Origin of the sequence: Streptomyces sp. SD31, from assembly GCF_052068475.1 — a bacterium.
Taxonomy (GTDB): Bacteria; Actinomycetota; Actinomycetes; order Streptomycetales; family Streptomycetaceae; genus Streptomyces.
The window spans coordinates 112,548-170,218 of the sequence record NZ_JBQHCX010000013.1; the positions used below are offsets into that span (position 1 = coordinate 112,548).

Genomic DNA, 57,671 nt, shown 5'->3' on the forward strand with positions numbered 1-57,671 from the left:
TCGTGCTCGTCCACGAAGGCGAGGTAGCGGTCCAGGGCGCGGGCGAGGCGGGGAAGGAGCGGGCCGTTCGGGGGTTCGTCGAAGCAACGCTGGAGCTCTTCGGCGGCCGAGCGGAGGGCGGCCTCGTAGAGCTGTTGCTTGCCGCCGGGGAAGTAGCGGTACACCAGGGGCCGGGAGACGCCGGCCGCCTCTGCCACGTCGTCCAGGGAGACGTCCTCGGGGGCGCGGTGGGCGAACAGTCTCAGTGCGGCGTCGAGGAGCTGACTGCGGCGCTCCTCGACGCTGAGGCGGCGGTAGGCGGGGGCGGCGGGGGTCATGAGGGCAGCCTAGTCGCCGTGCGGGTGCTGGATTGGGCGGCTGTGGGTCCGTTGTGGCTGGTCGTGCCCACGCGGCGGAGCCGCATATCGGTACAGCCCCGCGCCCCTCAGGGCGCCGCAGCGCCGTCGGCTGACCCGTAGCGCCGGGTTGTGCGGCCCACCCCCGCCCAGCCACCCCTACGCCAGTAGTCCGGACGACCTCCACAGCCGCCTGCCAACCCCCCGCAGCACCCCGATGTCGTCCAGGAAATCCGTCAGCTTCTTCGCCCCCGTCTGCATGACCTCCCGGCGGTGGCCGCTCGCCTTCACCTGCGCCATCGCCTCCCTCTTGTCCAGCCCCACGTTCGTGTAGACCTCGGGATTCACGAACGCCACCGAGAACACCCGCGCGAACTCACCGGAGGTCACCCGCGTGAACTCCTGGGACCACCTCGGTGCCGTCAGCATCTGGCGGCGCAGCTCCTCGCGGGCGTACCGCACATGGCGGGCCTCCTCGACCACGTGGATGCGGGTGACGCCGCGTATCAGGGGTTGTACTCGCTCGTCGGGGAAGGTCAGCCGCTGCATCCAGTCGAGGATCTCCTCGCCCAGGAGGGTCGCGGTGAAGGAGCCGGGGGTGGTGGAGATCGTCTTGAAGAGGCGGCCCAGGTTCTGGTGGGTGCGGCTGACGGGGTACCAGGGGGTGTCGCCGTGGGAGATCAGGCGGGCGAACATCTTGGAGTGGCGGCACTCGTCCTCGATCTCGGTGAGTGCGTAGCGCACGTGTGCGCTGGTCGCCGACTTGTCGTAGATGTGGCGGACCAGGAGCTGCATGAGGATGATCTCGAACCAGATCCCGAGGGAGGCGAGCGCGGCGGCCTCGTGCCGGGAGAGGAGGAGGCGCTGCTCCTCGCTCATCCGCTTCCACAGGGGGGTGTCGTAGAGGGAGAGCAGCTCCGGCGGCCAGAACCACTTGCCCTCCTCGAAGGGCGCGTCCCAGTCCAGCTCCGTGTCGGGGTCGAAGGAGTGCTTGGCGGACGAGGCGAGGAGGCGCTCGGCCACCTGTTCGCGGTCCTTGAGCAGGCCGAGTGCGTCGCGCAGGCCATCGAGCGCGTCGGCGTCCGTCAGGGTCGTCATCGGTCCCTCACCTCGTTACCGGGGGTACGTCATCCGCGTCTTATGAGACTGCTTGTCAGCAAGGCAGTCAATCCCTCGCGCAGGACTTGTTGACCCGACGTCTACTGCGTGTGAGCCTCCCGGACATGCCGACATTCGATGTGTACGCCAATGATCCGGGGGGCCCTCTGTGGCAGGTGCCGGCGACCGGCGAGGCGCGTTTCAGCTGGGAGTACGACGACGGCCGTGAACGGCTGCTGGCCCTGTACCAGAAGGGCAAGGACAAGCAGTGGGACGGGCAGTTGAGGATCGACTGGGACCTGGAGGTCGATCCGTACGACGCGCTCGGTACGCCGGAAGAGGCGATGGCCCTGTACGGGACGCCGTACTGGGCGAAGATGAGCGAGCGGGAGAAGGGCGAGCTGCGCAAGCACTACGCCTCCTGGCAGTTCAGCCAGTTCCTGCACGGTGAGCAGGGCGCGATGATCTGTGCGGCGCGGATCGTGGAGTCGGTGCCCGACATGGACGCGAAGTTCTACTCGGCGACCCAGACGATGGACGAGGCGCGGCATGCCGAGATCTACGGTCGCTTTCTGCACGAGAAGATCGGGATGGCCTACCCGATCAACGACAACCTTCAGTCGTTGCTGGGTGACACGCTGCGTGACAGTCGTTGGGACATGCCGTACCTCGGTATGCAGGTGTTGATCGAGGGGCTCGCGCTGGCCGCCTTCGGGATGATCCGGGACACCACCAACAAGCCGTTGCCCAAGCAGATCCTGGCGTATGTGATGCAGGACGAGGCGCGACACGTCGCCTTCGGGCGTATGGCGCTGCGGGACTACTACAAGCAGCTGACCGATGCCGAGCTCCGTGAGCGCGAGGAGTTCGTCATCGAGGGCTGCTATCTGATGCGCGACCGGCTGCGGGGCGTGGAGGTCCTGGAGAATTTCGGGATTCCGAAGGCCGAGGCGGAACAGCTCAGTGAGCGGTCCGAATTTCTGCGGCTGTTCCGCCGGCTGCTCTTCTCCCGCATCGTCCCCTGTGTGAAAGACATCGGGCTGTGGGGTGAGCGCCTTCAGCAGGCCTATGTGGACATGGGGGTGTTCGAGATGGGGGACTCGAATCTGGACCTGCTGATGGCTCAGGACGAGGAGATCGCCGAGAAGCTCGACGCCGAGCGGTTCGTGGTGGAGGAGCGGGAGCGGGTGGCGGAGGTGGAGGGGGCGATCGAGGCCGGGGGCGAGGGCTAGACCGAGCAGCCCAGGTCGTCCGGCACCTCGCCCAGCACCGGCTCCGCCCCCTGCGGCGGGAACGACGTGCGCAGGGTGAAGGCGTACGGGGTCGGGCCGTTCGTGCGCAGGTGCAGGAGGCGGGACTCCGCCTCCGCGACCGTCGGGCGGTGGCCGGCGGGGACCCACCACAGAGCCGTCATCGCCTCCTGCACCCGTTCGAACCACTCCCGGCGGCGGGCCAGCATCTCGCGGTGGCGGCCCTGGTACATGTACGCGGTCAGGGCGTTCGTGTCCCGCCACATCGTCAGGTTGATGATCAGCCACTCGTCGCCGAAGACGCTCACGTCGGTCGCGTCGCCGGAGTCGCCCTTCAGTCGCCAGACGAAGCCGTCGGCGGCATCGGCGTCGGCGTTGACGGGCTCGAGGTTGTCGACGAAGTCCTTCAACTGCGGAGAATCCAGCGGGGCCTTGAGGCGGGCGATGTTGACCTGGGCCAGTTCGTAGGCGGCTTCCGGGGCGGCTGATGTCGTCATGGACCGAACGATAGGTCGGGGCACAGCCGCAGGCCCAGGGGGCGTCTCAGTACGTGGGCACATGCCCCTCTTTCACAGGCGGGGCGGTGGGCGCGTGAGCATCTGTGCACCAGCGCCTTACGGGCGGGAAACCACACCCTGACCGGCCCGCCCGTAGCCTCGCGGGGCATGACGGGGAATGTACTGACCACCCTCCGCTCCATCGTCCGCCGCCCGGCCGGCCTTCCGGGCTGGAACTCCATCCGCGGCCGGATGGCCATCGTGCTGGCCGTTCCGACCTGCCTGCTGCTCGCCCTGATCGGGCTCGGCGTCGCCGACCGTGCCGCTGACTGGTCCGCCGCCCGGGGGGCCGAGGCGCATGTCGGGGTGCTGTTGCGGGCGCAGGGGCTCGTCAGGGAGGCGCAGCGCGAACGCGGGCTGACCAACGGGCTGTTGGCGGGTGAAGAGGGATACCGCGACGACGTCGCCGCGCAGCGCGGCCGTACCGACGAGGCATGGGACGCCCTGCGCGGCGCGCTCGACGAGGAGAGCGGTGCGCTGCCCGACGCCGCGGTCTCCGCGCTGCGGGCCGCGGATGTTCCCCTCGGCGCCCTCACCGCGACTCGAGAGGCCGTCGACGCCGGCACCGCCGACCGTGCCGCCACCCTGCGGACGTACACCAAGGCCGTCACCGCCCTCATCGACGCCGAGTCGGCCGGCGCCCCGGACGGCGACCGGCGAATCGCGCAGGGCGTGCAGGCGCTCCAGGCGCTCGGCCGGGCCACGGAGGCGGTCGCTCTCGAACGCGGTTCCCTCAACGGGGTGTTCGCGGCCGGGCGGTTCCGGGCCGGTGAGTACCTCGACTTCACGGAGGTGCGGGCCACCCGGGTGGCCGCCCTGGGGCAGTTCCGGCAACTGGCGGGGGACGGCGAGGAGTCCGCGCTCGACGGCGCCTTCGCTACGGCCGCCGCGCGCCGCGTCGCCGGGTACGAGGCGCGGGCCGAGCGAGGGGCCGACGGGTCCCCTCTCGCCGTTGCCCCCGGCCGCTGGTGGGCCGACATGACGACCCTCGTCGACGATCTGCACGACGTGCAGCGGGCGGTCGGGGACGACGTCCGTGCGCGGGCCGCCGAGGCCGGTTCCGCCGCCACCCGTCAGCTCGGCGGCTTCCTCGCGCTCGCGGCGCTGATCCTCGCCGTGGCCGTCGCGCTCGCCGTCTTCTCGGCCCGCTCCATCACCCGGCCGCTGGGCGCCCTCGCCGACGAGGCGGACGCCGTCGCCGGGAGCCGGCTGCCCGAGGCCGTCCGGCGGATCCAGGAGGCCGGCCCCGACGACCCGGTCGCGCCGGAGCCCGAGCGGCCCGAACTGCCCGGTGGCGCACGGGAGATCAGCCGTCTGGCCGCCGCCCTGCGGGGAGTCGAGGACACCGCCGTCGGCCTCGCCGCCCAGCAGGCCGTGCTGCGCCGCACCAGCACCGAGTCCCTGGCCAGTCTCGGCCGCCGCAACCAGAGCCTGCTCAACCGGCAGCTCGGCCTGATCACCACCCTGGAGAGCCAGGAGCTCGACCCGGACGCCCTCGCCGAGCTCTTCGAGCTCGACCACCTGGCCACCCGGATGCGCCGCAACGCCGAGTCCCTGCTGGTGCTCGCCGGTGAGGAGTCGCCGGCCCGGTCCTGGAAGGGCACGGTCGCCGTCGCCGACGTGGTGCGCTCGGCCGTGTCGGAGGTCGAGCAGTACCGCAGGGTGGCCGCGGTGGACATCCAGCAGTGCCGCGTGCGCGGCCACTGCGTCGCCGAGCTGTCCCACCTCCTCGCCGAGCTGGTGGAGAACGCCCTGATGTTCAGCCCGCCCAAGCAGCCCGTGGAGGTCTACGGCTGGCGGGACGGCGCCGAGTACTGCCTGGCCGTCGTGGACCGGGGGATCGGGATGACCCCGGAGCGCATGGCCGCGTCCAACGCCGTGCTGTCGGGGAAGGGCGACTCCTTGCACACCGCCCCGACCCGGTTCCTCGGGCACCACGTCGTCGGCGCCCTCGCCGCCCGCCTCGGCGCCCATGTCGAGCTCCGCCCCACCCAGGGCACGGGCGTCACCGCGTACGTCGCCCTGCCGGCCGTCCTGATTGAGGAACCGACGTCAACCACCGTGCTGCGACGGTGACTTCAGCACCGCCTGCATCACCGCCCGAGCGATCGGCGCCGCGTCCCCGCCCCCGCTGATCTCGCCCCGGTCCGCATCCGCGTCCTCCACGACCACCGCGACCGCGACCCTGGGCTCAAGGTCGCGGTCGCCCTGCGCCCAGGAGACGAACCAGGCGTACGGCGTCCCGGAGTTGCCGAGGCCGTGCTGGGCCGTGCCGGTCTTGCCGCCGACCGTCGCGCCCGGGATCCAGGCGTTCGTGCCGGTGCCCTCGCGCACCGCGTCCGCCATCAGCTCCTTCAGGTGAACGCTCGTCGACGGGTGCATGGCCTGCCGGGTCGGGCGTGACCCGGCCGTCGACACCGTGCCGCCGCTCGCCCGGGTCGTGCGCTCCACCAGATACGGCGAGCGCACCTTGCCGCCGTTCGCCACGGCCGCCGCGACCATCGCCATCTGCAGTGGAGTGGCCCGCGTGTTGTACTGGCCGATCGACGACAGGGCGAGCTGAGCCCGGTCCACCTTCGGGTCGAAGGTGGACTCGGCGACCGAGAACGGAATCCTCAGGTCCGCGTCGTTGAAACCGAAGGCCCCCGCCGTCGCCGCCATCCGCTTCGCCCCCACCCGCACACCGAGCTTGGCGAACACCGTGTTGCACGACCACTCGAAGGCTTTCCGCAGCGGAACGTCCTCGCAGCCCTCGGACGCGTTCGTCAGCGAGGTCCTGGTGCCCGGGAGGCGGTACGGATCCGGGGAGTCGGTCGGCTCGTCCAGGTCCTGGACCACGCCCGAGTCCAACGCGGCCGCCGCGGTCACCACCTTGAAGGTCGAACCCGGTGGATACGTCTTGCGCACCGCCCGGTTGAGCATCGGCTTGTCCGCGTCGTCGTTCAGCGACTTCCAGGCCCGGGTCACGGACGAGCCGTTCCCGGACAGCACGGACGGGTCGTACGACGGGGCGGACACCAGGGCCAGGATCCGCCCGGTCGCCGGCTCGATCGCCGCGACCGCGCCCTTGCGGCCGGCCAGCCCTTCGTACGCCGCCTCCTGCGCGCCCCGGTGCAGGGTGGTGACGACGTCGCCGCCGGGGTTCCGGCCGCGGGCGAGACCCTTCCAGAACGGGAAAGGCGAGAGCAGCGGGTCCGTGCCGGACAGGACGCCGTCCTCGCTGTGCTCCAGGAGCGAGGTGCCGTACACCTGTGAGGCGTAGCCGGTGACGGGGGCGTACATCGGGCCGTTGGCGTACGTCCGTTCGTAGCGGAGGTGCTCCCCGGTGTCGTGGGAGCCGGTGACCGGTTCGCGGCCGACCAGGATGTCGCCGCGCGGCTGCCCGTAACGGGCGAAGGTGGCGCGGCGGTTGGCGATGTTGTCGTCGTAGCCGGAGGCCTCGAAGACCTGCAGGCGGGTGGCGTTCACGAGCAGCGCGATCAGCAGCAGGGCGCAGAAGAACGCGGCATGCCGGATGTGCCGGGTCATCGGGCGGCCTCCGCATGGCCGTCGTACGCCGTCGTACGGTCTGTCTCCTCGCCCTTGGGGACGCCGAGCCGGCTGCGCGACCGGTCGCTCACCCGGATCAGCAGCGCCACCATCGCCCAGTTGGTGACCACCGACGAGCCCCCCTGGGCCAGGAACGGCATCGCCATGCCCGTCAGCGGGATCAGGCCCGTCACCCCGCCCGCGATCACGAACACCTGGAGCGCCAGGATCGAGGCGAGCCCCACCGCGAGCAGCCGGCCGAACGGGTCCCGCAGGGCGAGGCCCGCCCGGTAGCCGCGCTCCACCAGCAGGCCGTAGAGGAGGAAGATCGCCGACAGGCCCGCCAGGCCCAGCTCCTCCCCGGCCGTCGCCAGGATGAAGTCGGACTTGGCCGCGAAGCCGATCAGGATCGAGTGGCCGAGCCCCAGTCCCGTGCCGAACAAGCCGCCCGCCGCGAAGGCGAACAGGGACTGGGCCAGCTGGTTGGGGCCATGGCCCGCGTCGATCGACGCGAACGGGTGCTGCCAGTCCTCGACCCTGCTGTGCACATGCGGCTCCAGGTGGCCGACGGCCACCGCGCCGAGCGCCGCGAGCAGCAGGCCGAGCGCGATCCAGCCGGTGCGGCCGGTGGCGACGTAGAGAAGGACCACGAACAGGCCGAAGAACAGCAGTGAGGTGCCGAGGTCGCGTTCGAGGATCAGCACCCCCACGCTCAGCAGCCAGATGGCGACGATCGGGCCGAGGACGCGCCCGGTGGGCAGTTGCAGTCGCTCGAGCCCGAGGACGCGACGGCCCGTGTACGCCAGCGCACTGCGGTTGGCGGCCAGATACGCGGCGAAGAACACCGCCAGCAGCACCTTCGCGAACTCGCCGGGCTGGATGGAGAATCCGGCGATCCGGATCCAGATGCGGGCGCCGTTCACGGCGGGGAAGAAGATCGGCAGGGTGAGGAGAACGAGGGCGGCCACGACACAGACGTAGGAGTAGCGCTGGAGTACGCGATGGTCGCGCAGCAGAAGCACGACCACGATGAACAGCGCCACGCCCAGCGTGGACCAGATGAGTTGGGCGGGTGCCGCGTGGTCGTCCGGTGTCTCCAGGTCGAGCCGGTAGATCAGGACCAGGCCGAGGCCGTTGAGCAGTACGCCGATCGGCAGCAGCAGGGGGTCGGCGCAGGGGGCGCGCAGGCGCACCGCCAGATGGGCGACCAGCGCGAGCACGCCGAGCCCGGCGCCGTAACCGGCGGCACCGGGTGGGACGGTGCCGTTCTTGGCGAGGCCGACCGCGCAGTAGCCGTACACGGAGAGCAGGACGGCCACGACGATCAGGGACAGTTCGATGCCACGGCGCCGGGGGAGACGTGCGGCGGGAGCGGGCGCGTCCGCTGCCACCAGGGTGGTTCCGGTGGTTCCGGCCTTGGTCATGCCCGGAACCTACCCAAATAGTCCCTCTTGTGTGCCTTACGGCTCAGCACCAGCGCGGCGCGGGCCCGATGTTCTCGATGTACCGGGCCGCACCCCAGGCCCAGGTGCCGTCTGCGAGCAGGTACCACAGGGGGTTGCCCTGGACCCGCTGGCCCGGCGTCTTGCAGAAGATCCTGACGATGTCGCCCTTGTGGACGACCCGGATCACCTGGCTGCGTCGGTTGGGCGCACTGCGCAGCAGCAGGGTGTTCGCGGTCACGCGCCCCGTGGCGAAACGTCGGCCGTCCTCGTCTCCGTCGCCCCCGGCCCCGCCCCCGTCGCCACCTTCGGCCCCACCCCCGTCGCCCTGGGATCCGCCCCAGTCGCCGCCCTGGGACGCGCCCGAGTCACTCCCGGACCCCCACTCGTCATCGGCGGCAGCGGGCGTGGCGAAGGCCGCGACGGTGAGAGCGCCGACAGCTATGGATATGGCGAGGCGCGAGCGCAGGGCCATGGGAACCTCCAGGAAAGAGGGCAAACCTGACTAACCGCCACATTAAGAGCGCCACGGTAACGCCGCGCGCCACGCTGGGCCATAGGAGGCCGTGGGAGGCCGTAGCGGACCGCAGGGGCAGCCACCGCCCCGTTCCCTGTGCTTCCTAGCGGAGCGTCAGCGTGGCCACGGCCCCGCCGTCCGCCGCGTTGGCGAACGTCAGCCGTGCGCCGAGTACCTCCGCCTGCCCCAGCGCGATGGTCAGCCCCAGCCCGTGCCCCTTGGCTCCGCCTTCCGTACGGAACCGCTGCGGCCCATGCGCGAGGAGGTACTCCGGGTAGCCGGCCCCGTGATCCCGCACGGTGACCACCGGCCCGTCCACGGTCAGGGACACCGGCCGCCGCCCGTGCTTGTGCGCGTTCGCCACCAGATTCCCCAGGACCCGTTCAAGGCGCCGCCGGTCGGTCTCCACCACGGCGTCCCGTACGACGACGACCTCCGTGTCGGTCCCGGACCCGCGCACCACCCGCTCCGCGAGCGCCGCGAGCGGCTCGGTGTCCGACTCCAGCCGCTCCCGCCCGGTGTCCAGCCGTGAGATCTCCAGCAGATCCTCGGTCAGCGTGCGCAACGCGGCCACCCGGTCCTGCACCAGCTCCGTCGGCCGCCCCGGCGGCAGCAGCTCGGCCGCCGCGTGCAGTCCGGTCAACGGCGTGCGCAGCTCGTGCGCCACGTCCGCCGTGAACCGCTGCTCGGACAGCAGCTTGCTCTGCAGCGACGACGCCATGGAGTCGAGGGCGGCGGCGACGGCGGCCACCTCGTCCTGCCGCCTGGTCGGATCCTGCGTACGGGGATCGCCGACCCGCGCGTCCAGGTCGCCGCCGCTGATCCGCCGGGCCACCCGGGCCGTGGCGTGCAGCCGCCGCGTCACCCGGGTCACCGCGAACGCGCCCACCAGCAGCGTCGCCCCGATCGCCAGCCCCGACGACCACAGGATCGCCCGGTCCAGCCCCTCGATGGTGCGCGCCTGCTGCGAGTAGTCGACCTCGACCGCGAGGGCCCGCTCGCCGTCGACCGGTCCCGCCGCCCACATCGTGGGGCGGCCGTAGTGGTCGGCGACCATCGTGCCGCGCTCCCCGGCCCACGCCAGCTCCCGCAGGGACTCCGGCAGCTCCGGCGGATCCAGGCTGACGCCGGGCCCGAGCGGGTCCCCGGCCTCGAACGCCGCCGTCGCGTCCTCCAGTCGGGACAGCGCGAGGTCACGGGCCTGGCCGACGGTCTGGTTCGTCACCGAAACGTGCACGAGGATGCCGAGCAGCGCCGCGAGCGCGCAGCACATCACCGTGATGAAGACGGCGGCCTTCACGGCGAGGGGGCCGGCCCACCGGGGGAGCGTGAGCCTCATGGGGTGCTCGCCGAGGGGGAGGCGGACCGGGAGGGGGAGGCGGAACGCGAGGGCGAGGGCGACGGGTGGGGCGTCTTCTTGCGGTGGCCGGTGCGCAGCATCTCGTCGTGCGTGAGCAGCATCGCCTTCTGGTCCGCGTCCCAGGTCCACTGCAGCCGGTACTCGTACCCCGCGACCTCGGACGGCGAGCGCAGGATCACCGACCGGCCGGCCAGCTCGACGCCGCTGAGGGCGTCGTCCCACCCCATCACCTGCACGAGCCTGCGCTTCTCGACGGTGTAGACGCGCACCGCGGTGGTGTTGCCGGGCATCAGCCGGAAGCCCAGTGTCAGCTCGGGGTGCCCGTCGCCGGTCAGATCCCGGTAGTACGGCTGGAGCACCGGGCACCTGCCGCGCCCGGCGCCCTTGGCGCACTCGGTCATCAGACGGCCGGTCTGCCGGTACGTCGCGTCCTTGCCGGCGTAGTCGTCCGGACTCCCGGCGATCTCCTTGCGTACGACCGCCACCGGGTCCACATCGCGGATGTCGCCGCCGGGGAGGGTGACGCCCTTGACGGTCTCCCTGTTCACCTCGCCGATCTCATAGGCGGGACTGGACGCCGGCGTCAGTTCCGGCCAGAGCTTGTCCGGGCTGACCGCGGTCTCGGTCGGGCCCGCCCCCTGGAGCCCCCCGGCGTCACCGCAGGCCGTCGCCGCCGCCAGCAGCAGTGCGACAAGGGCACTGAGCGCGAGGAAGCGCGTGGGGCGGCTGCGAGGCACGGTTCTCCTGGGGCTGGGACAGTCGTAGGCCCGTACACCCTATTCGTACGGAAGTCCTTTTTGCGCACCCGGTGGGCGGACGGGCGAAACGGTTACTCGGCGAGTTCCTCGAGGAGCCGGGCGGTCGACAGGCCGGCTCGGAGGTAGTCGACGAACAGGTCGTTGTGCAGAGCCCACGGAGAGCGGCGGGAGCGTATCAGCCGGATCGCCTGCTCGGCGGAGTGGCTCCGGCGGATCAGGGCGTGCGCGATGACCAGCCCCGAGCGGTTGTACCCGTGGTAACAGCGAACGAGGACCCTGCGGCCCTCGTCCAGCGCCTCGCACGCCGCCTCCGCCAGCCGTATCACCCCGGCCAGCTGGGTCCCGTCCAGCGGCCCGTCGGGAATCGGCCACACATGGTGCTCGACCCCGGGATCGGGCCCGTGCCCCGGCAGGCGCAGCAGAGTCTGTACGAGATCGAACTCGTCCTGTACGACGACGAACTCCAGTTGCCCCGACGACCCCCGGAACTCGTGTCCGCCCATCCACAGGCCGGGCACGATCTCGCTCCACGGGCTGTCCGGAGCCGGTACGTCGGGTTGCTTCCTGCGGGTACGCAACGGCGCCTCCCCAACCACCCCTCCCGGGGGGTTTGCCCAACTCCTGGCAAAGGTAACCGGGTTCTTGCCCCGGCGGCACCCCGCCTGTTCCCATGGTCAGTGGGGTGATGGTGCATGAGCGGACTGCGCGTCATACCGACCTGGCGGCACGGCCGGGAGCGGCTCTACGTCTGCCTCACGGACGGGCGCAACCTCGCCTGGTACGACCGTGAGGCCGCCAGGATCAACCTGCTCAGCGACGACCGCAGGGAGGATGTGCTGGAGGCGCTCGGCCCCTTCATCACCGGACCGGTGACGGTGGGCCCGCCGCCGGTCCCCACGCCCGCCGAGCTGGCCCGGCTGTCCCTGCACCCGGACGACGACCTCGCGCCCAACCGCCCCGGCGAGGCGCTCATCGTCTCCCTCGACCGGGATCCCGCCCGCTCCCACCGGCTGCGCCGCCCCGACCCGCGGCTGCGGGCGCTGACGGCGGAGCAGACGGTCGGCGAGGCGCTGGACCGGCTGGACGGCGCGGGCTGGCACGCGCTGCACTCCATTCCGCTTCCCGGCGGTGACCGCATCCACCATCTGGTGATCGGGCCGGGTGGGCTGTTCGTGTTGCACAGCCTGTACGCCCGTAAGCAGAAGGTGACCGTCGCCGATCCGATGGTCTCCCTCGGGCGCCGCGAACCGTATCCCCTGCTGCGCCGCGTCCGTGCCGACGCCGACCGCGCCTCATACGCCCTGACCGCGGAGGTCCGCCCGGTGCTCGTGCTGGTCGGGCCGGCCGACGTGGCGATACCCGGGCCGCTGCGGGAGGTCCGGGTGTTCAGGGACGCGGAGGTGGAGGGGCTGGGTCGGCTGGGTGGGCTGCTGAAGCCGGCGGATGTGGAGGCGCTGCACGCGATGGCTCGGGACCGGCGGGTGTGGGGTGCCCCCGGCTGAACGGGTACAGGTTGGCTGGGCCGGCCGTCCCTGGGGGCTGCCGCCCCCAGACCCCCGCTTCGGCCCTGGCGGGCCTCGTCCTCAATCGCCGGACGGGCTAAATACCTGGCAGCGCGCCCGCCCGGTTCGCGTCCAGGAGCGGAGCCAATAGGTCGCCGTAGTCCTGGAGGCGTGGGGCCATATCCGGGGCGAGGAAGGTCAGGGACCGGGGGGAGCGGCAGTCCTGGACCTCCTCCCAGGTGACCGGCGCCGACACCGTCGGGTCGCGGCGGGCGCGCAGGGTGTAGGGCGTGGCCGTGGTCTTGCGGGCGGCGTTCTGGCTCCAGTCGACGAAGACCTTGCCGGGGCGCAGGCTCTTCGTCATCCGGTGGATCACGAGCCGGGGCATGGCCTTCTCGGCCTCCACGGCGAGTTCCTTGGCGTACTCGGTGGCCTGCTCGGAGGGGGCCGGCCGGATGGCGGCGGCGAGGTGGAGGCCCTTCGAGCCGGAGGTCTTGGCGTAGGCCTCGATGCCGTCGGCGGCCAGCCGTTCCCGTAGCCAGAGGGCGACCTCGCAGCACTCGACCGCGGTGGCGGGCGAGCCGGGGTCGAGGTCGAAGACCAGCCGGTCGGCCTCGCCGGGCGCGTCGATCAGCCACTGGGGCGTGTGGAACTCGGTGACGAGGTTGGCAGCCCACATCAGCGAAGGCAGATCCTGCACCAGCACCATCCGCGCCGGTCCTTCCACCCGGGGCACCTCGGCGGTGGTGACCCACTCGGGCGTACCCGGCGGCACGTTCTTGGTGAAGAACACCTGTCCGTCCGGGCCGTCCGGGTAGCGCAGGAAGGACACCGGCCGGTCGCGCAGATGCGGCAGCAGTGCGTCGGCGATGGTCGCGTAGTAGTGCAGCACCTCGCCCTTGGCGAACCCGGCTGCCGGATACAGCACCTTCTCCAGGTTGCTGAGCGCGAGCCGCCGTCCCTCCACCTCTGTGATCGGCGTCATACGATGAGAATCACATGAAATAGGTCGGAACCGCCTCGAAAGGTGCTGAACGTGCGATCCATCTGGAACGGCGCCATCTCCTTCGGCCTGGTCAGCATCCCGATCAAGGTGGTGAACGCGACCGAGAGCCACTCGATCTCCTTCCGCCAGATCCACACCGAGGACGGCGGCCGGATCCGCTACCGCAAGTTCTGCGAACTGGAGGACCGCGAGGTCACCCAGGGCGAGATCGGCAAGGGGTACGAGGACGCGGACGGCTCGATCATCCCCATCTCCGACGAGGACCTGGCCGAGCTGCCGATCCCGACCGCGAAGACGATCGAGATCGTGGCCTTCGTCCCGGAGGACCGGATCGACCCGCTCCAGATGGACGCGGCGTACTACCTCGCCGCGAGCGGCGCCCCGGCCGCCAAGCCGTACACCCTGCTGCGCGAGGCGCTCAAGCGCAGCAACAAGGTCGCCATCGCCAAGTTCGCGCTGCGCGGCCGGGAACGGCTGGGCATGCTCCGGGTCGTCGGTGACGCCATCGCCATGCACGGCCTGCTCTGGCCCGATGAGGTCCGCGCCCCGGAGGGCGTCGCCCCCGACACCAGTGTCACCGTCCGTGACAAGGAACTCGACCTCGCGGACGCCCTGATGGACACGCTCGGCGAGGTCGATCTCGACGATCTGCACGACGAGTACCGCGAGGCCGTCGAGGAGGTCATCGCCGCGAAGGCGGCCGGCGAGGCCCCGCCCTCCGCGCCCGAACCCGCCACCGGAGGCAAGGTTCTCGACCTCATGGCGGCCCTGGAGAGCAGCGTGCGCGCGGCGAAGGAGTCGCGCGGCGAGGAGCCGGCGGAGGTCAGACGTCTGCCGGAGCGCAAGGCGGCCAGGGCGGCCCCGAAGCAGGCGGCGGGCAAGAAGTCCACGGCGACGAAGAGTGCGGCGGCCAAGAAGACGGCGTCGGCCAAGAAGTCCACGTCGAAGACGGCCCAGGGGACGAAGAGGACGGCGGCGAAGAGCACGGCCAAGGGCGCGGAGAAGAGCACGGCGAAGAAGACCACGGCCAAGACCGCCAAGACTGCCAAGAAGACGGCGGCCCGCAAGCGGACCGCGTGACCGGGGGCGCCCGGAGCCTCACCTCGACCGGCGCAGCACCAGCACCGCGTTGTGCCCTCCGAACCCGAACGAGTTGCTGAGCGCCAGGTCCCCGTCCTCCGGCAACGTCCGCGGCGCCCCCGTCACCACATCCAGGTCGATCGCGTCGTCGACCTCCCCGCACCCCACCGTCGGCGGCACCACCCCGTGATGCAGCGTCAGGACGGCGGCGACGGCCTCGACCCCGCCCGCCGCCCCCTGCAGATGCCCGAGGTGCCCCTTGAGCGCGGTGACCGGTACGGACCGTCGTCCCAGCACCGCCCGCAGCGCACCCGCCTCCGCGAGGTCGCCCTCGACCGTGGCGGTGGCATGGGCGTTCACGTGGGCGACGTCCCCGACGTGGCCCCCGGCGTCCCGCAGGGCCCGTCGCAGGGCGAGCGCGATGCCGTTGCCGGACGGGTCGGGGGCGGCCATGTGGTGGGCGTCGGCGGAGAGTCCCCAGCCCGCGGCCTCGCAGTAGACCCGCGCTCCCCGGGCCCGTGCGTGCTCCTCCGCCTCCAGTACGAGGATCCCGGCGCCCTCGCCGTTGACGAACCCGGACCGGTCCTTGGCGAAGGGCCGCGAGGGCGAACCGTCGGCGGGGTCCCCGTCGGCCAGGGCCCGCATCGCCGCGAAGGACGCCATGATCGCCGGCGTGACGACGGCTTCGGCGCCGCCCGCGAGAGCGACGTCGATCCGCCCGTACCGTATGCGGTCGATCGCTTGCCCTATGGCCTCGGTCCCCGACGCGCACGCGCTCGTCACGGTGCGAGCCTCGCCGGTGATGTGCAGATCGAGCGAGACCTGCGAGGCGGCCTGCGAGGGCACGGTCATGGGAGTGGTGAGCGGCGAGACGGCCCGGGGCCCCTTCTCCCGCAGCTGCCGGTCCCCGCCCACGAGCACGGACGCGTCACCGAGGATCGCCCCGAGACTCACCCCCACCCGCTCCGGATCGATACCGCTCTCCCGGGTACCGCCCGCCACGAACCCGGCGTCGGACCACGCCTCCCGGGCGGCCAGCACCCCGAACTGAGCGGCCCGGTTCATCCGCCGGGCGACGGGCCGGGGCAGTAGCCGACCGGGGTCCACGGGTACGACGCCCGCCACCCGCACGGGTAACCCGTCGAACTCGGGATCCGCCAACTCCCGTATGCCGTGGCGCCCGTCGAGCAGTCCCTGCCACAACGCCTCGGCCCCGACGCCCAGGGGCGTGACCGCCCCGAGCCCGGTCACGACGACTCTTCGCGGTGCGGACGCGGCGGACTCGCTCATCCGGGCATGCCCCCTTAGGTGGTTGAAAGGAAAACATGCCCAGATTCCTCAGGTCCTGCACGTCCGTTCGATGCGCCCTCTCATGTCAGCTGCGAGGCGACGAACGCGAGCAACTCGCGTTTCCGCTGCTGGAGATAGAAGTGGCCGCCCTCGAAGACCCGGAGGTCCAGCCCCTCCGTCGTGACGTCCGACCAGGACTTGAGGTCCTCGACCGTGCACACGGGGTCGCGGTCGCCTCCGCACACCGTGACCGGAACTCCCAGCCGGCGCAGGTGAGCCGGACGGTACTTCGCGAGGAGCCCGAAGTCCGCACGCAGCGCCGGCATGATCACGGGCCGCAGGTCGGGGTGGTCGTAGAGGGCGGCGCCCTCGGGGTCCAGCAGCCGGACGCGGTCCAGGACCTCGGTGTCGGTCGGGGCCGGGCCGGGTGCCTCCTCCTGCGGGACGCGGGGCCGGTGCCGGCCCGACACGACCAGGTGGGTGAGGGTGCGTCCGGGGTCGTCCTCCAGGCGGCGGGCCACCTCGTACGCCACCGACGAACCCATGCTGTGGCCGAAGAGGGCCAACGGCAGGTCGCCGGTCAGTTCGTGCCGCAGGGCCGTCGTGATCGTGTCCGCCAGCTCCTCCATCGTGCCCGCGCACGGGTCGTACAGGCGGTCCTGGCGGCCGGGGTACTGCACCGCCATGACCTCGATCTCCGGCGGGGCGAACGCGGCCCAGTCGTGGAAGGCCACCGCCGCTCCGCCCGCATGCGGGAAGCACAGCAGGCGGATCCTCGCGCCGGGCGCGCTCACGCCCCTGAACCACCGGGTCCTGATGTCCCGGATGGTCACGACTCCGCCTCGAACTCGGCGAGGAGGGCGTCGAGGGCGCCGTCCGCGTCCCCGTTCCGCTTCATCTCGCAGATGCTGATCGCCATGTCCTTCAGTGTGATCGGTTCGAGGAACAGCTGGATCGGCACGTCGATGCCCAGCTCGTCGCGGAGCCGGCCGGCGAGGTGAACGGCCGTCAGCGAGTCGCCGCCCGCCTCGAAGTAGGTCTGCGCGAGATCGGCGGCACTGTTCAGGTCCAGCGCCTCGATCACCAGCTCGGTCACCTTGTCCTCGAGTTCGTCCTGCGGGGCGGGTGCCGTGGCGCCGGGCGCCGCCTCCACCCGCGGGTCCTGCGCCGCAGACCTGAGCAGCGTCAGCGCGCCGTAGCTCTCGCCCGCGAACGGGTACGTCGGGAGAGGCACCCTGCGCACGTTCCTGCCCGGGGCCGGCCACGTCACCTCGTCGCCCCGCACCCAGGCCTCACCCAGCGGGTCGGGCGTGCCGTGCGGAACCCGGCCCCGGGCCAGTGCCGTCAGCTTCTCCGCCGCCTCCGCCGCATCCGAGGCCACCACATACGCCCGTACGGCCATGGCGACCCGGCCCGTGCGCAGGGTGTGCGCGACCGCGGCCAGGGAGGGGGCGTCCGGTGCGCGCAGCACCGAGGCCAACCGCTCCGCCGCGGCGGCCAGTTGCGGCTCGGTCCGGGCCGACAGCGGCAGGAGCAGCGGTCGTACGGCGTCGTCCGCCGGAGCCGGTCGCGCCGGCGCCTCCTGCACCACCACGTGCACATTCGTGCCGCCGATCCCCACCGACGTCACGCCCGCCAGCCGGGGCAGGCCCGAACGGCTCGGCCACTCCTCGGTCGCGGTCACCAGCCGCAGCGGTGACTCGCGCAGGGCGGCGAGCGGGCTCGTGACGTCCACCGTCGGGGCCAGCGTCGCGTGCTCCAGCATCAGGATCGTCTTGATCAGCGCCGCCGCCCCGGCCGCCGCGTCCGCGTGCCCGATGTTCGACTTCACCGAGCCGAGGCCGATGCCCGCCCCGCCCGCGAAGGCCGCGCTCGCCGCCTCCAGCTCGATCCGGTCCCCGAGCTCGGTCCCCGTCCCGTGCGCCTCCACATACTGCGCCGCCGACGGCTCCAGGCCCGCCGCCGCCCACGCCTCCGTGATCGCGGCCGACTGCTGGTCCACCCCCGGCGCGGTGAAACCGACCTTGCCGGAACCGTCGTTGGTGACCGCCGTACCCCGGATCACCGCGCGCACCGGGTCACCGTCGGCCAGCGCGTCCTCCAGCCGGCGCAGCACCAGCACGCCCACCCCGCTGCCGGGCACCGTGCCGGCCGCCTTCTCGTCGAAGGGGCGGCAACGGCCGTCGGGGGAGAAGATCCCGCCCTGATAGTGGACGTAGCCCTGCTTGCGCACGCTGCCGATGGCCACGCCGCCCGCGAGGGCCATGTCGCACTCGCCGAGGAGGAGCGCCTGGACGGCCAGGTGGACCGCCGTCAGCGAGGTCGAGCAGGCCGTCTGGACCGTCATGCTGGGGCCGTCCAGGCCGAGGCGGTAGGAGATCCAGGGCGCCAGGAACTCGCGGTCGGTGAGGATACGGACCTGAAGGGCGCCGATCGACGCCGCGAGCGCCGGGTCCGTGCCCGCCGCCAGCGCGTGTTCCGTGGGGCTGCCGCCCACGTACACGCCGGTGCGGGACGGCGCGCGCAGCGGGGCGTGTCCCGCGTCCTCCAGGGCGGACCACGCCGTCTCCAGCAGCACGCGGTGCTGCGGATCCAGCGCCGTCGCCTCCGTGCGGTTGAAGCCGAAGAGGTCCGCCTCGAAGCGGTCGGCGTCCGGGAGGCGGCCCTGGGCGCCGACGTACGCGGGACTGCTCAGCTCCGCCGCGTCCGCTCCGTCGGCCAGCAGCTCCTTCTCGGTGAAGGTGGAGATGGCGCAGACGCCGTCGCGCAGGTTGGCCCAGTACGTGTCGAGGTCGGGGGCGCCGGGGAAGCGTCCGCTCATCCCCACCACGGCCACCGCGGAATCAAGGTCGTGCGGTGCGGCTTCCTCGTTCGTCATCACGTCGTGCCTTTCCTGGAACGGAGTTTCTGCATGGCTGCCTGGCGTCGACGGCGATCGCCACCTCGCCGGGCTGCCTCCTCGTGGCGTGCGGGCTCCTCGGCCGAACTGTCGAGGTGGGCCGCCACGGCGGCGACCGTCGGGTGCCGGAAGAGGTCGATCAGGGTGAGGTCCCGGTACTCCGGGTGTTCCCGGAGCGCCGCCAGCACGGCCAGCAGCCGTACCGAATTGCCGCCCAGGTCGAAGAAGTTGTCGTGGACGCCGACCCGGTCCAGGGTCAGCACCCGCTGCCAGACCCGGGCCACGCGTCGCTCGGCCTCGGTGCTCACGGCGGCGTACGACTCCGTCAACTCGGGGCGTGACGAGGGAGGTTCGGGCAGCCGGGCCCGGTCGATCTTTCCGGAGCGGTTCAGGGGCAGGTCCGGCAGGCGTACGAAGACCTCCGGGACCATGTAGCCGGGGAGCCGTCGGGTGAGATGGGCGCGCAGGGCCTCGTCCGAGGGACCCGTGTCCTCGCCGACCACGTACGCCACGAGCCGCTGCTCGGCCCCCTCCCCGCGCACCGCCGCCGCGGCGACCGTGACGTCGGGATGGCCTGCCAACAGCGCCTCGATCTCGCCCAGTTCGATGCGGTAGCCGCGCAGCTTCACCTGGGAGTCGCCGCGGCCGAGGTAGTGCAGTACGCCGTGCGCGTCGATGCGGCACAGGTCCCCGGTGCGGTACATCCGGCTGCCGGGCGGCCCGTACGGGTCGGCGACGAAGCGCTCGGCGGTCATGCCGGGCCGGCCGAAGTAGCCGCGGGCCAGGGAGGCGCCGGCGACGTAGAGCTCGCCCGTCACGCCGACCGGGACGGGGCGCAGACGCCGGTCCAGGACGTAGGCGCGGGTGCCGGGGACGGCGTTGCCGATCACCACCGGCTCGCCCGGGTGCAGATCGGCGGTGGTGGAGTACACCGTGGCCTCGCTGGGGCCGTACGCGTTGACGATCCGGCGGCCCTCCTCGGCGAGCCGCTCCACCAGTTCGGCCGGGCAGGCTTCGCCGCCGACCGCGAGCGTGCGCAGCTCGGGCAGGGCGCCCGGGGCGCGGGGCAGGGTCATGGCGGCGGACGGCGGCAGGAACACGTAGGTGATGCGGGAGTCCCTGAGCCGCGCCTGGAGCGCCTCGCCCAGCCGCTCGTCCTCCCGCGCGATGTGCAGCTCCGCGCCCGCGACCCAGGGGAAGAACAGGTCGGACACGGCCACGTCGAAGCCGAACGACACGAACTGCAGGACGCGGTCCGTCTCGGTCACCGGGAACACGGGGCGGACGTTCACCGCGAGGTTGAGCAGGGCGCGGTGCTCGACGGCGACGCCCTTGGGGACGCCGGTGGAGCCGGAGGTGTAGAGGACGTAGGCGAGGTCGTGGGGGGCGCATGCCACGGGGGCGAGCGCAGGCACCTCGTCCGTGGTCTCGTCCACGCGTAGTTCCGGGACGTCCGTCGCCGTCAGGCCTGTCGTCCCTTCTGCCGTCAGGAGCAGGGACGTGCCCGAGTTGTTCACCATGTAGGCCAGGCGGGCGGCCGGATGCGCCGGGTCCAGGGGTACGTAGGCGCCGCCCGCACGCAGCACCGCGAGGGCGGCGACGCCCATGTCGGCGCCGCGGGGTAGGAGCAGGCCGACCCGGTCTCCGCGTCGGACGCCGCGTGCCTGTAGATGGGCCGCGAGGGTGTCGGCGCGCTTGAGTAGTTCGCGGTATGTGAGGCGCAGGTCGCCGCAGACCAGGGCGGTGGCTTCCGGTTGTTCGGCGGCTCGGTCCGCCACGAGGTTCGGGACCGGGCGCGCCTCAGGATGTGCCACGTTGTGTTGTCGGGCGGCTGCGGGTTCGTTGTGGCTTGTCGCGCAGTTCCCCGCGCCCCTTGGCGGCGTCGCCGTCCCCTGGGTGAGAAGCCACTCCCTCTCGTCCGACGGGACCATGTCTATGGCCGACAGAGGAACATCCGGACGTTCCAGCAGCCCCTCCAGCAGCGTCTCGAAGCACCGCACCCATCGCCGTACCGTCTCCGACTCGAACAGGGCGCTGCGGTGGATCAGATACGCGGCGAGATCCTCGCCCCAGCGTTCCACCTGGAGGTGGAAGTCGAACTTCGCGGTGTCCAGGGGCACATGGACCCGCTCGACCTCGGCGCCCGCCAGGCTCAGTGTCAGCTCGGTGTCGTCGTCGTAGCCGAACATCACCTGGACGACCGGGTCGTGGCTGATCTCGCGGGCCGGGGCGACCGCGTTCACGACCGCCTCGAAGGGGGCGTCCTGGTACGGCTGGGAGTCCAGCAACGCGGTGCGCAGGCGGGCGATGAGGTCGTGGTACGAGGGGTCGCCGGACAGGTCGACGCGCAAGGCCAGGGTGTTGGTCAGCATGCCGACCATGTCCTGGAGTTCGGGGCGGTCGCGGCCGGAGACGGGGAAGCCGATCACCAGGTCCTCGGAGCCGGACAGCCGGCTCACGAACGCGGCGTACGCGGCGAACACCGCCATGAACGGCGTACCGCCGCGTGCTCCTGCCGTCTCGGCGAGCCGTTCCCGGAGCCGGGCCGACAGCGTGAAGCGTTCGGTGCCGCCCGCCGCCGAACGGACCGCCCCACGCGGCCGGTCCAGCGGCAGCGCGACCGTCCCGGGAGCACCGCGCAGCCGCCCGGCCCAGTGCGCGACGGAGTCGGCGTACTCGCCCGCCGCCTGCCGCTCCCGCTGCCAGGCCGCGAAGTCCGGGAACTGCAACGGGAGTTCGGGCAGGGTGTGGCGCAGGCCCTTGGTCTCGTTCTCGTACCCGGCCGACAGCTCACGCAGCAGCACGCCCAGCGACCAGCCGTCGCAGACCAGGTGGTGGGCGACGAGCAGGACGCGGTGGCTGCCGTCGTCCACGGCGTACAGCGTGCAGCGCAGCAGCGGGCCGGACGTCACGTCGAAGCGGCGGGCGGCCTCAGCGCGCATCCGCGCGTCCACCTCGGACGCGGGTACGTCGCGCTCCAGGCGTGGCTCGGCCCGCCCCGTGGCGGACACGATCTGCACCGGCACCCCGTCGGGGCCGGTGCGGAACACCGTGCGCAGCGACTCGTGCCGGGCGACGAGCGCGTCCAGGGCCCGCCCGAAGGCGGCCGGATCGAACGGCCCGCGCACGGCGAACGCGGCCGGCACATGGTAGGTCGGGCTGCCCGGGTCCATGTGGTCCAGGACGAGCAGCCGGGCCTGTGCGTCCGAGGCCGGGAACTCGTACTCCTCGCCGTCGCCGGGAGCCTCCTCGTGCTCCCCGGCAGTCCCTGTGTCGTCAGCGTCCATCTGTCTGTGCTCCGTCCCCCGTGCGGTTCCTTGCCAGTACGTCCTCCACGGCCGCGGCGATCTCGCCGAGCGGCCCCGGCGTGAGCACATCGCTGTGCTCGCAGTCCAGTTCGTGTACGTCCACCCCGGCCGAGCAGGCCTGCCACGCGGCGTTCTTCTCCGCGGTCGTCGCCTCCGAGGCGCGGGTGGCCGAGAAGAGGGTCACCCGGCCGTCGTACGGCGACGGCTGCCAGGCACGGGCCATCCCGATGTACCGCTCCATGGCGGCGACCAGGGTGTCGAGGCGCTGCTCGTCGAGGTCGGCGAGGAGCGCGCTGTGCGCGTGGACGCGTGCGAGGACCTCGGCCCGCTCCAGCGGCTCGGCACCGGCCGTGACCCCGGGCAGCGCGTTGCGCAGCAGGTTGCCCAGCGCCACCTGCTCCACGACCGCCGGGTCCAGCGGCACCCGCGCGACCTCGGGCGGCTTCGGCATGGAGTCCAGGACGGCGACGAGCGCGACCTCCTCGCCGGCCGCGCGCAACCGCACCGCCAGCTCATGGGCGAACGGCCCGCCGAAGGAGCGGCCCAGCAGCAGATACGGCCCGTGCGGCCGCACCGCCCGGATGCGTGGCACATAGCCCTCGGCCAACTCGCCCAAGGTGTCGGGAAGTGGCTCACCGTGCAGCACCGGCGTCTGAAGTGCGTACACCGGGCGGCCGGGGGCGAGGTGCGGCAGCAGCGCCGCGTATCCCCAGCCGAGCCCCAGCCCGGGGTGGAGGCAGAACAGCGGGGGCAGATCGCCCGCGCGGCGCAGGGCGAGCAGCGGGGCGTACGCGTCCTCGTCGTCCTTGCCCTGGTCGTGGCCCCCCTGTCCGGTGGCAGGGGCCAGGCGGGCGGCGAGCGCGGCCGGCGTCGGCGCCTCGAACAGCGTGGCCGGCGACACCTGTGTCCCGAGCTCGGCGTGGATCTGCGCGGTCAGCCGCAGGGCGAGCAGCGAGTGGCCGCCGTGCGCGAAGAAGTCGGCGTCGGGGCCGACCGCCTCGACCCCGAGCACCTGCGTGAACAGCGTGCACAGCAGCTGCTCGCGCCCCGGCCGGGCGACCCGTCCGTGGCTCGGCCGGGCTCGCTGCGGCCCGGGTTCGGGCAGCGCGGCCCGGTCGACCTTGCCGTGCGCGGTCAGCGGTACGGCGTCGAGGGCGGCCCACTCCGACGGCATCAGATGCGCCGGCAGTGCGCGCGCCGCATGGTCCCGTACGAGGCCCAGGTCGCCGCCCACGACATACGCGACGAGCCTCTTGCCGCCGTCCGGCCCGGGGCGCGCGGCCACCACGGCCCGCTCCACGCCCGGGCAGGCGGCCAGGGCGGCCTCCACCTCGCCGGGCTCGATGCGGAAGCCCCGCACCTTGACCTGGTCGTCGCTCCGGCCGATGAACTCCAGCTCACCGCCGGGGAGCTGCCGCACCAGATCGCCCGTGCGGTACATGCGCTCGCCGGGCGGCCCGTACGGGTCGGCGACGAAGCGCTCGGCGGTCTGCCCCGGACGGTTCAGATAGCCGCGGGCGAGCCCGGTGCCGACGACATACAACTCGCCCACGGTCGCGGCCGGTACGGGGCGCAGGAGGTGGTCGAGGACGTAGGCGCGGGTGTTGTCGAGGGGCCGCCCGATGGGCACGGACGCGCCGACGTCACCGGTCACCCGGTGGGCCGTGGCGAACACGGTCGTCTCGGTGGGCCCGTAGCCGTTGACGACCCGAGTGCCGGGGCACTGCTCGCGCACCCGCCGGACCGCATCGGGCGCGAGGACGTCCCCGCCCGCCCACACCTCCCGCACGGCGCCGAGCGCCTCGGGCGCGATCTCCGCGACCGCTCGCAGGAGTTCGGCGGTGAGCCACAGAGCGGTGACGCGCGTTTCGGGCAGCAGCCGCTTCAGCAGGTCGGGGGTGACGGGGCCGGACGGGGCGAGCACGACCGTGCCGCCGTTCAGCAGCGGCACCCAGGTCTCGAAGGTCGCGGCGTCGAAGGTGTGCGGACTGTGGAGCAGGACGCGTTCGTGCGCGCCACCCGCGAAGCGGGTGTCGGCGGCGAGCTCGACGACGGCCCGGTGCGGGGTGAGGATGCCCTTGGGCTCACCCGTCGAGCCGGAGGTGTACATCACGTAGGCGGCGGATTCGGGGTGCACGGACACAGTCGGCGGCGCGTCGGCGTCGGTGTCCTCCGGGCCCAACCTCCGTACGTCGTCCGGCAGTTGAACGTCCGGGGGCGTCACCGCCACCCGCGCGCCGGCCTGCTCCACCAGCGCCGCCGCCCGCCCCGCCGGAGCCGCCGGGTCCAGCGGCAGACAGCACGCGCCCGCCTTCAGCACCGCCAGCTGTGCGACGACCAGGGACACGGACCGGGCCAGCGGCAACGCCACCGTGTCGCCGGGCCGCACCCCCGCCTCCCACAGCCGCGCCGCCAGCCGGTCGGACGCCGCGTCGAGACCGCCGTACGTCAGCACCTCACCGTCCGCCTCGACGGCCGGCGCATCGGGCGTACGGGCCACCTGCTCGGCGAAGCACCCGGGGATGCTCGGCGGTTCCGGTACCGGACGTACCGGCCCCTCGGACAGGGCGAGCAGCTGTCGCCGCTCCTCCTGCGGGAGGACGTCGAGCCGGTCGGCCGGTGTGCCGTGCGCGGACGTCAGCGCCTCGAAGGCGCGCGCCAGGCGGGCGCCGACCGTGGCCGCGGAGATGCCCCGGCGACAGCTGATCCGCAGCAGCATCCGCTCACCGGCGACGACGGCGACCGTCACCGGGTAGTGCGTCGCGTCCCGCGTCTCGACCAGCTCGACGGCCGCGGCGGGCCCCTGGGCGCGCGGAAAGTTCTCGAACGCCAGGACGGTGTCGAACAGTTCGCCCGCTCCGGCCGCCCGCTGCACCTGCGACAGCCGTACATGGTGATACGGCGCCAGCCGCAGCTGCTCGCTCTGCACGCGGGCCAGCAGCTCGTCGACGCACTCACCGGAGCGCAGCCGGATCCGCACCGGCAGCGTGTTGATGAAAAGGCCCACCATCCGCTCGACCCCGGGCAGATCGTGCGGCCGCCCGGAGACGACCGCGCCGAACACCAGGTCCTCGGCACCGGTCAGCCGGGCCAGCACCAGGGCCCAGGCGGTCTGCGCCACGGTGTTGACGGTGACGCCCGCGTCCGCGGCACGCCGGGTGATCGCCGCCGTCAGCTCGGGCGTCAGCTCCACGTCGACCGTGTCCTCAGCCCCCTCCGGCCCGTCCGGCTCGACTGAGGGGAGCAGCGCGGGCCGCGACAGCCCGTCCAGCGCCTCGCGCCAGGCGGCCTGAGCCCGCGCCCGGTCCTGGCCGTTCAGCCAGACCAGGTACTGCTTGAAGGGCACGGCGGGCGGCAGCGCGGCGGTACCCGTCGTCAGCGCCTCCAGATCCCGCGCGAGCAACGGCAGCGACCAGCCGTCCAGCAAGATGTGATGGAGCGTCAGCAGCAGGTCGGCGCCCGCGTCGTGCCGGACCAGCGTGGCCCGCACCAGGGGGCGCCGGGCCAGATCGAAGCGGCTGCCCCGGTCCTCGGCCATGAGGCGCGCGAGCTCCGCCTCCGTCTCGTCCGGCGTACGGCCGGTGCAGTCGGTCTCCGCCCACGGCACCTTCACCGAGCGCGGGATCACCTGCACCGGCCGGTCGACATGCTCGTGCCGAAAGCGCGCCCGCAGATTCGGGTACCGCTCCAGCAGCGCCGTCACCCCGGCCCGCACCGCCTCGGCCGTGATGCCGGGGGCGATCCGGAAACGGGCCTGCACCAGATACGGGTCGGGGCGGTCCGGGTCGCGCAGGGCGTGGAAGAGCAGGCCCTCCTGGGCGGGGGAGAGCGGCAGCACGTCCGCGATGCGGCCGCCCATCAGTCGTCCCCCTCTTCGTCGTCTTCGTCCCAGTCCTCGAACTCCAAGTCGTCCTCCAGCTGGGCGAGCTGATCCGACGACAGGTCGACCAGGGGGAAGTCGGAGCCGGTGTGGCCGCCGGCGCCGTCCCTGCGGGCGTGCTCGACCAGCACCTCGATCGCCTCGCACCACAGCCGGGCCAGCTCCCTCACCTCGTCCTCGCCGAGCACCCCGCGCCCGTACGAGAACCCGGCGCTCAGGCACAGCCGCCCGTCGTTCCGCTCCAGGACCAGCGCGTCCACCTCCACCGCATGGCCGAGCGGCAGCGCCTCGGCGGCCATGCCGAGCAGCTCCCCGTCTGCCGTGTCGCCGCCGGAGAACCGGCCCAGGTAGTTGAAGCGCAGGTCCGGGACGGGCAGCGCGGCCAGCTTCGGGGCCGTGTCCGGGTTGAGGTGGCGCAGCAGCCCCCAGCCGAGGCCGCCCGACGGGACCGCCCGCAGCTGCTCCTTGACCCGCTTGAGGGCCTCACCGGCCGCGTCCCGCGCGGGCTGCCAGAAGTCCGGGCCCAGCGCGCCGCCCGCGTCCAGCCGGACCGGGTACTGGGTGGTGAACCAGCCGACGGTGCGGGAGATGTCGACGGGCTCGGACAGCGCCTCGCGGCCGTGGCCCTCCAGGTGGACCAGCAGGCCGGTGACCGTCGCCGGATCCTCGCCCCGCCGCCGTGCCGCCGCCGCGGCCAGCGCCGTCAGCAGCACGGCGTCCGGGCCGCAGTGGAAGGCCGCGGTCACCTCGGACAGCGCCGCCTCGGTGACCTCGGGGGTCAGCTCGACGGTGAGCACGGCACGGCTCGCCCCGACACCCCGCCCGCCCGCGATCCGCGCGTCCGGGCCGCTCAGCATCCGCTCCCACCAGGCGGACTCCGTGTCGGCCAACTCGGGCCTGACCGCCTCTCGCGCCAGCAGCCGCGCCCAGCGCGCGAAGGACGTGCCCGGGCTCGTCGCCTGAATGGCCCGGTCGCCTTGGTCCGGCAGCCGCTCCCCGGCCGGCCCGGCCGCCAGCTCGGGACCCAGCAGCCGCCAGGACACCCCGTCCACCGCCAGATGGTGCACCGTCAGCAACAGCAGCCCCGGCCCGCCGGAGGCCGGGTCGAGCCAGGTGGCCCGCAGCATCTCCCCCTTCTCCGGGTCGAGCCGCACCGACGCCGCCCACTCCTCGGCCATCGCCCGTGAATCGGCACCGACGGGCACCTCGACCCGCTCCACCGCCACACCGGGGACCTCCTCGGGGATCTCCAGCTCCCCGTCCACCAGGCGCATCCGCAGCACACCGTGCCGCTCGACCAGCCCGCGCACCGCCGCCTCGACACGCTCCGGGCCGACATCCCGCGGTACCGGGAACACCATCGACTGCGTGAACGCGGCCGGGTCCCCGGCCTGTTCACGCCACCACCGCATGACGGGCGTGAGCGGGAACCGGCCCGTGCCGGTGTCCTCGCCGACGCCGGGGTCCGTCGCCTCCCGTGCCGTCAGCGCGAGCACGGCAGGCGTACGGGCCGTGAAGACGTCACGCGGCGCGATGCCGAGCCCCGCCCCCGAGGCCCGCCCCGCCAGCTGGATCGCCATGATGCTGTCGCCGCCCAGCCGGAAGAAGTCGTCGTCGGCGCCGACCTGTTCGACGCCGAGCACCTCCTCGAACAGGGCGCACAGGGTGACTTCGCGGGCGCCCTGCGGGGCCCGTCCGGAGCCGTCCGCCCTGCTGCCCGGGGCGGGCAGTGCGGCCCGGTCCAGCTTGCCGTTGGCCGTCAGCGGCAGCTCGTCCAGCACCACCACGTCGGACGGCACCATGGCCGCGGGCAACCGTCCGGCGGCGTACGCGAGCAGCGCGTCCGGTACCGGGACGCCCTCGCCGCCGCCCACGACGTAGGCGACGAGCCGTGGCCTGCCCGGCCGGTCCTCCCGTACGACGACGACCGCCCGCTCGATCGAGGGATGCCTGGTGAGGACGGCAGCGATCTCGCCCGGCTCGATGCGCAGGCCGCGGATCTTCACCTGGTCGTCGGAGCGGCCCAGATACTCCAGCTGCCCGTCGTCCCGGCGGCGGGCCAGGTCTCCGGTGCGGTACATGCGCTCGCCGGGCGGCCCGTACGGGTCGGCGACGAACCGCTCGGCGGTGGCCGCCGCCCGCCCCAGATAGCCGTACGCCACTCCCGGCCCCGCCAGATAGAGCTCGCCGCACACCCCGGGCGGCACGGGACGCAGCCGCCCGTCGAGGACGTACGCGCGCGTGCCCGGGAACGGGGCGCCGATGGGCGGTGCCGTGCCGTCGCCGGTCAGCGGGCCGGAGACGGTGGCACCGACGGTGAACTCGGTGGGCCCGTAGGCGTTGTGGAACCGGCGCCCGCCGACGGCCCAGCGGGCCACCAGGTCCGGCGGACACGCCTCCGCACCCACGGCCAGCGACCGCAGCTCCGGGTACTCCCCGGTCGGCACCGTCGCCAGCACCGAGGGCGGCAACAGCGCACAGCTGACCCGCCGCCCGGTCAGCACATCCGCGAGGTCCTGCCCGACGAGCGGCCCCTCCGGCGGGACGACCAGGGTGCCGCCGGACCCGAACGCCAGGCACATCTCGCCCAGGGAGATGTCGAAGGCGGGCGAGGCGAGTTGCAGCACCCTGCTGTCCGCGTCCAGTGCGAGCGCGTCCACGAGGCCGCGCGTGAGGGCCGTCAGACCCGTGTGCGGGACGACCACGCCCTTGGGGCGGCCGGTGGAGCCCGAGGTGTGGATGACGTAGGCGGGGTGGGCGGGGTTCAACTCGGCTTCGGGCAGGGGCGGTTCGTCGTAATCTTGCTCGCTCAGTTCCGTTGAGGCGTCAAGCACCAGCGTCGGCACATCCGTATCGATCAGCGCCCCCCGCTCTCCCACGACCAGGAGCACCGGCCTCGCGTCCTCCAGCGCCAACCGGATCCGCTCGGCCGGATAGTCCGGGTCCACCGGCAGATAGGCGGCACCGGTCCGCTGCACCGCCAGCAGCGCCGGCGTCATGGCGGCGGTGCGGCCCAGCGCGAGGGCCACGACCGCGCCGGGGCCCGCACCGTGCCGCGCGAGATGCGTGGCCAGCCGGTCAACCCGGTCGGTCAGTTCGGCGTAGGTCAGCGCCAGCGCAGTGCCCTCCAGCGCGGGCGCGTCGGGAGTGCGGGCCGCCTGCCGGGCCACCAGGTCGGGAAGGGCCAGCGGCTCGGGGGCGGGCCCGCCGGAGCCGAGCTCCACCAGCCGGCGCCGGTCGGCCTCGGGCACCAGGCCGACCTCGGCGAGCGGCACCCCGGGAGCGGCGGTGAAGCGCCGCAGCAGCTCCAGGTAGGCGTCCGTCCAGTGCCGTACGGCGTCGGCGTCGAAGAGAGCCGTACGGATCTCGAAGCTGCCCTCCATCGTGCCGTCGTCGGAGTCCCGGACGATGCCGACGAGGTCGTGCTCGCCACCGGTGTGGATGCGCTCGGGCTCGCTGAACTCCCGCAGCGCGGCCACGCTGCGCTGCTGGGTGAGGTGCATGAAGACCCACTGGAACAGCGGGGAGCGCCCGGCACTGCGGTCGGGCGCGACCGCCGAGACGATCCGGCCCACCGGCACGTCGGAGTTGGCCATCAGCTCGGGGAAGTCCGCGGCGAACCGGGCCAGCACGTCGGCGAAGGAGTCATCGGCCCGGATCCGCCAGCGGGTCGGGATGGCGTTCATGACGTACCCGATGACCCGCTCCAGCCCCTTGGCGGCCCGGTTGGCCGTCGGCGTGCCGAGCACCATGTCGTCGGCGCCGGTGAGGCGGTGGGCGAGGACCGCGAAGGCCGCCATCAGGACGACGTAGACGGAGGCGCCGCGTTCGCGGGCCAGCGTCCGTACGGCCTGGGCGGTGGGGGCGTCGACACGGAAGGGGACCTGGGCGATGCCGTCCCCGGTCCCGGTACGGGTGCCGGGCACGGTGAGCGGCGCGGGCGGCTCGGCCAGATAGCGGCGCCAGAAGTCCAGCCGTGCCTCGAAGACCCCGGCCTCCTCCAACTCGCCCTGCCAGGAGGCGAAGTCGGCGTACTGGATGAGCGGCCGGTTCAGGGTCGACGCGACGCCGGCGCCGGTCGCGTGATGGGCCTCGGCGAACTCGGTCTGCAGGACGTCGAAGGACCACCAGTCGGCGATGACGTGGTGCAGGCCCAGCATCAGGGTGGTCCGCTTCTCGTCGACCGTGACGAGACGGGCCCGCATCAGCGGCCCCCCGCCCAGGTCGAAGGAGCGGCGCCGGAACGTCTCGAAGGCCTCGGCGATGGTGGTGCCGGTGCCGCGCAGGTCCTCCCGCTCCAGGACGAAGCGGTCCTCGGGCGGGAAGGTGAGGTGCAGCGCGCCCGGCTCCCCGCCGATGCGTGCCCGCAGGATGTCGTGATGCGCCCGGACCTGCGTCAACGCCGTCTCCAGGCGGTCCGGGTCGACGGGCTGGTCGAAGTGGTAGGCACTGCACAGGTTGAGCGCGGGAGTGCCGGGATACAGCGACTCGTACACCCACAGGTCCTCCTGCGCGGCACTGAGCCGCACCGGCCCGTCCCCGTCCCGTCGCGGTACGACGGCCGGGATCAGGCCCGACTGCCCGGACTCCACGAGTCGGCGCATCAGCCGGACGCGCTGCTCCCCGCTGAGCGCGCCGAACCGCTCGGCCATCGACGCACCGCCCGCCCTGGCCGGCCCCGTCACCCCCGTCATGCCACTTCCTCCTGCAGCTCGGCCAGCCGGTGCAGCCCGGCCAGCACCTCGTCGCGGCCGAGTCCGAAGTCCACGAAGCAGGCGACCTCGTCGCAGCCCAGCTCGCGCAGATCGGCGAGCATCTTCCGGCAGGTCTCGGCGGAGCCGAGCAGACTGCCCCAGGTCAGATAGCGGTGGAAGGCGAACTCGGCGAGCAGCGCGGTCTGTTCCTCGGTGAGCTCCGCCGTCGCCCGGTTGGCGGTGCGGTTGGCCGTGGTCTGCCGTACGTACGAGCGCAGATACCTCGTCAGCGGTACGCCGGTCAGGCGCCGCGCCTCCTCGTCGTCCGCGCCGACGAACGTGTGCGCCATCAGCGTCACCCGGCCGTGCGCGTCGGTGCCGCCCTGCTCGGGCGCGGCGGCACAGGCCGCCCGATAGCGGGCGATCTTCTCGGCGAGCTCCTCCCGGCTCTGCCCGACGGTCGCCCCGAGGACCCCGGTGCGCAGGCTGCCGGCGGCCTCCCAGGTCGCGGGGTTGCCGGAGCTGGTGAGCCACAGGGGGAGGGTGTCCTGCACGGGGCGGGGCTGCGGCAGGACGGGGACCGAGGCGCCGGTGCCGTCGGTGAACTCGGCCGCCTCGCCCGCCCACAGCCGCCGCAGCAGCGGGATGTCCCGCAGGGTCTGCTCGCGGCGGCCCTCGTAGTGGTCCGGGGCCAGCACGAAGTCGGTGGAGTGCCAGCCCGTCGCCGCGGACAGCCCGATCCGGCCGTGCGAGAGGTTGTCCACGACGGCCCAGTCCTCCGCTATCCGCAGCGGATGGTGCAGCGGCAGGATCACGCTGCCCGCCCGGATGTTGATCCGCTCGGTGGCCACCGCGAGCGCCGCGCTGAGCACCGGCGGACTGGGGAAGACCTGCCCCACCTGCTGGAAGTGCCGCTCGGGCGTCCAGATCGCGTGGAAGCCGAGCCGGTCCGCGGTACGGGCGACGGTGAGGATGTCGTCGTAGGCCTCGCTGTGGCGCGGCGCGGTACCCCCGCCCGGGGTGTCGGCGGTGGGCGTGTCGGCGCCGAAGAACATCACGCTCAGGTCCATGGCACCTCCTTCTGACTGGTGTCGGTACGGCCGCTGCGGCCGGTGTCGGTACGGCTGTCGCGGCCGGGCTGCCGCGGAACGCGCGGCCGACGCGGGATGGGCGCCGCGGCCGCGGGTGCCTGCGCCGGTGCCCGCTCCAGTTCGGCGGCGAGGGCGGCGACCGTGGGGGAGGTGAACAGCTGGGCGGCCGTCACCGTGCGCCCGGCGCCGGTGAGCCGGGCCGCCACCCGGACCGCGCGCAGGGAGTTGCCGCCGAGCCGGAAGAAGTCGTCGTGCGGGCCGATGCGCTCGACGCCGAGGACGTCCGACCAGACGGCGGCGATCTCCCGGTGCAGCGCGGAGTCCCCGGCTTTGTTGGCGGTGGTGCGGGCGGGGGCGAGGACCGCGTCCCGGGCCGCGTCCGCCCGCCGGGGAGGCGCGGGCAGCGGAAGCCGGGACAGCGGTACGTCCGGCTCGGCGGCCGCCGCCCGCAGCGCCTCGACGACCGCGTCCGCCAGCCACTGGACGAACTCCGGCTCCAGACACGACGTCCGGTACTCGAAGACCAGCGTCATGCCGTCCGGGGCGCCCGCCGGCCCGTGGTCGTCCGTGACGTCGACCAGCAGCTCGAACCGCGCGGTGCCGGTGCGCAACGGCTCCACGCCGGCCTCGGCGCCGGGCAGCTCCACCTCGGCCCTGGCGTTGTTCTGCAACGCCAGCACCACCTCGGTGAACGGCTGCCGCCCCGGCGGCCGTACCGGATTGAGCGCGTCCACGACCTCCTCGAACGGCACGTCCTGGTGGGCGAAGGCGTTCAGTGCCGTCTCCCGGGTGCGCGCGAGCAGTTGCCGGGCGGTGGGGTCACCGGCGGCGTCCGTGCGCACCACCAGCATGTTGACGAAGAACCCGACGACGTCGTCGACCGTGCCGTCGTGCCCACGCCCGGCGACCGGCGACCCGACCGCGAGATCCTCACCCGCCCCGGCCCGCACCAGCGTGGCGGCGAGCGCGGCGTGCAGCGCCATGAACAGCGTGGCACCCTGAGCCCGCGCCGCCTCGACGATCCGCGCGTGCGCGCCCGCGTCCAGCCGCCGTACGACGGTGGCGGCGTCCCGACCCGGCAGTTCGGGCCGCCCGGGACGCCGGGGGAGCAGCGGTCCGCCGGCCGACAGGTCGGCCAGGGTCTTGCTCCAGAAGGCGAGTTGGGCAGCGGCCAGGGACCCGGGATCGTCCGCCGAGCCCAGCCGCTCCCGCTGCCGGCGGGCGAAGTCGGCGTACGGCACGGGCAGCGGGGCGAGCTCCGGCCCGGCACCGGCACTGCGGGCCGCGTAGGCGCGCGACAGGTCCCGGAAGAGCGGCGGCAAAGACCAGCCGTCACCCGCGATGTGGTGCAGGACGAGCAGCAGGGCATGCTCACCCGGCCGGTCCCTGACGCCGAACAGCACGGCATGCAGGGGCAGTTCGGCGGCGAGGTCGAACCGGTGCCGCGCGGCTGCGCCGACCGCCTGCGCCAACTCGCCCGAACCGACCGTGACATGCCGCAGCCGAGGCAGCCCCTCGGCGCCACTCAGCACCCGCTGCCTCGGCTCGCCGTCGCACTCCTCGAAGACGGTACGCAGCGCCGTCTGCCGGGCGGCGACATCCCCGAGAGCGGCCCGAAGGGCCTCCGCGTCGATCTCACCGCGCAGCCGCACCAGCACGGGCAGGGTGTAGGCGGCACCCGCGTCGACCCGGTCCAGGAACCACAGCCGCCGCTGGGCGTACGACAGGGGCAGCGCGTCCCCGTCCCGCGGAACTGCGGGAACGTCCACCTGGTCGTCCTGCTTGTTCCTCTCGGCCTTCTCCACGTACGGCACCAGCGCCGCCGGCGTCCGGCACTCGAACAGTGTCCGTACGCCGACCTGCGCGCCCAGCGTCAGCCGGATCCGGCCCAGCAGCCGCGCCGCCATCAGCGAGTTGCCGCCGAGCGCGAAGAAGTCGTCCTCGGGGCCGACCGACGCCACCCCCAGCACCTCGGAGAACAGCCCGCACAGCGCCTCCTCGACCGGCCCCGACGGTTGCCGTGCGGCCGCCGAGGCGAGGGAGCCGGTGACCGGGCCGGGCTCCGGCAGGGCGGCGCGGTCCAGCTTGCCGTTGGCGGTGAGGGGCAGGGCGTCCAGCAGGACGAAGGCGGCCGGGACCAGGTAGTCGGCCAGCACGCGAGCGGCGTGCTCGCGCAACCGCTGTTCCGACAGCAGCCGGCGATGTCCGTCGCGCGGGACGACGTACGCGATCAGCCGCTTGTCACCCGAGGCGTCGGGACGCGCGACGACAGCGGCCCGGACGACATCCGGGTGGCCGGCCAGGACCGTCTCCACCTCCCCGGGCTCCACCCGGAACCCGCGGATCTTCACCTGGGCGTCGGCCCGCCCCAGATACTCCAGCACCCCGTCCGCCCGCCGCCGCACCAGGTCACCGGTGCGGTACATCCGATCACCGGCGGCCCCGTACGGGTCGGCCACAAAGCGCTCGGCGGTCAGCCCGGGCCGACCGCAGTAGCCGAGGGCGACCCCCGCCCCGGCGGCGTACAGCTCACCGGTCTCGCCGTCCGCGACGGGCCGCAGCCGCTCGTCGAGCACCCGCAGCCGTTTGCCGGCCAGCGGGCGGCCGATCGGCACCGGTCGTCCGTCCCGTACGTCCTCGGCGGTGACCTGATGGACGGTGAGGAAGACCATGCCCTCGACGGGGCCGTAGCCGTTGCTCAGCCGCAGCCCGGGGTGGCGCTCCAGGGCGCGGGCCGCGTGCGCGGGCGACAACGGCTCGCCCCCGACGATCAGTTCACGTACTCCGGCGAGGGCCCGCGGGTACTCGTCGACGATCACGTGGAAGAGGGAGGCGGAGAGGTAGAGCGAGGTGACGGCGTGCCGGTCGACCAGACCGGCCATCACCACCGGGTCGGGGCGCTGCCCCGGGTGCAGTACGCACAGGCCGCCGCCGAGCAGCGGACCCCACAGCTCCAGCGCGAACGCGTCCCAGGAGACGGGGGAGCACTGCAGCCACACCGCGCCGGCCCCGAACGCCGCGAAGTCCTGCCCGGTCAGCGTCCCGGTGATCGCGGCATGGGAGGCGACGATGCCCTTCGGACGGCCGGTGGAGCCGGAGGTGAACATCACGCAGGCCGGGTCCTGCGGCCGTACGGTCACAGTGCCGCGTTCGAGAGGCGGCGCCTCTTCCGCGTCCTCCACCGCGACCGGCTCGGCCGCGATGCCCGTCGGTCGGGCCGCGCGCCGTGACACGACCACGGCGACGCCCGCGTCGGCCGCCATCCCCCGCAGCCGTTCCGCCGGAAATTCGGGGTCGAGCATCACATAGCCGGCCCCGGCCTTGAGCGTGCCGAGCAGGGCGACCACCATCTCGGCGGACCGCTCCAGATATACGCCCACCAGGGCCCCCGGCCGCACGCCGTGCCGCCGCAGCAGCCCGGCCAACCGGTCGGCCCACGCGTCGAGTTCGCCGTAGCTCAGCCGCTGCTCGCCGTGGACCAGCGCGGTCGCCGCCGGTGTCCGCCGAGCCTGTTCGCCGAAGAGTTCATGCACCCCGTGCAACGCCCCCGTTGCCCCCTTCTCAGCCATCGGCTGCCGTGCGGGCGGGACATATGTCGCTCCAGTGGTCCTCGACGTAGGCGAGGCAGTCCGCACGGCTGCTCGCGGGCAGCGCCACGTCCCACCCGCCCGGCACGGTGATCCCGTCGGGCCAGAGCGAGAACTGGCCCTCGGCGTTGGTGAGCACGAGGTAGGTGCCGTTCTCGTCCTCGAACGGATTGGTGGTCATGGTCAGCCCTCCACGAGTGCTTTGTTCTCGGGGTTGTCGGGGTTCTCGGGGTTTTCGGGATCGCCGGGGGCGTCGCGGCGCTTGTCCGGATCCTCGGGACCACCGGGGCGCCCGGCGTCGTCGCGGGTCACCGCCTCGTCGGCGCTCGCGCCGCCCTCGTCACCCGTGCCGCCCTCGTCACCCGTGCCGTCCCCGTCGCCCGTGCGGGCCCCGCTCCCCGCGTCGTCCCGGCCGGGCTCGGCATCGATGTCCGGCAGCAGCGAGTCGATCTCCCGCACCGTGCGCCGGGTCATGCTCAGCACCCCGACGGCGATGCCGCACAGGCCGGCGATGAGCAGCATGGCGGCCATGCCGCTGCCCGGACCGTCGCCCACGAGCGGCCCGAGCAGCACGAAGATCCCGGTGCCGTCCTCGGCCTGCGGTTCGAAGACATGGTCGGCGAGCGGCCCGGAGACCGCGGTCGCCAGCGGGACGGAGATCTGCGACAGGAACACCACGGCGCCGAAGACCCGCCCGTGCCACTCCTGCGGAACCTTGGTCTGCACGATCGCCTGCATCACGCCGTTGATCATCGGCATGAGCGCCGCGCCCACCAGAATGGCCGCGCACCAGCCGACCACACCGCGCGCGAGAGCCATGGCCACCTGGGCGGACAGGCACATGCCGATGATCCCGAGCAGCATGCCCCGGGCCCGGTTCTTCGGCCCGCTCCAGGCCGCCATCAGCAGCCCGCCCGCGATCCCACCGACCCCGATCGCCGTGTTGACGCTCGCCAGCGCCGTGGTCTCGCCGCCGGACCGGGCCAGCACCATGGGCTGTACGGCGGCGAAGCCGAAGACCATGACCAGGTTGACCACGCAGAACGCCAGCATCAGATCGCGCAGGCTCGGATACCGGAAGAGAAACCGCATCCCCTCGACGGCCTCCGCGACGAGCTTCCCCCGCGCCGCGCCCCCCGGCTTCCTCGCGGGGCTGCCGTCCTCCCGCATCCGTACGACCCGGATGGCGGCCAGCGCGACAGCGAAGCTCACCAGGTCGGCGACGAGGATGAAACCGAGCCCGGAGAACGCCACCAGGAGCCCGCCCAGCGCCGGACCGCCGACATCCGCCGTGCTCTTGGCGCTCGCCAGCAGACTGTTGGCCCGCTGGAGTTGCGCCTTGTCCACCAGCAGCGGCACGGCGGCGCCCAGCGCCGGGAACTGGAAGGCGGCGGCGCCACCGAGCAGCATGACGGCCGCGTAGACCTCCCAGGTGTGCAGCCCGCCGGCGAGGTGCAGCACGCCGAGCAGCGCCACGACCAGCAGTCCGCCACCGTCCGCGAGCTGCAGCGCCGTACGCCGGTTGAGCCGGTCGACGAAGGCTCCGGCGAGCGGGCTGAGCAGCACCTGGGGGAGCATCGCGCAGAGCGACAGCGTGGTCAGCGCCGTGGCCCGGCCGGTGGCCGACCATGTCTCGAAGACGAAGGCGAACCGCAGAACGGAGTTGCCGACCAGGGAGATCGCCTGCCCGCTCCAGACGAGCATGAAGGGACCCATGCCGGCGAACCGGCCTGCCCTCCCCCCGTCCTGCGCGGTGTCGTCAAGCGAGCGCGCCGAATCGGCCACGTGCGTACCCCCGTCGAATGTGGCTTCCGACGGAGAACCTTAGTTCGAAGTGGCGCGCCGCACAGCCGGATCATGAAAGGAGGCCGAGAAGCCCTCACGGACGCCACCTGCATGACCATGAGTGCCGCGCTCTGACAGGCGTCGGACGCGGCCACGTCGTAGACACCTACGATCATTTGACGACACAACGAGATGCCGGGACGGGCGACAAGGGTGGCGTTCCTCCGGTGGTTGACAGACGGACTGGCCTGAGCAACTGCCGCCTCCCTAGGATGTGTTGTCGGGCGAGGTGACCTCCTCGACCGGCCCTGCCACTGGGGGAAACGATGGAACCTGGAAAGCCGCTGTCCAAGTCGATCGATGCCACGATTCCGACAGCCGCGCGCATGTACGACTATTACCTCGGCGGCAAGGACAACTACGCGTCCGACCGAGCCGCCTGCGAACAGCTGGACAAGGTCGTCCCCAGCACCCGCGCCCTCGCGCTGAACAACCGGCGCTTCCTGCAGCGGGTGGTCGGGACGCTGGCCCAGGACTACGGCATCCGGCAGTTCCTCGACCACGGCTCCGGCCTGCCCACCCAGAACAACGTCCACCAGGTCGCGCAGGCCATCGACCCGTCCTCGCGCGTGGTGTACGTCGACAACGACCCGATGGTCCTGGTCCACGGCCGCGCCCTGCTGGAGCAGAACGAGAACACCGCCGTCATCCACGCCGACATGCGCGACACCGACGGCATCTTCTCCCACCCGGACACCAAGCGTCTGATCGACTTCTCGCAGCCGGTGGCCGTGCTGTTCAACTCGGTGTTCCACTGCATCCCGGACAGCGACACCGACGGCCCGCTCGCCGTGGCCCGCCGTGTGGCCGCACGACTCGTGCCCGGCAGCTACTTGGTGATGTGCCAGCTGGTCAGCGAGGACGCCGAGGTCCGCGAGTTCGTCACCAACTTCATGGACCAGGCGACCCAGGGCCACTGGGGCCGGGTGCGCCAGGAGAAGGACGTGGCGCAGCTCTTCGAGGGCCTGGAGATCCTGGAGCCGGGCCTGGTGGAGGTCTCCACCTGGCGCCCCGACACCGAGGTCGCTCCGCGCCAGCTCACCCAGGAGTGGATCGAGTTCGGCGGCGTGGGCCGAATGCCGTAGCGAAGCGCCGTCCTAAGGGGCAGGGGCGTACCGGGCCTTCGTCTCACGCAGCCGCTCCAGCGACTCGCGCGGGTTGAGGGCCTCGTCGCCCAGCCGGTCCAGGACGATCCGGTACTCCTCCGTCTCGTCCTGGTCCTCCAGGAAGGCGGCGCTCTTGATGTGCTCCAGATAGACGATGTCGGGCAGATCGATGCCGCCGAAGCGCAGATAGGTGACGGGAATGGCGGGCGCGGAGGCGTTGGTCACGTCCAAGGGCACGATCTGCAGGGTCACATGGGGGCGCCGGGCCATCTCCTCCAGATACTCGAGCTGCTCGCGCATCACCTCGCGGCTGCCCAGCATCCGCAGCAGTACCGACTCGTCCACGATCGCCCACAGCTGCGGCGCGTCCGGCCGGTGCAGCAGCTCCCGTCGCCGCATCCGCAGCTCCACACGCCGCTGCACCTCACGGCCCGGTGCCGACGGCAGCCCGCGCTCCACCACGGCCTGGGCGTAGGCCTCGGTCTGCAACAGGCCCGGCACGTACTGGAGCTCGAAGGTACGGATGGCGGTCGCCGCCTCCTGCAACCCGACCAGCCGGTCGAACCACTCCGGCATCAGCCGCTTGTCATAGCGCTGCCACCACCCGGGCTCACCGGCCCGCCGCAGCAACTGCAGCAGCACCGAGGCCTCGTACTCCTCGGCCTGGTACAGCTCCAGCAGCGTACGGACATCGGCCTCAGTGGGCGGCCGACGGCCCTTGCCCGCCTCGATGCGCGACAGCTTCGCCGGACTGAACCCGGCGGCGCGTGCCGCCTGGTCCTGGGAGAGCCCGAAGTCCTCACGGATGCCCGTCAGTTGGACGCCGACCAGCATTTTCAGCAGGGTCGGCGCGGGCTCGGACCGGTTCAGATACGGTTCGAGGCGGGAGATGCGAGGCGACTCGGCGGACATCCTGACTCCCCGTAGACCGGCATGGGACAGACCGCATTATCGCATCCCGCCGCCTCGTGCCGCTTGAACCGGCGTAAGTGAGGGGCCCAACTTCCGCTTCCCAGCGGTCCGCTGGCCTTCCGTGGACGCCCCCTCGCGGCGGTCCGGGTCAGACCAGGTGGTCGAACTCTCCTTCCTTCGCGCCCGCCAGGAAGGCGGCGATCTCGGCGGGGGTGTAGACGAGGGCCGGCCCGTCGGGGTCGCGGGAGTTGCGCATCGCGACGCTGCCGTCGCCCAGGGGGGCCACCTCGACGCAGTTGCCCTCGGCATTGCTGTGCCGGCTCTTGGTCCAGCGGACGCCCAACGAGCTTGCCCGCACGCCGTTCGGTGCTGTTGGCACTGCACTCTCCTTGCTCACGTTCGGCCACGTGTGCGCCCCGCCGCCCCGACGGGCCCGAGGGCATCACGTGCTCTGTGTCGACACCGCTCGCGCAATTTCCCGTGAAATTGCACGGAGGCGCCGTCGGCGTGGATAATAGTCCGTGGCGTCAACTGCAGCGCGTACCCCCCGCCTTGACCGTGTATCAGGGAGACGTTGTGTCCTTACCTGCGTACGAAGGGCTTCGAGCGCCCGGTAGCGCTGCGCCGCCTGTGGAGAGGGCCGTGGCGCCGGCAGCTCACCCCGGCACCCTGGGCCGGAGCCATCTCGCCAGGCCCGAGCCCCCGTGCACCCCGCCTCGCTCGGCAGCCCTGCGCCTCGTCGGCGCCGAACAGGGTTGCGGCCAGGCCCGCGACTTCGTCCGCCGCACCCTCGGTGACTGGGCCCTCGACCACTGCAGCGCCGACGCCCTCATGGTGGTCACCGAGCTGGCCGCCAACGCCGTACTGCACGCCGCCCCGCACTCCACGGCCCACCCCTCCGCCGCCGGCGAGCCCGAGATCTGGCTGAAGCTCAGCCTCCGCCGCCCCGCCCACCTGGTCTGCGCGGTCACCGATCCGAGCGACGACCCGCCCGTGTACCCGCGCACCAGCGACCCCCTCGACCTCGACGAACACGGGCGCGGGCTGCGCATCATCGACGCCCTGTCCGAACACTGGGGCTGGACCCGACGCCAGCCCCTCGGCAAGACGGTGTGGGCAATGCTCCCCACCGCCCGCCAGGCCTGATCAACGCATAAGTGTCCGTATAGGCCGGCATATTTATTAGGCCGCCATATTCGGGACGCCTCGGGCGGCGGTGTAACGCGGTCGCGTTTGCATGGCGCAGAACCAGGTAGAAGCGGTCACCCCCGACGGCCGAATTTCGGCTGTGCGGGGCGACCCATCCGCCCAGCAATGCGTCAGATCGGATTTCTCGTGAACACTGACCCGGTTTCCGGACACCAGGCGTACGACCGCCCCGCAGACCCCGACCACTCCCTCCGCAGGCAAGCCGCCGCACGCAGAACGGCCCTGGCCATCTGCACGATCGCCGACGTCGCGGCCGGTCTGCTCGGCCTGTGGATCGTGCTGTACCTGCTCGACGCGAACCAAGGCAACGCGTTCGTGGAGTTCGTGCAGGGCACGGCGGACTGGCTCGGCGGATGGGCACAGGACATTTTCACGATGGACACAGAGAGCCTACGAGTCATCCTCAATTACGGTCTCCCGGCCGCCCTTTACCTGCTCCTCGGGCATGGAATTGCCGCCCGTCTCAACAGGGCCTGACGGCATTACCCAGCAGAAGGACCGGAATCATGGCACGCACTTCATCCGAGAACGATCACCCGCCGATTTATGAAGAATTGGTGCGGGAGCGCGGAGACGCCGTGGCGGAAGCCCAGAGAGCAGCCGCACACACGCAGACCCAGGCAGCGGAACTACTGACCGACGGCGAACCACCCCGCTGGGACCGGCCGACGGGACATCATCGGGACCCTCACTTCGGGTGATCCACGGTGGCGGCACCGACAGCTTCGTAGGCCGCAACGACCGCAGTGGGTCGTGGTCGTAGGACTCCTCCGAGGAGCGGCCCGGCCCACCCGTCCGCGGTCGGCATGGGGCCGGCTTGGTGGCGAACAGGGTCAGCGCCGGCAAGGGCAGGACGTACCGCATCGCGAACCGGGCCACGGGGTCTGCCTCACGGGCATCATCGGGACCCTCACCGAAGCCCGGGGCGCGGGCGACGGCGTCGATCCCGGCGTGGACCCGGCGCGCGTACGCGTGCACGAAATGGATGACGGCCGACTTGCTCGTCGACTACGCGGTGCGCCCATGGCCCGTGATGCCCGGCTCGGCGACGGCACCCATACGGGCGAGCACGTCCGGCGACTCCCGACCCGGGCCTCGCTGTGGAGCGCCCTGCACAGCGACCCGCGAGAAGCATCCGACGCCTTCGCCCACCACCGGTCCCCCCACACGAACGCCGCCGACCACACGACCGACCACAAGACGATCCACCACCCCCGAGCTCGACGCCATCCTCTTCGACGGCGACGTCCTCATGGCCCGGCGCACACCTCCGCATGGTCACCTACACGGCAGCGCCCGGAACCACCCACGCAGAGAACCCAAACCTCCTCCGCCCCAGGGCACCCGCGGCGCCACCGCCCTGCCCTGACCGAACGACAAAGAGCGGGACCCAGTGACACTGGGTCCCGCTCTCTCATCCAGGCATCCACCCTGGTCAGCACCTGATCTCTGCTGATCCTGGGTGAGTGCCCCTGGCAGGATTCGAACCTGCGCACACGGCTCCGGAGGCCCCTTGCTAGCAGGGCAACGCGGCAGGTCACGGCCCTGCACCTAGCTGATCAGGCGGGATGAGTCCACGGATAGTCCACCATCCCCGTCTCGTCGTGAACCGCCATTGCCTGGCCCAAGCTCTTGCTTGGTACTGGCTGCTTGTCCCGGACTCGACTACTCGGCCGCGCCTTGCTGTATCCGCTGCTGGGCCCTTTCGTAGAACCTGTTCGCCATCGGTGTGTCGGTAGAGGTGATTCGTACGTAGTCGGCGCTCAGCTCTCGAGTTCTGGCTTCGAGGACCGCCAGGTCGGATGCCTCGGTCATGAGGCTGATCTCGGTGTCTGCGCGGTGCTTGAGCGCGGTGTAGGCGCGGGCAGATGCGAGATGGTCAGCCGCCGTCTTTGGTGAGCCCAGAAAAGCTGCAGTGGCCGCGATGGCTCCGGAGACGGCGCCGAGCCCACTGAAAAAGACTTGCGGGCCGACTTTGACAGCCACCAGAAGGCTGCATATTGCGGTCACGCAGGCGGGGATGAACACCATTAGCCGCCCCCACTTCTCTGCGCTCTTGGCCGCTTCGAAGTATCCCTGAGCGGTGTAGAGGCAGTTGCTCTGGATACGCGCCAGTTCGGTCTTGATACTCTCGAACGGCGTGTCAGAAGTAGACATAGGGTCCAATCCGGGGCGGACTGATGTGTGGGTTGGTGGCAAGGAAGCTGCAGAGCCATTCCATGCCGGGGACGGAGGCTCTGATCTCCTTGCGGTAGCGGGTGGTGAGGTAGCCAGCCGTGTACAGCGCGACGAGCACGGCGCGTCGGACGGCAGCGTTGGTTTCCCCCTCGAAGCGGTGGCGGAGCATCTGGGCCTCGGCAAGGGACGAGTGCTCTCCGATGTAGCGGGCGGCGAACTCGCGGGCGTATTCGGCCCGGTTACGGTCCCCGAGAATGTTCCACGCTGCTTCTTTCGCTCGTTCATCCTTGATGCCCATGGCGATGAGGTAGCGCAGGATGCGCTGCTCAATCAGTGGGTGTGTGGCGCTGTTGCTGGAGTGCAGAAACCGGACCAGGGTGGTTTCGATCTCGGGCGCTCTTCTCTTGGCTGCGTTGAGGTACTTGAACACGTGCGTGATGGCGTGTGGGAGGCGGGTGAGATTGTCCAGGCACCAGCCGACGGCGCGATCATCTCTGATCATGCGGAGTTGACCGAGAACGAAACGGACCTGGTTACCGTTGAACTTCCCCTCTTTGGCGATCTTCTCGAAGTAGGCTGCGAGATCTTCGCGAGCCCGTGGGCGTCCGCTCTTGATGGCGCCGGCGAGCGAGTCATGTCGGATGTCGGTTTCGCGTTCCCGGGCGTCCTGGGGATCAAGGATGACGGTCTTGCTGGAGGAGATAGCGAGCCTCCTGGAGCGCAGTTGGCTGTTCACGCCGAGGAAGAGATCACGCAGCTCGCTCCAGTCTGGGTGGAAGACCTTGATGTCGTCGGAGTAGCGCAGGAACCGGGCGCTGTTCTGGGCCAGATAGGAATCGACAGGGGCCAGGTAGAGATTGGCGAGTATGCCGGAGGCGTCCGGTCCTTGGGGTAGGCCCCAAGCGTGGTTGATGGTCTGGAACCGGGTGAGGAAGTCGATGATGTGGCCGGCGGCCGGACCGTCACCACCGAGGGCTTCTAGATCGTCTCCGAGCATGGCCACGTCGATGTGCTCGTAGAAGGCCGCGATGTCGAGGTAGGCGACCTTGAGTGAAGTGTCGGAGCGGATAGCCTGAAGCGACTTCGCCCGGTAGGAGGACCAGCTGGGCCACCATCCGATAGGCTCGCCCTTGAAGCGGTTCCATCGGTAGCTGGAGACGCCGGGGTGAAGCTGGCAGTCGATCTGATCAGCGATGGTGAAGACCAGTGCGTCGTAGATAAGCCGGTCTCGGGTGGAGAAACGGGCCAGTGGCCGCACGGTCAAATCGGTCTTGGGGAAGTCGATGATGCTGGTACTTTCCGGGCCGCATGCGTCGTTCTCGATGGCCCGCACCAGCGTTTCGCGGTAGCCGCGTTCCCACTGGTGTTGTACGTCCTGATACCCGATGACGTCGGGGACCTCTGATTGATGTTCGCCCGCTATGAGCAGGTCTTTGGCTTTGGTGAGCCTGTTGGGAAGGTCCACCGGTCCCCTTTGTCGAATGAAGGCGCCTTACCCGCGATGGTATCTGGGAGGGGCAGGGGCTCGGTTGCGGTCTAGCTCGCTTGTGACCGGTCTCCCACCAGCCGATGAGGGGCAAGTGCGCGCGGTTAAGCGGATGGTTTACCAGCCGCCGAGGTGCCCCGTCACGACCAGACACCAGTTGAAGCGCTGCACCGCCAACACGCTTTCCCACTGTGTTGGGTCGGTGGTGGGCGTCGGCCTCGGGAGTTCACCTGCGTTCATGGGCGGCCGGCCATCGGGGCGGGAGCGGCTCTGGGTCTCGTCTGAACGGCCGTGAACGGCGCTGAATGAGACGGGAACTGAGACGGAGCGGGCCGACCCTCACGCCCGGGCGGTGTCGGTCCCTCGTGCCATCATCCTCGCGTGTTGAAGATCCCCGGATATGAAGGCGGCCCTCTGGTCGAGGGCAGTGCCTACCTTGACGATCCGTTGTTCTGGCCCGTGCACCTCGGCACCTGCCTGCGAGGCGAGGACGCGCAACGAGCCGCGTTCGGAGCCGACTGGGACGCGGCCATGGAGCTCTACCGCGTGCTCTCCGCCGAGCAGGAGTGGCCGATGTTCAGCGTGCCCCTCCACTCCGGCCACACCATCTACGTCGTCTACCGAAACTTCGACGGAGACCGAGGGGTGGACTATCTGATACATCACCCGACTTGGCCGGCAGCGGAAACCTTCGCTGTGGATGACGGTCACTTCATGGGCCCCGGCACGGCCTGGCCGGAGTTGCTGTCCGCTGCTCGACAGCCGTCAACAAAGGGCGTTGACGACCCCGACGCCCGTCTCTTGCTGCTCTTCCCCACACTCGGCGACGCGCAACTTCCCGACGACGCAAACGTTGCCGTCACCACCGCGCTCAGCGCTCTCACCTTGATCGAAGAGCCCGCCGACGTGGCGAACATGCTCCTTGAGAACCAGGGCCAATGGGCTCCCGCTCACTGGAGGCTGGCAGGAGGCCTCTGCATCAACGACGGCGGGCATTCCTACCGAAACCCCAGCAACGCCTTCGCTCTGCCCGAGGGCTGCCTTCTAGAGATCAGTCACGCACTGAACGGCGGAGAAGCGCCGGATCACCAGACATCCGGCTGAAGCTCTGAGATTGGGAAGCTGAGGCGATCTATGGGTACTTGTCTTGCTGACCTGCGGTGGAGCTGTGCCGGTGCACGGACGGGCGCCCCTTGCTGCCCGGTGTTCCCCGTGGTTCCCCACAGGATCTGGCACATGACTTGTGACCTACCTCAAGGCCGCGTCAGTGCCGCCGTGCCCGGACGTGCGTCACGAGTAATCGCGAAGAGTGCCGCCAACTCTTCCGCTGCATATGTAGAGTTAGCCTATGGAGCAACCCTTTCGGATCACGTCGGCGATGCTCGACGTCATGGAGGCGTTTCTGACATCCGGCGAGCTGTACGGTTTCGCTGTGGCCAGAGCCGCAGGAAGGCCGACGGGCAGTGTGTATCCCATCCTTGCCCGCCTGGAGCAGGCCGGATGGCTGGAGAGCCGTTGGGAGGATGAGCACCCTGAGGAAGGTCGCCCTCGGCGGCGCTTCTACTCCCTCACCAGTGACGGGGCTGCAGCAAGTCGGGCCACTGTGTTGGAGAGGCGAGGCGAACTACCGTCCGCACGGAGCGGCGGCAGACTACGGCCTGCCCTACGGCTGATGCCCCGTTGGGGGAACGCTTGGTGAGCGCGCTCGAGATCCTCGTTCCTCTCGTGCTGGGAGCAGTTGTCAACGAGGCGATTGACGTCTGTCCCTGGCTGGCTCGTAAGTTGGTGCGTTGGTCTGCGCGGCGCATCACTGATGCTCCGATGGCTCAGCGGTACGAAGAGGAGTGGCTTGCTGGCCTCGAAGATCGCCCTGGGAAGCTGCTGCAACTGATCTCTGCGATCTCCATCGTCGTCGGAGCGTCCTGGCGGATGCGAGATATCTTCCGCACAGCGGATACAGGAGCCGGCGCGAGGGGGCGAAGGCGGAGGCCCCGTTCTCACGTGCGGCTGGCGTTTCCGGACAGCCTTGGTGGGCTTCGCTCGTACTGGGGCTACGCAACGTCTGTGCTATCGCCAGCCGTTTGGATGACTGAGGGCGTGGCGTTGGCCCTAGTTCTTGCTGGCGCGAGCATCCTGTACTTCGCATTTCAGGTGCCGACTTACTGTGGTGCTGCGACTCGTGATGGCACGGGATGCCGGAATAACGCGCGCGGCCTGCTGCTGGGATGCCGTATTCACCAGAGCCGTTGGGCCCGGCTGAGAAGGCTCCGGCGCACGGCTCGCTGAGATTCCATGCTGGTCAACACTGCGAACGACCGGCCCTTGATCTCGTGTGGGCCGGTTTTTTCGTGTGCTGTCGCTTCTGAACGAGAACCGGTGACACCCGCTTTAGGAGTTCGATCCCGGGTCGCTTGGAAGCACCTCACCGCAGGAGGACATGGTCAAGTTCGCCCGCCCCGGACCGCTGGTGTTTCTCTACGTTGATGTCAGCCGTGGATGTCACCCCGTCCGTTCTGGGCGTCGATAAGAGAGCGTGGGCACGGCTTGGTGTGATGCCAAGGACGAGCGGTGTTTTTTGGGCCCTGTGGACGAGTAACACACGGCGGTTGGTGACCTGGCTGGCTTGGATACGATCCACCGATGGAATGGTGGAAGACGATCGCGCCGCTTGTTGGGGTCGTTGTGGGCAGCCTCGGCACGCTGCTGGGGCAGAAGCTTGCTGACACCCGCACCCTCCGGCGGGACCGAATATTGGCGCAGGAAGAAGCAAAGATTCGTCTGCGCGCGGAGCGGGTCAGCCTCCAGCGAGAAGCGATCATCGAGATTCAGCACGGCCTCGAAGCCATCATGGCAGCGAACGTTCCTAGTCGAGGACGATCACTGAGTACTGAATTCCGCGCGGCGGCTACGCAGTCGGCTCTTCACCTCAACGCGCACATCGCTCGCCTGGAAGATCGAGAGCTTTCTGCTGGCGTGCAAGAGTGGCTGGGGGCTCATGCGAACGCTGAGGCGGCCCGGACTGCCTTGGACGATCTCCAAGATCGTTTGAGCCGTCAGCTGCGGGCTCTGTACTCGGATCAGCCGGTGTAGCTGCGCGCTCACCGGCGGAGCAGTTGTGGTTGAGCGCGAGTTAGCTGCGTAATCACGCGACATCTTCGTCCAGAAACCAACTCGGATGCCGGCTCAGTCTTGGGTTGTGTGGCCCTCGCCTGCCTTGATGGTTCGCAGGTGTTCCCGTTCGCCTGCCCTCTGCTGGCGTTACGAGTTGACCCTAGCGGAGCGCCTCAGTCGGTTCGCTTGCCGGCGTCAGGCTTTCTGACCCTGAAGAACGCTTGCGGCAAGATCGTCGACGGAACGACGCAGCTCTCGTTCTGACAGCGAGTTCTTGGGGCCGAACCGCTCGACATAGAGGGTTGCCCCGTCTCCCACTTCGACGGTCAGCTGAGCCTTCCAAGCGTCGCCATAAAGGACTTGGCGGGCAGCGGCGCGCCCTTCGATCAGCAGCGGCTCTGCCTTTTCCGGGATCACGTCTGTTGCATCTACCGTCTGCTGCAAAGACGCCGTTGTGGGGTAGAAGGCGACCACGAAGCCTGCTGGTTCTTCCGCGCCGTCCTCCGTCATCATCAGGTAGCAGGAGGCTCCACCTTCCTCCTCGGCCACTGGAGACGCCTCCCTGACGCTTAGCTGTCGCTGCATGGCATCGCTCACGAGCTCGCAGACCGTCCCCTCACTGACTCCGGAAATGATTGGAGCGCTTGCAGACGCCGTGGCGTTCGTAGCCTCGGAGGCGTGCGCGATGGCATAGCCGATGCCAACACCGACAGTGAGAGAGAGCGCCGCGGTAAGGGCCATCGTGCCTGTCACTGGGCCACGACGGCGTTTCATGAAGGTCACAGGCTCCTCGGAGGAGGCTGCTGCCTGGGTGCTCTCGTGTGTGGAGGTGTCCTCGCTGACCATGACGAGAGGATCACATCGGTGCTGAGGCCGTTGGTGCGAAGATGCCTCATCGTTATGCGTTGAGCCATCAGCTTGGGAAGCTAAGGTGATCTAGGCGCATTCTCACGTCTGACCTGCACCTCAGCAGTGCTGGCGCCCGGAGGGCGGATGATTGGCTCCCCGTGGTTCCCCGCACAATCTGGCACGGGTCTGGCACTGGACCTCTTCGTCTGATCTCTCGTCCGGGGAGCCATAGAAGTCTGATGGGTTGATCGGCCGGCAATGGCGGCTGGCGGTTTAGACCGTGCCCTACGTGGCGAGGCGTCGTTGACCTCGGTAGTCCTCGACGTTCGTCATTACCGGCAACGGGCGCCCGGGGAGAGCCGAGCCACACCGCTTGCGTTGCAGCGGAGTGGCTGTGCCGGTGAGCTGAACCTGGTGTAGGTGCAGGTCACCGCTTCCTTCTGTTTCTTTCGGGCGTTCGGCTGACATGTCCGCGTGCGTACCGGCCCGCGGCCACACAGGCGTGCAGGATTTCATTGCATGGGAACACCGAATGCCGTCGGTCATGAAGTTGTGCGACGGGAGGTACGGCTGGCACTGGTGATGAACGGCGGTGTGAGCCTTGCCGTCTGGATGGGTGGCGTCACGCACGAGCTCGATCTGCTGCGGAATGCCTCCGCTCCCCCTCATAGGGAAGGCCACGGTTCAGACGAAGTCCAGCGTATCTGGCGCGAGGTACTGGCCGCGGCCGAGGAACGTGTGGTCATCGATGTCGTGTCGGGGACATCGGCTGGCGGGCTCAACGGCGTGCTGCTGGCCACCGCGATCGCCCGGGGGCGCGCGCTGCCGCCACTGCGTGATGTATGGAAGGAGTCGGCCTCGCTGACCCGGCTTCTCCATGGGGCGACCACGTCGAGCATTCTCAACGGCGAGACCTTCCGGGAAGAGGTCGCCGATGCCGTTGAGCGAATCGATCAAGCTGTGGGACGCGAGACCAATGCGGTGGAGTTGCTCGTGACTGCCACAGCGCTGGGCGGGGCGGGCTTTCCGTTCAAGGACAGCTTCTCCAACCCCTTCGAAGTCCAGGATCACCGCCGCCTGTACCAGTTCCGGCACGGACACCGGTGGACTTATAGCAGGGCTGGGAACGGGTGGAGCTTCGAGCAGGAACAGCAGAATGACTTCGCTGCGCAATTCTCCGCTCGCCTAGTGCTCGCCGCCAGGGCTTCCGCAAGCTACCCCGCCGCCTTCCCGCCCGTGGACAGCCAACCGCTGAAGGACCATCAGCTGCGCCGACGGCCGCTGTCGGAGTCAGATGCCAGCTGTGTCATGGACGGCGGGGTCCTCAACAACGCCCCTTTCGAGCCGGTCCTCGCTGCCATCACGAGCCGGGGTATCGCGTTCAGCCCCATTCGGCGCGTGCTCGTCTACGTCGTGCCGTCCACCGGTCAAGCCATGGCAAGCCCAGGCGACGCCACAGAATGCCGTGACATCCCGATCTACAAGCCTCCGATGAGTGCGCTGCAGTACCCGACGGAAGCGAACCTGCGGTCCTCGGTCGAGGAGATGCTCACCAGGCTGCGTGGCCGGGCTCAGGACATGCCCAGCGACCTCCTGGCGCGTATGTGGAGGGAGGCACATGCACCCACCTCTTCCGTAGAGCAACTTCCCGGCCCTGGCGGGTCCACTCCACTGGCGGACCACCTGATCAAAGCGGCGCGCGACCTGCTCGGAGAGTACCGGCGAAATCGGGTCTACGCGGGAGTGCTAGACGCCCGCCGCAGGCTCGCCGACGGCAGGACCGAAATCACTTTCGCCACCCCCCGCGACGGGACGATCGATGACTGTGCCCGTGTACTGCTCCGCCCTGATCCCCTTTCCTGGGTCCCGCGCTGGAAGTCGTCGGAGCTGACGGGCCCGTGGGACACATGGCAATGGGGACTGGCCGCGACGGAACGTCTCCTGCAGTGCCTGAGTGTGCACCTGCGCCATCTAGCCGACCATAAACCTTCAGGAAAGGAGCGCCTCTCCGAAAAGGCACAGACAGCACTCGTCGACGGCGACCGGCAGGTCACCGAAGTACTCCGAAAAGTACTGGCCATGATGGAAACGGCCGATACCGACCTACAGTCCAAGGTCGACGCTATGGAGCAACCCGTCTCCATCGAGACGCTGGCCTCCGCGATCCACCACACGTACACCGACCTCCACATGCCGGCCAACCTGCTGGACCTCGTCCAGGAAGCAAGCGGTGCATATGTACACGCCGTCACGGAAGCTGGATTGAGCAACGGATTTACTGCTGAAAAGGTCATGAGCAGCTGTCTTGCCATCGAAGTCGTCACACGCGTGTATGCGACGCCGGGCAAGCTCCTCACACCTCTGCCGCCGGAGTTCTCCTTCCTCAGACTCAGCCCGGACAACATGAGCCCCCTCATCCGCGATCCTGACCTGGTGGATCTCGGGGACAAGAAGCTCTACGGGCTTAGGCTCGGACACTTCGGAGCCTTCGTCGACCCGGATTGGCGCCGATCGGACTTCGCCTGGGGCCGCCTGGATGCCGTCAACCACTTGCTGTCGCTCTTTGAGCTCCCTGCTGCGGACCGGCAGGAGTTCAAGCGCCGACTGCACCTCGCGATCCTGAAGGATGAGGCACCCCGAACTCATGAGGATGTGCCTCCGAGCGAGGAAGAGGCGATTAGTTGGCTGGAGGGCCATCTCAACCAGGCAAAGAAGACAGACTCCGAAATTCTGGGTGACGTCGTAGAGACCGAGGCCGGAAAACAACTGCTGCGCGACTTGTCGGGCGCGCTAGTCCGGATCATCAACAGCACCCTCCCGCCCGACGCAGCGGAGGGAGGGATGAAGACCCCCTGGCGTAAAGCCGTTCAGGTCGGGCGAATTGCTTTCGCACCCCATTCGCCGGTTGGAGGCCCACTGGCGTGGATTCTGCGCCCCCTCACCATCTGGCCACGGCGCAGAGCCCGCCGGGCGCTAAGTGGTGACCCTCGCGACTTGCACCCTCAAGTGCTCCGCGCATTTCTGGGCAACGTCGGTTGTGCCGTCCTTGTCCTCATCGGGCTTGCAGTGCTGGTCACCTGGCTGGCGAGCCGACGCTGACGGCTGGTGCTCACGGCTGGCCCTGTGAGCCGGCCGGTCATCATGCCGGCGAGGTCGCTGCTGTCACGCCGCGAGGGATTGTCGCGACGCCGCACGTTGGCCTGATTGGTCAGTCTGAGGGTGGGCGGAGACATCCGCCCTAAAGCGTGTTGCAGAACGCGGACCGATCTTGCAAAAGGTGCTTCGAGGGCGCTGCCAGGACGGAGGAAATCGGCGCACAACCGGGCAGTCGACCTTGCCGTGGGTGGCCGGATCCTGTCGTGATCGCCGTTCTGAAACACGCTTTAGGCAAGGCACCCATCTATGGACTGCCAGACCTACGCCCCGCTGGATCTGCGACCGGACGATGTCTTCGGGTATCGGAGCCGTCGGGTGCAGGCTGGTGGAGGGGGGTGACTGCCACGCGCTCGGGCTGAAAGCTGCTGCCGACGCTGCTGTGCGGGGCTCGTTGTCAGAGCCCCCGCCTAGCCTTGGGGCCACAACTCGGCTTAGACCGTGTCCTACCTGGTGAGGCGGATGAGTCGTTTGTAGCAACACAGGGCGGCAGCGAGGCCGAGCCGGCCGGCTGAAGCGGTCGGTCTAGTTGAGACGGACCTGACCCTCCCCGAACGAGGCTGGGGCTCGGTGCTGCTCCACCGGACTCGACCCTCGGTCGGCAAGCAGTGGACCGACTCGGGGGAGACCCACGACGACCGCGGCCTGAAGAACCGACCGACCGAGGATGTCAGGCGGGTGCCGATCCCGCCCCACCTCGTCGCCGTGCTCTGCGAGCACCTCACCACCTTCGGCACGGCGGATGACGGGCGGCTCTTCTTCAGTGAGAAGGGCTCCGTGGTCCCGTCCTCGACCTACTACCGTGTGTGGCAGGAAGCTCGGCTTCTCGCGTTACCGCCGGCCGTAGCTTCCTCGCCTCTCGCGAGTCGCCCGTACGACCTTCGGCACTCGGCGCTGTCGACATGGCTCAACGCAGGTGTCGATCCGACCGAGGTTGCCGAGCGCGCTGGTAACAGCGTTGAGGTCCTGCTGGCCCGCTACGCGAAGTGTCTCGACGGACGGCAGGATGTTGCCAACCGGCGTATCGAGGAGCTCCTTCGCGAGTACGAGTGAGACGTCCTGCACCAACACCGAGGCCCCGGGCATCTTGTCCGGGGTCTCCCTCGTTTTGAGCCCTACCTGCTGCGATGCTCAGGCCCAGAGCAGATGAGGGGGGCTCGTGGAGCTGAAGGTCACGCGGTGGAAGCGGTACGGACATGATCGCCTGTATGCGAACCTGCCCGATGGCACCGCTGTCGGTTGGGCGGACCTGAGTACGGGGGACATCACGGTCTTGCGTGCTGAGCATCGTGACGACGTGATCGCCGTGCTGACACACCACTTACAGAACAACCCCGATCTAGTCGTTCCAGAGAAAGCACCCGAAGCTGATGCGCGTCCGATGCTGCCGCCTCTGACGCCGGACGATGACCTGGCCGTCAACTCTCCCGGAGCATCCCTCCGCCAGCTGCTCAAAGAATCTGGCCCGGGCCTAATGGAGCGTGTCGTTTCACGGCTGCTGCGGCGCCCCACAGAGTGGGACTCCTGGCGGAAGGGGCTGGCGGGAGAGAGGAGAGTGGGGGCCGAGCTGAACCGCTTAGCGCGCCACGGCTGGCGGGTCCTGCACTCCATCCCCCTGGCCAACAACGTGGACGTCGATCACTTGCTGATCGGGCCTGGTGGGGTGTTCAGCATCAATACAAAGCACCACCACAAGAAGGCCGTATGGGTCGGCGACGATGCCGTGAAGGTCGATCACGGAAAACCAGCGCCCTACGCACGCAAGAGCCGGGCGGAGGCCAAGCGAGTAGTCCGAGTGCTTGAGCACTATTGCGGTTTTCCCGTACCGGTGGAGCCAGTGCTCGTCTTCGTCGGCGTGACCGATCTGAAGGTGGTCGCCACGCAGCTCAGCGTGCGGGTGTACCAGGAACGCCAAGTAGCAGCACTGGCGCCGCTCTCAGGGATGCTGACGACCGATCAGGTCGAGCAGGTGTACCGCGTGGCTCGCCATCGCCAGGCTTGGAGCCGGGCCTGAGCCGGTGCGCCTCAGTGAGGTGCCGGCCACCCCCCGAGAGAGCTGTGGGTGACCTTCACTGCGTGACGATGATCCGGGCGGCCGCCTGGCGCTGCTGCGGGCCCTCGTCTTTTCCTGGACCTCACCTGCGGCGATGCTCCAAGATCCCGTCCACGCCTCGTCCACAGACGCCGACGTACAGCCGCTCCGAGCGGCACACGCCTGCACATACGCGAAGACCCCGACCGCAGCGTTTCCGCTGGTGACGGGGTCTTTGGGCACCTCATACAGGGTGCCCCCGGCAGGATTCGAACCTGCGCACACGGCTCCGGAGGCCGTTGCTCTATCCCCTGAGCTACGGGGGCGTGTCGGGCGCCTTGCTTGGCGGCGACGGGTAGAACACTACCAGTTCCTCCGGGGTGTTCATGAACAGGTTTCTGGGGTGGTGGCACCGGGTGCGACCTGGGGTGGCGCGTCCTCAGGGGGTGGAAGTGGGGAAAACCCGGACGCGGTGGCCGGTCTCGACCTACTCTCGAGTTGTGCCAGGCGCGTCGGGCCGGGTGCTTGTTGTGGACGACAACAAGGTCATCCGGCAGCTGATCAGGGTCAATCTCGAACTGGAGGGGTTCGAGGTGGTGACCGCGGCCGATGGTGCCGAGTGTCTGGATGTCGTTCATCAGGTACGGCCCGATGCGGTCACCCTGGATGTCGTCATGCCGCGCCTCGACGGGCTGCGGACCGCCGCACGGCTGCGTGCCGACCCCCGTACCCGCGATCTTCCCCTCGCCATCGTGAGCGCCTGCACCCAGTACGAGGTCGACAGCGGCCTCGACGTCGGCGTCGACGCCTTCCTGCCCAAGCCCTTCGAACCCGCCGAACTCGTCAGCGTCGTACGGCGGTTGATCGAGCGGGAGAGGGGTGGGGAGAGGAGCGGGGAGCTGAGTGGAGAGCGGGGCGGGAACGCCGAGGGTGCGGTCGAGGCCGCGGGCGCCGGCGAGATCGTATTCGGGAGCGTCTTCGGCGCCGGTGAGGCCGCCGGGCGCACCGGCGCCTGACAACCTCTGCCGGCGCGGCCGCCGACCACGCTGCGCGGCCTCGCCGCCCGTGACGTCCGCGGCATACACATCGCCCGCACGCCCGCACGCCCGCACGCCTGCGGCGCTCGCGCCGTGCCCTTACCGCACCCCGTCCGCCCCACCCCTTCTACCCACGGACGCCCCACCCGTCCACATCCCGGGACCCCACCCAAACCCATTCGCATACCCACCCCCCTCCTCCCCTACGCTTGTCCCGTGACCCCCGTCGAGCTCTCCCGTACCGTGCTGCGCGCGGTGCGTCGTGCTGTCGATGAGGGGGAGCTGCGGGTCGCCGTGCCGGAGCGGGCCGTGGTGAGCGTTCCCGGGCCCGGTGGCTGTGGTGACTACGCCACCAACATCGCCCTCCAGCTCGCCCGCCCCGCCGGACAGCCGCCCCTGCGCGTCGCCGAGATCCTGCGGCCGCACCTCGCCGGCGTGGACGGTGTCGCCGACGTCGTCGTTACCGGACCCGGCTTCCTCAACATCAGCCTGGGCGGCGCCGCGCCCGTCGCCCTCGTCGAGGAGATCCTGCGGCGTGGCACCCGGTACGGGTACGCCCACGGTCCCTCCGCGGACTTCGTGCCGCTGTACTGCCCGCCCGAGGTGCGCGCGGTGGTCGTGATGGACGCCGTCGCCCGGATCCTGCGGTCCCAGGGCGCCCTCGTCCGCACGCGTTGCGAGGCCGCGCTCGAGCCGCGGTGGGCCGACATCCTGGGCGTACGTGTCGACGTGCACGGCGCGCAGGACTCGCCGGCCCCGCCCCACTTCCTCGTGCGTCCGGTGCCCGCCCCCGCCGACCCCCTGCCGCTCGGCCGTGACGCCGCCCGCTGGGCCCTGCTGCACCCCGCCGCCCACGACCGACCCCGTATCACTGACGACCACCTCGTCCAGCGCGAGGGCAACCCCCTCTTCCGCGTCCGCTACGCCCACGCCCGCATCCGGGCCCTCGGCCGCAACGCCGCCGACCTCGGCTTCACCTCTGAGCCCGGCCAGCCCGGCCAACCCCGGCAACCCCGGCAACCCGGATCCGTCGAGGCCGCGCAGAACCTCCTCGCCGCCCTCGCCGACCACCCCCGCGTCCTGGCCCGAGCCGCAGCGGACCGCACCCCCGACCGTCTCGCCCGGCACCTCGTCACCGTCGCCGATGCCGTCCTCCCTCTGCTGCCCGCCGTCCTGCCCCGTGGTGCGGAGAAACCCTCGGCCACCCACCGCGCCCGGCTCGCGCTCGCCGAAGCCGCCGGGACGGTGCTGGCCGGTGGCCTGTCCCTGCTCGGCATCGACGCACCCGAACACCTCTGAGAGAGCCCACGACAGTCATGAGCCGTTCCGCACACCCCGCCGGGCCCCGCCACGCCGACGTCCTCCCCGAGGGGCACTACTCCGCGCCGCCCACCGACCTCAACGCCCTCGACCCGAAGGTGTGGGCCCAGACCGTCGCCCGTAACGCCGACGGCGTCGTCACCGTCGGCGGTGTCGACGTGAAGACGCTCGCCGAACAGCACGGCACGCCGGCCTACTTCCTCGACGAGGCCGACTTCCGGGCCCGGGCGCAGGCTTGGCGCACCGCCTTCGGGGCCGACGCCGACGTGTTCTACGCCGGCAAGGCGTTCCTCTCCCGTGCCGTCGTGCGGTGGCTGCACGAGGAAGGGCTCAACCTGGATGTGTGTTCCGGTGGCGAGCTCGCCACCGCCCTCTCGGCCGGCATGCCCGCCGACCGCATCGCCTTCCACGGCAACAACAAGTCCGTGGAAGAGATCCACCGGGCCATCGAGGCCGGCGTCGGGCGTATCGTCCTCGACTCCTTCCAGGAGATCGTCCGCGTCGCCCACATCGCGCAGGAACTCGGCAAGCGACAGCGCGTCCAGATCCGGATCACCGTCGGGGTCGAGGCGCATACGCACGAGTTCATCGCCACCGCCCATGAGGACCAGAAGTTCGGCATCCCGCTCGCCGGGGGGCAGGCCGCCGAGGCCGTGCGGCGTGCGCTGAAGCTCGACGGGCTGGAGCTCATCGGGATCCACAGCCACATCGGGTCGCAGATCTTCGACATGTCGGGGTTCGAGGTGGCCGCGCACCGTGTCGTCGGGCTGCTGAAGGACATCCGCGACGAGCACGGCGTCGAGCTTCCCGAGATCGACCTCGGGGGCGGCCTCGGTATCGCGTACACGAGTGACGACGACCCCCGCGAGCCCCACGAGATCGCCAAGGCGCTCACCGAGATCGTCACCCGCGAGTGCGAGGTCGCCCGCCTCCGTACCCCCCGTATCTCCGTCGAGCCGGGGCGCGCCATCGTCGGGCCGACCGCCTTCACGCTCTACGAGGTCGGCACCATCAAGCCTCTCGACGGGCTGCGGACGTACGTCTCCGTCGACGGCGGCATGTCCGACAACATCCGTACGGCGCTGTACGACGCCGAGTACAGCGTCGCCCTCGTCTCACGCACCTCCGACGCCGAACCCATGCTCGCCCGTGTCGTCGGCAAGCACTGCGAGAGCGGGGACATCGTCGTGAAGGACGCGTTCCTCCCCGCCGACCTGGCACCGGGTGACCTCATCGCCGTACCGGCCACGGGCGCCTACTGCCGGTCCATGGCCAGCAACTACAACCACGTGCTGCGGCCGCCGGTCGTCGCCGTGAACGACGGCGAGGCCCGGGTGATCGTCCGCCGTGAGACGGAGGAGGACCTCCTGCGTCTCGACGTCGGGTAACCCCGGAGACGGCCCCGGAGAGGACCTGGGGAGACCTGGGGGAGACCCGGGGGTGGAAGATCTCCTGTCTTCCACCCCCGTACAAATGAAATAGATGTCTCACGATCCGGACGAAGGGCAGAAACTCCCGTCCGGTGAGTGAGACTGGTGCAACCGTAGACGGTAAGAGGAAACGAGGTCGGATGATGCGTACGCGTCCGCTGAAGGTGGCGCTGCTGGGCTGTGGAGTTGTCGGCTCAGAGGTGGCGCGCATCATGACGACGCACGCCGACGACCTCGCCGCCCGGATCGGGGCCCCCGTGGAGCTCGCGGGGGTGGCCGTACGGCGGCCGTCCAAGGTCCGTGAGGGCATCGACCCCGGGCTCGTCACCACCGACGCCACCGCCCTCGTCAAACGCGGTGACATCGATGTGGTGGTCGAGGTCATCGGCGGCATCGAGCCCGCCCGCACCCTCATCACCACCGCCTTCGAGCACGGCGCGTCGGTCGTCTCCGCGAACAAGGCGCTCCTCGCCCAGGACGGCGCCGCCCTGCACGCCGCCGCCGAGCAGCACGGCCGCGACCTCTACTACGAGGCCGCCGTCGCCGGCGCCATCCCGCTGATCCGCCCGCTGCGCGAGTCCCTCGCCGGCGACAAGGTCAACCGCGTGCTCGGCATCGTCAACGGCACGACGAACTTCATCCTCGACAAGATGGACTCGACCGGCGCCGGGTATCAGGAGGCCCTCGACGAGGCCACCGCCCTCGGGTACGCCGAAGCCGACCCGACCGCCGACGTCGAGGGCTTCGACGCTGCCGCCAAGGCCGCTATCCTCGCCGGAATCGCCTTCCACACGCGCGTGCGCCTCGACGACGTCTACCGC

At 70.7% G+C, this 57,671-nt stretch carries 40 protein-coding genes, 1 tRNA gene and 2 pseudogenes (2 of these 43 cut by a window edge); 17 read left to right on the forward strand and 26 right to left on the reverse strand.

Annotated elements, in window-relative coordinates:
* Together ACTMVF_RS26985 and ACTMVF_RS26990 are read right to left on the reverse strand one after the other, a co-directional pair.
* Positions 1 to 317, reverse strand: the 5' end (the start) of a protein-coding gene (locus tag ACTMVF_RS26985; RefSeq protein WP_441273696.1) for a TetR/AcrR family transcriptional regulator. Its footprint begins 331 nt before the window's first position; 317 of the gene's 648 nt are visible here — the first part of the coding sequence; the start codon lies at positions 315 to 317; its stop codon lies beyond the left edge, outside the window.
* Positions 318 to 494: 177 nt separating this feature from the next.
* Positions 495 to 1,433 (reverse strand): AurF N-oxygenase family protein, encoded by a 939-nt coding sequence (locus tag ACTMVF_RS26990; protein WP_441273697.1) that lies wholly within the window; start codon positions 1,431 to 1,433, stop codon positions 495 to 497.
* Between the two features lie 125 nt (positions 1,434 to 1,558).
* On the opposite strand from ACTMVF_RS26990, the gene ACTMVF_RS26995 reads away from it, so the two are divergent.
* The gene (locus tag ACTMVF_RS26995; protein ID WP_441273698.1) at positions 1,559 to 2,665 is read left to right on the forward strand and encodes a ferritin-like domain-containing protein; all 1,107 of its coding nucleotides are present in this window, start codon (positions 1,559 to 1,561) and stop codon (positions 2,663 to 2,665) included.
* Here ACTMVF_RS26995 and ACTMVF_RS27000 read toward each other — a convergent pair.
* Positions 2,662 to 3,180, reverse strand: coding sequence for a DUF3291 domain-containing protein (locus ACTMVF_RS27000; RefSeq protein ID WP_441273699.1), 519 nt, complete (start codon positions 3,178 to 3,180; stop codon positions 2,662 to 2,664). The two genes, ACTMVF_RS26995 and ACTMVF_RS27000, sit on opposite strands and share 4 nt — an antisense overlap.
* A gap of 168 nt (positions 3,181 to 3,348) precedes the next feature.
* Between ACTMVF_RS27000 and ACTMVF_RS27005 the strand changes: the two genes are divergently transcribed.
* Complete coding sequence (locus ACTMVF_RS27005) at positions 3,349 to 5,316, forward strand: sensor histidine kinase (RefSeq protein ID WP_441273700.1); 1,968 nt, start codon at positions 3,349 to 3,351, stop codon at positions 5,314 to 5,316.
* Here the strand turns inward: ACTMVF_RS27005 and ACTMVF_RS27010 are convergent.
* From ACTMVF_RS27010 to ACTMVF_RS27035, 6 genes are all read right to left on the reverse strand, one after another.
* The gene (locus ACTMVF_RS27010) at positions 5,293 to 6,768 is read right to left on the reverse strand and encodes a penicillin-binding transpeptidase domain-containing protein (RefSeq protein WP_441273701.1); all 1,476 of its coding nucleotides are present in this window, start codon (positions 6,766 to 6,768) and stop codon (positions 5,293 to 5,295) included. The genes ACTMVF_RS27005 and ACTMVF_RS27010 overlap by 24 nt on opposite strands.
* Complete coding sequence (locus tag ACTMVF_RS27015; protein ID WP_441273702.1) at positions 6,765 to 8,192, reverse strand: FtsW/RodA/SpoVE family cell cycle protein; 1,428 nt, start codon at positions 8,190 to 8,192, stop codon at positions 6,765 to 6,767. Before ACTMVF_RS27015 ends, ACTMVF_RS27010 begins: the two co-directional genes overlap by 4 nt.
* 43 nt (positions 8,193 to 8,235) lie before the next feature.
* Positions 8,236 to 8,685, reverse strand: a complete 450-nt coding sequence (locus ACTMVF_RS27020; RefSeq protein ID WP_441273703.1) for an SH3 domain-containing protein — start codon at positions 8,683 to 8,685, stop codon at positions 8,236 to 8,238.
* 145 nt (positions 8,686 to 8,830) lie between these two features.
* On the reverse strand, positions 8,831 to 10,066 hold the full coding sequence (locus tag ACTMVF_RS27025; RefSeq protein ID WP_441273704.1) for an ATP-binding protein: 1,236 nt from the start codon (positions 10,064 to 10,066) through the stop codon (positions 8,831 to 8,833).
* Entirely contained in the window at positions 10,063 to 10,824 is a 762-nt protein-coding gene (locus ACTMVF_RS27030; protein ID WP_441273705.1) for a hypothetical protein, read from the reverse strand. Before ACTMVF_RS27030 ends, ACTMVF_RS27025 begins: the two co-directional genes overlap by 4 nt.
* Positions 10,825 to 10,916: 92 nt before the next feature.
* Positions 10,917 to 11,423: a protein-tyrosine phosphatase family protein gene (locus tag ACTMVF_RS27035; protein WP_403332623.1), complete on the reverse strand. Its 507-nt coding sequence runs from the start codon at positions 11,421 to 11,423 to the stop codon at positions 10,917 to 10,919.
* A gap of 114 nt (positions 11,424 to 11,537) precedes the next feature.
* On the opposite strand from ACTMVF_RS27035, the gene ACTMVF_RS27040 reads away from it, so the two are divergent.
* Positions 11,538 to 12,347 (forward strand): nuclease-related domain-containing protein, encoded by an 810-nt coding sequence (locus tag ACTMVF_RS27040; RefSeq protein WP_441273706.1) that lies wholly within the window; start codon positions 11,538 to 11,540, stop codon positions 12,345 to 12,347.
* A 97-nt stretch (positions 12,348 to 12,444) separates the two neighbouring features.
* Here ACTMVF_RS27040 and ligD read toward each other — a convergent pair whose 3' ends face one another.
* On the reverse strand, positions 12,445 to 13,332 hold the full coding sequence (ligD, locus tag ACTMVF_RS27045) for a non-homologous end-joining DNA ligase (protein ID WP_441273707.1): 888 nt from the start codon (positions 13,330 to 13,332) through the stop codon (positions 12,445 to 12,447).
* Positions 13,333 to 13,383: 51 nt separating this feature from the next.
* Between ligD and ku the strand changes: the two genes are divergently transcribed.
* Entirely contained in the window at positions 13,384 to 14,433 is a 1,050-nt protein-coding gene (gene ku / locus ACTMVF_RS27050; RefSeq protein ID WP_441273708.1) for a non-homologous end joining protein Ku, read from the forward strand.
* Between the two features lie 18 nt (positions 14,434 to 14,451).
* On the opposite strand, the pseudogene ACTMVF_RS27055 reads toward ku, so the two are convergent.
* The 10 genes and pseudogenes from ACTMVF_RS27055 to ACTMVF_RS27100 all read right to left on the reverse strand — a co-directional run.
* Positions 14,452 to 15,717 (reverse strand): annotated as a pseudogene (locus ACTMVF_RS27055) (beta-ketoacyl-[acyl-carrier-protein] synthase family protein); the annotation flags it as partial.
* A gap of 86 nt (positions 15,718 to 15,803) precedes the next feature.
* On the reverse strand, positions 15,804 to 16,556 hold the full coding sequence (locus ACTMVF_RS27060; protein WP_441273709.1) for a thioesterase II family protein: 753 nt from the start codon (positions 16,554 to 16,556) through the stop codon (positions 15,804 to 15,806).
* Positions 16,553 to 18,601: a beta-ketoacyl synthase N-terminal-like domain-containing protein gene (locus tag ACTMVF_RS27065; protein ID WP_441273710.1), complete on the reverse strand. Its 2,049-nt coding sequence runs from the start codon at positions 18,599 to 18,601 to the stop codon at positions 16,553 to 16,555. Before ACTMVF_RS27065 ends, ACTMVF_RS27060 begins: the two co-directional genes overlap by 4 nt.
* Positions 18,601 to 21,909, reverse strand: coding sequence for a non-ribosomal peptide synthetase (locus ACTMVF_RS27070; RefSeq protein WP_441273711.1), 3,309 nt, complete (start codon positions 21,907 to 21,909; stop codon positions 18,601 to 18,603). Before ACTMVF_RS27070 ends, ACTMVF_RS27065 begins: the two co-directional genes overlap by 1 nt.
* The gene (locus ACTMVF_RS27075) at positions 21,899 to 25,789 is read right to left on the reverse strand and encodes a non-ribosomal peptide synthetase (RefSeq protein ID WP_441273712.1); all 3,891 of its coding nucleotides are present in this window, start codon (positions 25,787 to 25,789) and stop codon (positions 21,899 to 21,901) included. The genes ACTMVF_RS27070 and ACTMVF_RS27075 overlap by 11 nt, the downstream gene beginning before the upstream one ends.
* A complete protein-coding gene (locus ACTMVF_RS27080) occupies positions 25,789 to 30,504 on the reverse strand; it encodes an amino acid adenylation domain-containing protein (RefSeq protein ID WP_441273713.1) in 4,716 nt (1,571 codons plus the stop codon). The genes ACTMVF_RS27075 and ACTMVF_RS27080 overlap by 1 nt, the downstream gene beginning before the upstream one ends.
* A complete protein-coding gene (locus tag ACTMVF_RS27085) occupies positions 30,501 to 31,574 on the reverse strand; it encodes a MupA/Atu3671 family FMN-dependent luciferase-like monooxygenase (RefSeq protein WP_441273714.1) in 1,074 nt (357 codons plus the stop codon). Before ACTMVF_RS27085 ends, ACTMVF_RS27080 begins: the two co-directional genes overlap by 4 nt.
* The gene (locus ACTMVF_RS27090; protein ID WP_441273715.1) at positions 31,565 to 35,164 is read right to left on the reverse strand and encodes an amino acid adenylation domain-containing protein; all 3,600 of its coding nucleotides are present in this window, start codon (positions 35,162 to 35,164) and stop codon (positions 31,565 to 31,567) included. The genes ACTMVF_RS27085 and ACTMVF_RS27090 overlap by 10 nt, the downstream gene beginning before the upstream one ends.
* Complete coding sequence (locus ACTMVF_RS27095; RefSeq protein ID WP_441273716.1) at positions 35,157 to 35,363, reverse strand: MbtH family protein; 207 nt, start codon at positions 35,361 to 35,363, stop codon at positions 35,157 to 35,159. Before ACTMVF_RS27095 ends, ACTMVF_RS27090 begins: the two co-directional genes overlap by 8 nt.
* A 2-nt stretch (positions 35,364 to 35,365) precedes the next feature.
* Complete coding sequence (locus ACTMVF_RS27100) at positions 35,366 to 36,967, reverse strand: MFS transporter (protein WP_441273717.1); 1,602 nt, start codon at positions 36,965 to 36,967, stop codon at positions 35,366 to 35,368.
* 326 nt (positions 36,968 to 37,293) lie between these two features.
* Between ACTMVF_RS27100 and ACTMVF_RS27105 the strand changes: the two genes are divergently transcribed.
* Positions 37,294 to 38,112 carry an SAM-dependent methyltransferase gene (locus ACTMVF_RS27105; protein ID WP_441273718.1) on the forward strand — a complete coding sequence of 273 codons (819 nt, stop codon included), beginning with the start codon at positions 37,294 to 37,296 and terminating at the stop codon, positions 38,110 to 38,112.
* Positions 38,113 to 38,124: 12 nt separating this feature from the next.
* Here the strand turns inward: ACTMVF_RS27105 and ACTMVF_RS27110 are convergent, their stop codons facing one another.
* Both ACTMVF_RS27110 and ACTMVF_RS27115 read right to left on the reverse strand, forming a co-directional pair.
* The gene (locus ACTMVF_RS27110; RefSeq protein ID WP_441273719.1) at positions 38,125 to 39,045 is read right to left on the reverse strand and encodes a helix-turn-helix domain-containing protein; all 921 of its coding nucleotides are present in this window, start codon (positions 39,043 to 39,045) and stop codon (positions 38,125 to 38,127) included.
* 148 nt (positions 39,046 to 39,193) lie between these two features.
* On the reverse strand, positions 39,194 to 39,424 hold the full coding sequence (locus ACTMVF_RS27115; RefSeq protein ID WP_079052310.1) for a DUF397 domain-containing protein: 231 nt from the start codon (positions 39,422 to 39,424) through the stop codon (positions 39,194 to 39,196).
* Between the two features lie 263 nt (positions 39,425 to 39,687).
* Here ACTMVF_RS27115 and ACTMVF_RS27120 point away from each other — a divergent pair, with 263 nt between their 5' ends.
* The gene (locus ACTMVF_RS27120; protein WP_441273720.1) at positions 39,688 to 40,191 is read left to right on the forward strand and encodes an ATP-binding protein; all 504 of its coding nucleotides are present in this window, start codon (positions 39,688 to 39,690) and stop codon (positions 40,189 to 40,191) included.
* A 168-nt stretch (positions 40,192 to 40,359) separates the two neighbouring features.
* Positions 40,360 to 40,731, forward strand: a complete 372-nt coding sequence (locus ACTMVF_RS27125; RefSeq protein ID WP_441273721.1) for a hypothetical protein — start codon at positions 40,360 to 40,362, stop codon at positions 40,729 to 40,731.
* 1,188 nt (positions 40,732 to 41,919) lie between these two features.
* On the opposite strand, the gene ACTMVF_RS27130 is transcribed toward ACTMVF_RS27125, so the two are convergent.
* Both ACTMVF_RS27130 and ACTMVF_RS27135 read right to left on the reverse strand, forming a co-directional pair.
* Positions 41,920 to 42,411 carry an SLATT domain-containing protein gene (locus tag ACTMVF_RS27130; protein ID WP_441273722.1) on the reverse strand — a complete coding sequence of 164 codons (492 nt, stop codon included), beginning with the start codon at positions 42,409 to 42,411 and terminating at the stop codon, positions 41,920 to 41,922.
* Positions 42,398 to 43,897 carry a reverse transcriptase domain-containing protein gene (locus tag ACTMVF_RS27135; protein WP_441273723.1) on the reverse strand — a complete coding sequence of 500 codons (1,500 nt, stop codon included), beginning with the start codon at positions 43,895 to 43,897 and terminating at the stop codon, positions 42,398 to 42,400. The genes ACTMVF_RS27130 and ACTMVF_RS27135 overlap by 14 nt, the downstream gene beginning before the upstream one ends.
* Before the next feature lie 402 nt (positions 43,898 to 44,299).
* On the opposite strand from ACTMVF_RS27135, the gene ACTMVF_RS27140 reads away from it, so the two are divergent.
* The 3 genes from ACTMVF_RS27140 to ACTMVF_RS27150 all read left to right on the forward strand — a co-directional run bounded on the left by ACTMVF_RS27140 (position 44,300) and on the right by ACTMVF_RS27150 (position 47,008).
* On the forward strand, positions 44,300 to 45,022 hold the full coding sequence (locus tag ACTMVF_RS27140) for a hypothetical protein (protein WP_441273724.1): 723 nt from the start codon (positions 44,300 to 44,302) through the stop codon (positions 45,020 to 45,022).
* Between the two features lie 286 nt (positions 45,023 to 45,308).
* Positions 45,309 to 45,617, forward strand: coding sequence for a PadR family transcriptional regulator (locus tag ACTMVF_RS27145; protein ID WP_441273814.1), 309 nt, complete (start codon positions 45,309 to 45,311; stop codon positions 45,615 to 45,617).
* A 941-nt stretch (positions 45,618 to 46,558) separates the two neighbouring features.
* A complete protein-coding gene (locus ACTMVF_RS27150; protein WP_441273725.1) occupies positions 46,559 to 47,008 on the forward strand; it encodes a hypothetical protein in 450 nt (149 codons plus the stop codon).
* Between the two features lie 216 nt (positions 47,009 to 47,224).
* Here the strand turns inward: ACTMVF_RS27150 and ACTMVF_RS27155 are convergent, their stop codons facing one another.
* Positions 47,225 to 47,875, reverse strand: coding sequence for a hypothetical protein (locus ACTMVF_RS27155; RefSeq protein WP_441273726.1), 651 nt, complete (start codon positions 47,873 to 47,875; stop codon positions 47,225 to 47,227).
* 522 nt (positions 47,876 to 48,397) lie between these two features.
* On the opposite strand from ACTMVF_RS27155, the gene ACTMVF_RS27160 reads away from it, so the two are divergent.
* From ACTMVF_RS27160 to ACTMVF_RS27170, 3 genes and pseudogenes are all read left to right on the forward strand, one after another.
* Positions 48,398 to 50,977 (forward strand): DUF3376 domain-containing protein, encoded by a 2,580-nt coding sequence (locus tag ACTMVF_RS27160; protein WP_441273727.1) that lies wholly within the window; start codon positions 48,398 to 48,400, stop codon positions 50,975 to 50,977.
* A gap of 558 nt (positions 50,978 to 51,535) precedes the next feature.
* Positions 51,536 to 52,084 (forward strand): annotated as a pseudogene (locus tag ACTMVF_RS27165) (tyrosine-type recombinase/integrase); the annotation flags it as partial.
* A 106-nt stretch (positions 52,085 to 52,190) separates the two neighbouring features.
* Entirely contained in the window at positions 52,191 to 53,045 is an 855-nt protein-coding gene (locus tag ACTMVF_RS27170; protein ID WP_441273728.1) for a nuclease-related domain-containing protein, read from the forward strand.
* A 272-nt stretch (positions 53,046 to 53,317) separates the two neighbouring features.
* Here the strand turns inward: ACTMVF_RS27170 and ACTMVF_RS27175 are convergent.
* Positions 53,318 to 53,389: transfer RNA gene (locus ACTMVF_RS27175), tRNA-Arg, on the reverse strand.
* A 195-nt stretch (positions 53,390 to 53,584) separates the two neighbouring features.
* On the opposite strand from ACTMVF_RS27175, the gene ACTMVF_RS27180 reads away from it, so the two are divergent.
* The 4 genes from ACTMVF_RS27180 to ACTMVF_RS27195 form a co-directional block, all read left to right on the forward strand.
* Entirely contained in the window at positions 53,585 to 54,079 is a 495-nt protein-coding gene (locus ACTMVF_RS27180) for a response regulator (RefSeq protein WP_441273815.1), read from the forward strand.
* A 237-nt stretch (positions 54,080 to 54,316) separates the two neighbouring features.
* A complete protein-coding gene (gene nrtL, locus ACTMVF_RS27185; protein WP_441273729.1) occupies positions 54,317 to 55,399 on the forward strand; it encodes an ArgS-related anticodon-binding protein NrtL in 1,083 nt (360 codons plus the stop codon).
* A gap of 17 nt (positions 55,400 to 55,416) precedes the next feature.
* Positions 55,417 to 56,808 carry a diaminopimelate decarboxylase gene (gene lysA / locus ACTMVF_RS27190; RefSeq protein WP_441273730.1) on the forward strand — a complete coding sequence of 464 codons (1,392 nt, stop codon included), beginning with the start codon at positions 55,417 to 55,419 and terminating at the stop codon, positions 56,806 to 56,808.
* 185 nt (positions 56,809 to 56,993) lie between these two features.
* Positions 56,994 to 57,671 carry the 5' portion of a homoserine dehydrogenase gene (locus tag ACTMVF_RS27195; protein WP_302003570.1) on the forward strand. The gene runs 612 nt beyond the window's last position, so only the first 678 of its 1,290 coding nucleotides appear in the window; its start codon is at positions 56,994 to 56,996; its stop codon lies beyond the right edge, outside the window.

Bases quoted from the DNA above. Each gene is read 5' to 3' on its own strand.
- ACTMVF_RS26990 (WP_441273697.1), bottom strand. From the start codon at position 1,433: ATGACGACCCTGACGGACGCCGACGCGCTCGATGGCCTGCGCGACGCA.
- ACTMVF_RS26995 (WP_441273698.1), top strand. From the start codon at position 1,559: ATGCCGACATTCGATGTGTACGCCAATGATCCGGGGGGCCCTCTGTGG.
- ACTMVF_RS27000 (WP_441273699.1), bottom strand. From the start codon at position 3,180: ATGACGACATCAGCCGCCCCGGAAGCCGCCTACGAACTGGCCCAGGTC.
- ACTMVF_RS27005 (WP_441273700.1), top strand. From the start codon at position 3,349: ATGACGGGGAATGTACTGACCACCCTCCGCTCCATCGTCCGCCGCCCG.
- ACTMVF_RS27010 (WP_441273701.1), bottom strand. From the start codon at position 6,768: ATGACCCGGCACATCCGGCATGCCGCGTTCTTCTGCGCCCTGCTGCTG.
- ACTMVF_RS27015 (WP_441273702.1), bottom strand. From the start codon at position 8,192: ATGACCAAGGCCGGAACCACCGGAACCACCCTGGTGGCAGCGGACGCG.
- ACTMVF_RS27020 (WP_441273703.1), bottom strand. From the start codon at position 8,685: ATGGCCCTGCGCTCGCGCCTCGCCATATCCATAGCTGTCGGCGCTCTC.
- ACTMVF_RS27025 (WP_441273704.1), bottom strand. From the start codon at position 10,066: ATGAGGCTCACGCTCCCCCGGTGGGCCGGCCCCCTCGCCGTGAAGGCC.
- ACTMVF_RS27040 (WP_441273706.1), top strand. From the start codon at position 11,538: ATGAGCGGACTGCGCGTCATACCGACCTGGCGGCACGGCCGGGAGCGG.
- ligD (WP_441273707.1), bottom strand. From the start codon at position 13,332: ATGACGCCGATCACAGAGGTGGAGGGACGGCGGCTCGCGCTCAGCAAC.
- ACTMVF_RS27065 (WP_441273710.1), bottom strand. From the start codon at position 18,601: ATGACGAACGAGGAAGCCGCACCGCACGACCTTGATTCCGCGGTGGCC.
- ACTMVF_RS27070 (WP_441273711.1), bottom strand. From the start codon at position 21,909: ATGGACGCTGACGACACAGGGACTGCCGGGGAGCACGAGGAGGCTCCC.
- ACTMVF_RS27075 (WP_441273712.1), bottom strand. From the start codon at position 25,789: ATGGGCGGCCGCATCGCGGACGTGCTGCCGCTCTCCCCCGCCCAGGAG.
- ACTMVF_RS27080 (WP_441273713.1), bottom strand. From the start codon at position 30,504: ATGACGGGGGTGACGGGGCCGGCCAGGGCGGGCGGTGCGTCGATGGCC.
- ACTMVF_RS27085 (WP_441273714.1), bottom strand. From the start codon at position 31,574: ATGGACCTGAGCGTGATGTTCTTCGGCGCCGACACGCCCACCGCCGAC.
- ACTMVF_RS27090 (WP_441273715.1), bottom strand. From the start codon at position 35,164: ATGGCTGAGAAGGGGGCAACGGGGGCGTTGCACGGGGTGCATGAACTC.
- ACTMVF_RS27095 (WP_441273716.1), bottom strand. From the start codon at position 35,363: ATGACCACCAATCCGTTCGAGGACGAGAACGGCACCTACCTCGTGCTC.
- ACTMVF_RS27105 (WP_441273718.1), top strand. From the start codon at position 37,294: ATGGAACCTGGAAAGCCGCTGTCCAAGTCGATCGATGCCACGATTCCG.
- ACTMVF_RS27110 (WP_441273719.1), bottom strand. From the start codon at position 39,045: ATGTCCGCCGAGTCGCCTCGCATCTCCCGCCTCGAACCGTATCTGAAC.
- ACTMVF_RS27125 (WP_441273721.1), top strand. From the start codon at position 40,360: ATGCGTCAGATCGGATTTCTCGTGAACACTGACCCGGTTTCCGGACAC.
- ACTMVF_RS27130 (WP_441273722.1), bottom strand. From the start codon at position 42,411: ATGTCTACTTCTGACACGCCGTTCGAGAGTATCAAGACCGAACTGGCG.
- ACTMVF_RS27145 (WP_441273814.1), top strand. From the start codon at position 45,309: ATGGAGGCGTTTCTGACATCCGGCGAGCTGTACGGTTTCGCTGTGGCC.
- ACTMVF_RS27150 (WP_441273725.1), top strand. From the start codon at position 46,559: ATGGAATGGTGGAAGACGATCGCGCCGCTTGTTGGGGTCGTTGTGGGC.
- ACTMVF_RS27155 (WP_441273726.1), bottom strand. From the start codon at position 47,875: ATGGTCAGCGAGGACACCTCCACACACGAGAGCACCCAGGCAGCAGCC.
- ACTMVF_RS27160 (WP_441273727.1), top strand. From the start codon at position 48,398: ATGGGAACACCGAATGCCGTCGGTCATGAAGTTGTGCGACGGGAGGTA.
- lysA (WP_441273730.1), top strand. From the start codon at position 55,417: ATGAGCCGTTCCGCACACCCCGCCGGGCCCCGCCACGCCGACGTCCTC.